Genomic DNA, 57,671 nt, shown 5'->3' with positions numbered 1-57,671 from the left:
TTGTTACAGGCAAAGTAGGGACCAAAGCGACCTGTTTTTAATTCCATTTGCCCATCACATTTATTGCAGTCTATCGTTGGTGCGTCAGAGCCAGGCACTTCAAACTTGCCCTCCTCTAAGGTATATCCATCACAATCTGGATTATTACCACAAATATGTAATTTCAATCCACCATCTACAATATAACCATCCATCGCCGTGCTACATTTAGGACAACGCTTTTTCTCCATTAACTCTTTAACTTCGACACTATCATCAATCTCGCTGTCGTCTAAGTTGGCAAAAGCCTCCACTGGCATTAGGTTTTTAGTGCCTTTACAGCGCTCCTTCGGGGGTAAATTATAACCAGTACACCCTAAAAATACCCCCGTTGAACCATTACGAAGTTGCATGGGTCTATTACATAAGTCGCAATGCACATCAGGTACATCCGTTGGGTCATTTGGACGCATACCATCTTCATCTTTAGCATGCTCCAGTTTGGTTTTAAAGTCTCCGTAAAATTCATCCAATACACCTTTCCAGTCTTGCTGACCTTGAGCCACATGATCCAGCTCGCTTTCAAGACCCGCTGTAAAGGTATAATCCATTAACTCAGGAAAGCTCTCTGTCAAACGGTCAGTAACGATATCGCCCATCTTTTCGGCATATAAACGTTTATTTTCAAGCTTGACATAACCACGGTCTTGAATGGTTGAGATAATTGAAGCATAGGTAGACGGTCTGCCAATACCTTTCTTCTCAAGCTCTTTTACTAGACTTGCTTCGGTAAACCGTGCAGGTGGCTTGGTAAAGTGCTGACTTGGGTCAAGCTGTATAAGATTCAGCTCATCTCCCTTTTTAACATCAGGAAGCAATGTATCATCTGTTTTTGCAGGTGGCATAACTTTGGTATAGCCATCAAAAACCATGGTACGTCCACGCGCTTTCAACTCTACGTTGCCCGCTTCTACTAATAAATTTACCGACTTATACTTAGCGGGAAGCATCTGACATGCCACAAATTGACGCCAAATTAGCTCGTATAAGCGAATCGCATCCCGTTCAATGCCTTTTAGTTGAGTTGACTTGAGATTTGCATTTGTAGGACGTATGGCCTCGTGCGCCTCTTGAGCGTTTTGCTTATTGCCGTAAAAGTTGGGCTTTTCTGGCAAATATTTTTTGCCATAGCTGTCTTCTATAAACCCACGTACTGAAGCCAGAGCATCACCTGATAAAAAGGTTGAATCGGTACGCATATAAGTGATGTGACCCGCCTCATATAAACGCTGAGCTAACATCATGGTCTTTTTAACAGGAAAACCTAAACGAGTACTGGCGGCTTGTTGTAGCGTTGAGGTTATAAATGGTGCACTTGGACGAGACTGCGTCGGTTTTTCTTCACGCTCTTTTACAATATAGCTGGCGGGCTTTAAAATAGCTAAAACGGCATCAGTCTGTTCTTTGTTAATCAGCTTAAGCGTTTTACCATTTTGCTTTACCGCTTCTAAGCGAATGGGGGTGTCTTTGGCAACCTTGGCATTATCATCGCCTTTCATAGTGGTATCGGCGTGAATCTGCCAATATTCTTCGGGAATAAAGGCACGAATTTCTCTTTCACGCTCAACCACAAGCCGAGTAGCCACTGACTGCACACGTCCAGCCGATAAACCACGGGCGATTTTCTGCCAAAGCAATGGCGATACCATGAACCCTACTACTCTATCTAAAAATCGGCGGGCTTGCTGTGCATTAACACGGTCAATATCAAGTTTACCAGGCTCTTTAAACGCCTCTTGAATAGCATTTTTGGTAATCTGGTTAAAAACCACACGTTGATATTTGTTGTCCTCTCCACCAATAACTTCACGCAAATGCCAAGCAATCGCCTCCCCTTCTCTATCCATATCCGTTGCGAGATAAATTTTATCAGCATCTTTTGCGAGTGATTTGAGCTCTTTAATAACCTTAGTTTTACTGGGTAACACTTCATAAACGGCCTTCCAGCCATGCTCTGGATCAATGCCCATCCTACGCACTAGGGCTTGTTGCGCCTTTTCTTCTTTCGTTAGGCTCTCATCGGATGAGGCTACCTTTTTCTTTGCACCACTACTGGTCGGTAAGTCCCGAACATGACCAATACTCGAGCGAACAATAAAGTCATTACCTAAGTACTTATTAATCGTTTTTGCTTTTGCTGGGGATTCTACAATGACCAGTGACTTACCTTTAGCACTGGTTGCTGTAGAGGTTGATTTTTTGCGAGTGGTCTTTGCCATTGATTTCACAATCCTAATTAATTCTTAATATTTCTCATTATTTTTTTTCATACGCTACCCTGTCACTTAATAATAAAGAAGTAGCTGATGAATAATATTTAACCGCATTAAATATACTATTTTTTAATGTATAAATTTATAGGGTCTCTAGCGATAATTAATAGATCTAATAAACTATTATTTTGTACATTGTCTTGAGTTTACAACTCAGCTATCTATGATTAGTTTCTTTCCAAAATTTTATTACTTTTAAACCATATATGAGACCAAATTGTTTAGACGTTACACTGCCAATGGCAATGCTGTCAATAAACATTTTAAATAGAAGGGACTTTATAGTGGGAAAAACAAACACTGAATGGTATTAATACCCAAGTCTTTTTACGATAATTTATCAGCCCAATCACACATAGTTGACTTTAATGAGATCAAATCAGACTCGATGTTTGCTGTCTCAAAATTAGGGTTACTTAACGGTTTCACATAGTCCGCTTCGTCCCAAAATACGACCAAATAGTTTGCCTTGCTATATACCCCTTTAATAAATGGAGCAATACTACTTGGCAAATTAAGGGGCTGACCATCTAATGAAAAATTGGGCTTACTTAAACTAGGTGTACTTACGTTGGGTGTACTTAGGAAGTTACCGACAGTATGATTGGGAAGCATTAAAGGACGTAATTGACCTTCTATAACTTGATAGTAACTTTCAGAAAACTTCTTCTTATCTAAAACAAGGGCATATTGCCCTAGCATCCCACGTCCAAATTCATTATTACGTCCGCGTATCCAGTCTGGACATACAACGACTTTTGGATTCAGCTCATGCTTTCGTGCAGTCATGCGTAGTTTGTCGAGTCGTACGTCCACACCACCTGGCTTTAATGCCATAAAGCTTCCCAGTAAAAAAAGCACGGTAGCAGCAACAATCCAAACACCCATAAGCAGTTTCCAGTAAATATATTTTGCGACCACTTTACCACTGTTGAGGACTTTTATAACAGTTAATAATTAACGCAATACACATTTGCTTTTTTACACGCCAAAACCCTACTCATACCATGAAGAGCTAGTGTAAGATAAATGGGAGTCTACATTAGGTTTTGCTAATTTCTCAAGAGACTCTGGAATTTCAGCATCTACTAAATCTGCTTCATATTTACTGGCCACTGTAGGCATCAACTTGTCCATAACCGGTTTCCATTGCGCTTGCACATCTCGATAAGGCTTTTGAGTACGGTCAAATACCGCTAAACCTTGCTCAGCGAGCTGAGGATACATACTGCGTTCGCTGATCCATGCCAAAGGCTGCTGACCAACATTGTCAAAAAAGTCTTTTAATGATTGGCTGGCGCTGGTTTGTGGGCGTATTCGGTTCGCTAATAAATGAATATCGACTTTACCTTTACGAATACGTTTTATGTCTTCAATGGATTTTAAAAACTGTTTGGTGCTATCTGCATCAAATACCGAGGGTAATACAGGTATTATAATTGCTTTAGCTTCACTAATGAGTGACTTAGCACGCTCTGGTGTTAAAGAGCCAGGTGCATCAATAATTAACCAATCTTTCTTACCCAGATTTTTTGCTACCTTTTTAGGTAAGTCGCCAATATCGCCATCATCTTGCCAATCCACCGCATAAATAGGTGCTGCCGTTTTAGGGCGAAGCTTTAACCAAAACAAGCTAGACTTTTGTGAATCGGCATCTGCTAATGCTACAGACTGTCCTTGATTTGCCAATGCTGCTGCTAACGTTACTGCTACGGATGTTTTCCCGCAACCACCTTTTTGATTTGCCACCAATACTGTTTTCATTATTGCTGCCTATTAAAAAATAATATCCATGTTATAAGCCACATTATCTATATCAAAATCCCGACATTCCCAACATTCCCAACATTCCCAACATTAGAGATACCTAACAAACTTAAATATACTTGACTCTAATGTGTTATTTAGTGTCATTTAAATAACTGTGATTGAACCTATTATATTGATTACACCGACACATCAATTAGCATTGAATGAGTATAGTGACTCGTTATGTCTTGTTTTTAGTCTATCATAACAAATAAAATAAACGGCAGATTTTATAAACCCGCTCCTTTACTTTTTTAACCTGGGAGGTATTTATCGGAGAGAGAGATAAAATGAGTTGAAAAATGACAGATAGCCCTTTTATTAGCTAAGTTATACCATAACTCTTTTGCTTTACTTTTACTATAGCCATCATATATTTGACTTTCTGCTTATTGTGTCCCTATAAACGACTCCCGTTTCGATCAGTTAAATAAATCGATTTATGATGGGTACTAAGTTGCTTATCTATAAAAAGATAAAACTATTTTATGTTACAGTTAAGAAACGAATAGTCGAAGTGATAATACACTCAACCTATGATTTAGTTAGGTATTTGATATGACAAATAAATACGCAGCGGTAGCAAATATATTTGTTAGTATTTCATTGATACTAATGACGTTGACATTATCAGGATGTGTGACGACTAAAGCATTGCTTCCTGAACAATGCCGAACCACTGATTGGGAAAAAACAGGGTTTAATGATGGTGTATCAGGTCGTTCTGGAGCATATTTCGGTAAGTACATCAACGACTGTTCAAGTGTTTCAGATGGGGTTCCACAACGGGAACTGTGGGAGAAAGGTCGCCAAGAAGGGCTTAAACAGTTTTGTACCGAGCTAAATGCTTATAAACTTGGACGTGAAGGGTTCGCTTGGCAGCCTGTTTGTCCAGTTGAGGGAATTGAGAAATTAGAAGAAGCTTACAGTCAGGGTCGCTATTACTACTTACGTCAACGTGATATGGACTACCTCACAACGCCCTACCCATTCTATTATCCTAATCGGCGCTGGCATACGCCATATATTCGTCCTGTTTGGTAACTTTATTTACAGACTTGTTTAATGGCTTTGTTCGATATCTCAGCTAAACCATTTTTTATGTCCCTATACTACCTAGTACTAAAAGTCCAAATACTAAAGTGACAGGGGTCTGGAAAACCAGTGCCACTACGACACTAAGTAGTCTTAACCTAGCGCTTAACGAATTAATTCAGCAAGGCTAATATACTACCTTCCCCATTAGCGGTATTATTGCTCGCTGTCTAAATTCAAATTCCTATCAAGCTTAAACACTAGAAAGGCACCCCCACACATCAAAAGACTCATGGTTATCCCTAGCTTCAACACAGGGCTGACAGGAAACACGTTTAATAACAGCCCGCCAAAAATACCTACACAAAACATTAACGAGCCTTGCAATGCACTTGCCATGCCCGCACGATGTTTTTGAAAGGTCAGGGCGATAGCCGAAGCATTAGGCTGAGTTAGCCCAAGCCCAGATATACAAAAGAATATACATATCAACACAGGTATTAGAGGTGCTGAAGAACCAAACACTATACCCAAAATTAGCAATATAACTGATGATATCGCTTGTGCTGCTGCCCCAAATCGCAAAATACTGACTAAACGAAAGCGATTGATTATTATTTGATTGATCTGGGTCAGACCAATAAATCCAGCAGCGTTTATACCGAAAACAATACTAAATTTTTCTGCACTTAACCCATAGTTATCCATAAGTAGCTCAGGCGCTGCACTGATATACACAAACATCGCACCCATCAGTAAACCTGCACCAATGGCAGGATAGCTAAATTTAGAGTCTCTTAATAAATCCCAATATTGGCTGAATACACTAGAAAAAGGCCGAGTACTACGATTGTCATCGGTTAGTGTCTCTTTAAAAAACAACTTAGTTAATATCAGATTTAGTATTCCAAACCCAGCTAAGAACCAGAATATAGCTTGCCAGTCAAATATTTTTAATAACTGGGCCCCTAAAAAAGGAGCTAGTATCGGTGCTAGACCCATAACAAGGATCATAATAGAGAATGCCTTTACCATCTGTTTAGGCGGCAAGGTATCTCGAATGGCGGCGCGGGTAACCACCGCACCGACACAAGCACCGAGTGCTTGTAACGTACGACAAATAAATAATACATATTCACTATCTGTTGTGGCACACAAAATAGAGGCAATCACATATAGCATCATACCAAAATACAAGGGCTTAACCCGCCCAATGCGGTCGCTAAGAGGACCGTATATTAGTTGCCCAACCACCAATCCTGTGAAATAGGCAGGAACCGAATTGGAGATTCTGGCAGTGCTAACCCCAAAGTCGTCTGCCATTCGGGGTAACGCAGGCAAATACATATCAATAGACAACGGACCAATCGCAACTATTAACCCTAGCACCATAATCCACGCGAGGGGAAACTTAGGTGTGTTGCCCGTCGCATTTGACAAATTATTTTCAACATGGGTGTTTGGCAACTCGTTATTAGAGTTGGAGGTCGAAGACATAAAAAACTCACAATGAAAAAATATTAGAGGCCCAACTAACCTAACATCATAGTCTACATGCTATGAAGTTAGTGTGGGTTATTTTATATAATAGAGTGTTCGATGGACAAAAGATTATTTAATCGATTGTGGCACAAATTAAAACGCTCTCCCATTGCTTTAGCGCTCTGCTATCTAAACTGACGGGGTAAAAACTGTACACTACTGTCTTTGGCTCTTTTAATCGCACGCTTGCGGTTTTTGCCGACCATTAGCTTGAGCTGCCATATCTTCTCTTTATACAACGTACAACTGCCTTGTTTAGTCATATGATTAATCACTTTCTTACAAGCTAATACGGCATCAGGCGAGCGTGTCGCCACCTCATGCGCTAGCTGTTTAGCCCTCTCTAAGGGCTTGTCATCGACATGGCTTACTAACCCAAATTCTAAAGCAGCCTGACCATCAAGCATACGTCCCGTCATTGCTAACTCTTTTAATACATCGGCACGTACCACATGAAAGGCCGATTGGGTTAACCCCATGTCAGGCACCAGTCCCCATTTTGCTTCCATGATTGCCATTTGACAATCAGGTGTACTAATGCGAATGTCGCATGCCAGCGCCAGTTGTAATCCTGCGCCGATGCAATATCCATGCAGGGCGGCAAAAACAGGTACCGGCACCTCTCTCCATACCAAGCATACCCTTTGAAATAAGCTTTGGGTTGGCTTTACCAATTGCCATACACCCATTACGGCATTTTTAGGATTGGTTAAATCGCCTAAATCAATACCAGAGCAAAAAGCATTACCACTACCTGTGATAATAACCGCTCGGATACTTTTATCTCGTTTAAGACGAGTGGCTAAGTCAATGAGCTCCCGCATCATCGCAAAATTCATGGCATTTTTTTTATCAGGTCTGTTTAGCGCCACGGTCAGAATATCATCTTGTTCTGTGAGTTCAATAAACTGGTAATTTTTTTGCTTCATTGCTAACATAAAAATTCCGTCCTTATTCTAAATATTTTGGTTTCAATCAATACCTATTTAACAGACCCTAAATCATTTTCCAAGTCATGTCGTTTTCACTGAGCCCCTTGTCACTATCGTCATCATTGCTAGCATCACTTTTTTGCTGTGTAATACAGGCTTCTAAATCCAAAGCTTGCAAAGCCTTCAAACTGGCTATCAGCGCATCGTAATACTCCTCTAATAATACAAACTGTGGCGGAGTATTGTGTTGCACATTGAGTAAGCATTTGTCTTCAAAACTTTGACTCGCATTACGAATCTGCGGTACTCCTGTATAACGACTTGCACCTAAAATTCGATGAGCAATTTGCGCCAACTGTTTACGGTCAAAGTTCTGCCATGCCGCTTCTAACTCTCTGATTTCATCAGGAACTGAATTTTGCATCATCGTCAACAATTGATGAGCCAATTTAGGTTTATTGGCTGAACGTGCTAACGCATCCTTCCAGTCCACAATTAAAGCTCCCGAATCATTATCCGCGAGGGGGCTATTCATATCTATCACATAACTCGAATGCGCATTTGACTTTACGTCCTCATCATGGCTAATCAGAGAGCTGGCGGGCGCATCGCCACCTTTACCCAACCATCTCTGAAGTATTTGCAATAATTGTGGGCGGCTAATAGGTTTACCAACATAATCATCGATACCTGCCGCTATCAGCTTCTCTTTCTCTTCTACTAAATCTTGTGCTGTGAGGGCAATGATGGGCATGCGTCTATCTGGCATGCCGTCTTTTACATTTATATCCGCTTCTAATTGGCGAATTTGCTCCGCTGCTTCATCCCCCGACATACGCGGCATTTGGACATCCATAAAAATCAAATCAATCTTACTTTCGTTTTCAGATCCATGTTCAAACACAGAAGAGGCTGTACTCTTAGAGCCGCCTCTAATAAGATGTTTGCTAACAATATCAACCGCATCATAACCACTGTTTGCAGTAATAACTTCAATGCCAAGCTCACTTAACAAGGCGTCTAATACTAATAAGTTTGGCAAATGATCATCTACAGCCAAAATTTTAACCCCTTGCCAAATTGGCGGAGAAACAATGGTTGAAACATGAGCATTACTTGTATCAAGCAGGGCATAAAGCTGGCGCTTATCAAGTGGCTGATATAATCCAGAGGCTTTGTAACGCTCTAATAATGTAGCGTCTAATGCCACTTGGTATCCGTAAATAGCCAACTTGCCTTGGTAATGCAGGCGAATTTGTTTTAATAATGCGGCTCTTTCTTCGAGTGCTTCATCATCGCCCCCATCAAACACCACCCAATCCCAACGGTCACTTTGCTCTTTGAGTCGTTCAAGTGCACCTGCTAAGGAGCGCGCTGTGGTCACATTGATATTTAAAGGACGAACAGACGCTATAAATACCTGTAAGCTCGATGCATGACTAATCCATACCAGTACCTCAAAGGGCTTATCATTATCATTAGATTGAGTAAATGGGCGTAGTACCGGTAGTTGTATTTTTGTATTTATGCCTTCATCAAGATTTGCACCAAATTTAACATCAGATACATCGTCAATATCTACATGAGCGGGTATACTAAACCAAAAAGTGGCTCCTGTTCGAGTTGCCATTTTTGTGACCACTTGATTTGACTCATCTACGTTGTTATGTAAGCTTGAATCTGACCTCACAACTTGATCACCGCTGTATTGCTCAGCATTGTCATAAAAGCCAATTTTGCCGCCCATAAGCCTTGTTAGTTGTTTTGAAATTACTAAACCTAACCCAGTACCTCCATACTGACGGGTAATCGATGGATCACCTTGACTAAAGCTTCTGAATAATTGAGCCTTTGCATTTTCTGAAATACCCTGCCCTGTATCCTGAATAGCAATATGAATCATGTCGCCACTGTGTCTTTTGTCATTAGCGGTATCAGACACAGCGGTTGTCTCATTGGTAGCTTCATCTAACCCTACTCTGACAACGACTTCACCCACATCTGTAAATTTAATCGCATTGCCTACTAAATTAGTAAGCACTTGCTTCACTCTCAGCGCATCGCCAATAATAGTGTTAGGTACGTCGTTATAATACAACACCGCCATACGCAACCCTTTTTCTGAAGCTAATGGAGAAAGCATATCCATTACATCATAAATGGCTGCATACAAACTGAATTCGTGCTTGTCTAATTCGAGCTTACCCGCTTCAATTTTAGAAAAATCCAATACATCATTGACCAGTGCAAGCAAATGCGCTGACGATTTTCGGATGGTTTGTACGTATAAATCTTGCTCAGCATTTAGATTACCATGCCGTGCCAATAGATTAATAAATCCATCAATACTATTGAGAGGGGTGCGTAACTCATGGCTTATATTCGCCAAAAATGCTGATTTCGCTTGGCTACTTGATACGGCTTGGTCACGCGCTTCGCGAATGAAAATATTTTGCATCTCCATCTCATCAAATGCATCGCGTAAGTCATCTTCTGTTTGGTCTGCATGATCTTTAAGCCCTTGAAAATCACCATATAAACGGCGCAGAGTCTTAACCAAATCTTGTTGTAACTGATTTAACTCGCCACTTGCATCCGTTGTGACTGGGTGATACATATTGTCCGGAGTAATGTGTTGTAAATGCAAACGTAAATCATAAATAGGCACTATCCACCGCTTTGCATACACATTGAGACTAAGTAGTAAAATGAGTAGCGTGAATAAACCGGTCAATCCCAGTCCTAGCCATACTCTCAATCTTGCAATGATGAGTGGCTGATTGTCCATATCAACAAACAACCAATATTTTTTGTCCCCAACGCTACCCAATCTATAACCATAAGCACTGCCCATCGCTGTTGATACGCCACTAATAAACTCTTCGTTAAGAAAGATGTCAACGCTTTTATCTGGATGCCACATTGGCATTGTATTGGCATCAGATGAAGCGATGACGTTACCTTGCTCGTCAATGACAGCCACTCGGTTAACATGCTGTTCATTATTCATTGAGGCAAAAATTAACCCAATCTGGTTCTGCACATCTTCAAGTGTGTCGATCTTATTTAACTTTAACAAATCAGTATTGTTCAGCTCATGTTTAGCAGCAGCCATATGCTCATTTGCCGCATTTATTTCGATGTTCGTAGTACTGGCATTCGTGCCCTTATTTACCTTTGTTACTGCTGAATTGGTACCCAAGTTTTCGCTATCTTGGTTCAGATTAATAACACCATTTTTCTGGACGTTGTTTTTACTAATAATCGTTGGAAGTAGTTTTGTAATGATAGGTTCATAGCGAATTAATGCCGCCGTAGCCATGGTCTGTTGTTCTGACTGCAGTACTTTACGCGATTCTTTTTCCACCAAATAGGCACCTACCGCCGCCAATAACGTGATGGGCAAAAAAACCATCAGTATGAGCTGTGCATAGGCACTACCAAAATCGAAAAATTTTTTAGACATCATAATTTATGTTTTCAATATAATAGGTTATAAAACTGGGCTATAAAATATAAGGGGTTATGATGATTAACCTACTCTGCTCTATTCATAGTAGTTAAAAGTTTGTATTCAGCATTCAATAAGTAGGTATTCAATGGAATAATCAGCTAACTGGCAAGCTACTAATACGGTATCCTTCTTAAATACACCATGAAAAGTGAGATGAAAACCTCCTAGACATGCCATAGAGTTAAGTGTAACAGGTTTTTAACCGATTGCAGATAATCCTAGCACTTGCAAAATGCTATAATTTACCCCATTCATAAATATATTATGCTAGGGCGTAACTTACGTTTAAATCAGTCTTAGTTTGATAGGTTTCATGAACTCTACTACAGTCAAACATACGACATGCCCTATACCCTATAACACATATCCCTTCGCATTGAGAATCGTTATGTCAAATCTTACTTCTAACTTAGATAATTTTACCAATCAAATATCTACCCTAGCAGACTGCTTAGGGAATACGCCTTTAGTGGCTCTACAACGCCTTCCGCAACTGCAAGGCATCCATCATTCCGTTCAGATATTGGCCAAACTTGAAGGTAATAACCCAGCCAGTTCGGTTAAAGACCGACCCGCATTTAACATGATTTTGCAGGCTGAGAAACGAGGCGATATTAAACCTGGCGATACTATTATTGAAGCCACCAGTGGTAATACTGGCATTGCTCTAGCGATGGTTGCAGCTATGCGCGGATATAACTTGATACTATTAATGCCAACCAACTCAACTCAAGAGCGCAAAGATGCCATGGCGGCTTATGGTGCCACCCTTATTGAGGTAGATGACGGTATTGAAGCGGCTCGTGACCAAGCCCTACAGCTTGAGACAGAGGGTAGAGGCATCGTACTCAATCAATTTTCAAACCCAGATAACAGTGCCGCTCATTATGCCACTACAGGCCCCGAGCTTTGGCGACAAACTCAAGGGAAAATCACTCATTTTGTGAGCTCTATGGGTACCACAGGTACCATTTCTGGTACCGGAAAATATCTAAAAGAGCAAAACCCAGACATTCAGGTAATTGGACTACAACCCGATGAAGACGCTTCAATTGCCGGTATTCGCCGCTGGAGTCCAGAATATCGCCCTGAGATATTTGATGCGAGTGTGGTTGATCGTATTATGGATGTTAACCAAAATATCGCAGAAGCTTATATGCGTAAACTTGCCCGTACTGAGGGGATTCTAGCAGGTGTTTCTTCTGGTGCAGCCGCATGGGCCGCACTACAATTAGCCTCTGAAATTCAAGAAGAGCAACCTGAGGCTATGGTTGCCTTTATTGTTTGTGATCGCGGCGATAGATATTTATCTACAGGGCTATATACCGAACAATAAACACTAGCAAAAGTAGAAGGCCTATTAGCTAACCGCTTTGAGCACATTTAATATCAGTATATTTCATATAGACCTATTTCATAAATCTGATGACACCCCATCATGCAGGTATAACGTTGCTCAATCATTACCCAAACCTTCACTCATAAAATGGTCAAATCATGACAACTTTTCCAAATGCACCCGTATTAGTATTTGATATCGAAACCATTGCTGATGTTGAAGGAGCCCGTCGCATTTATCCTGAGCTGGCGACCCTAAATGATTCAGATACTTTATCTGCTTTAACCAGTATGCGTTTACAAGAAGCTGGGCACGACTTTATGCGTTTACCGCTACAACGTGTTGTGTGCATCTCTGGGTTGTATATTGATACCAATCAAGATACATTTTCTTTATTCTCACTCACGGGAGAAACACTAACCGAACAGGAAATGTTAGCCAAATTCTTTCGGGCTTTTAGTGATGTTAATCATTTACCGCAGCTAGTAAGTTGGAATGGGTCTGGTTTTGATATCCCTGTTTTGATTTATCGCGCTATGCAATATAACTTGAGCGTTCCATTGTTGTTTGAAGAAGGTAACCGAATGAGCAACATGCGATTTAATAACTATGTGAATCGTTTTCAAACTCGGCATTTAGACTTGATGGATAGGTTCAGTCAATATGGTGCGAGCCGCCGTGAAGCTATGGATGTTGTTGCTAGTCTTTATGGGTTGCCGGGTAAAACAGATGTAGATGGCAGTATGATTGGTAACTTAGTTAATGAAAATAAATGGCACGCTTTATCACTATACTGCGAATCCGATGTGCTCAATACGTGGTTAATTTATTTGCGTTGGCTACGCTTAACTGGCGATCTAACAAGTAGTGATTTCAACTCGTGGCAAACGCAAACCTATGACTACTTATCACTCAAAAAAGACAGTGATGATAGCATCCGTCATCATGACTTTTTAAGTGCTTGGAATATGACTCCTTAAAATTGCTCAGCTCACATGACGTCACTGTGATAGTGATTACCTGCATGTTAGATAAAACAAGTTACATGCTTTGACACTCATCCTGATACTTCATTTGTGTGTTAAAATCTTTTATTTAAACATCACATTTCTTGTTTTTTTTATCCATATTTAGTACAGCTAAACAGGCAGGTTTATGCAACCCACCCAGACTACAAAATCTAACCCCTCCAACTCATCTGGCAGATCAACACTGGCTACGGCGCCCAGCAAAAAAATGTCTAAGCCAAACTCGAAAATACGCCGACGCCTCAAGGACGCCAAGCCTGTGCCGTTTAGAATTGATGGGTTATCTCATGATGGTCGCGGCGTTGCCGTATATGGTAATGGCTTTGATGATGACTCTGGCCATACCTTGGATAAACACGGTAAAAAAGTATTCGTTAGTTTTGCCTTACCAAATGAAACGGTTAACGTTCGTTTGACCAATAGCCGTAAAAGTTTTGAAGAAGGAGATGCGATTGCGCTGATTGATAATGCTCATCCTGAACGTCAAACGCCGCCTTGCCCACATTTTGGTGTTTGTGGGGGTTGCAGCTTGCAGCATTGGCAGCCTGATGGGCAAATTGCTTTTAAACAGACTGTGCTTGCTGAATTATTAGAACATCAAGCAGGTGTACAGCCAGAAAATTGGCTAGAACCTTTAGTAGCTGATCGTTTAGCCTATCGCACTAAGGCTCGCATGGGCGTTCGTTATGTTGCCAAAAAAGAGACCGCACTGGTTGGTTTTAGAGAACGTAACAGCAATTTTTTAGCTGAATTAAATGAGTGTCATATTTTAGATAAGCGCATTGGTTTTGAGCTTGAAAACCTAAAGTCACTTATTAGTACACTCGATGCTAGAAGCAGTATTGCTCAAATAGAGTTGGCGATGGGAGAAGAAATCCCTGAGCTTGCTGATGGCAATCAGGCGGTTGCCCTTATCATACGAAACCTAGAACCGCTATCAACCCATGATATTAATAAACTAAAGGCATTTTTTTCGGTTCGCAATTGGCAATTATACCTCCAACCAAAAGGGCCTGATAGCATTAAGCGTATTGCCCTACATGAGAGCGACGATATGAGTCAGCAGTTTGGCCGCTTATATTATCAGCTTCCTGAGTATGATTTAACTTACGAATTTATTCCTACAGATTTCACTCAAGTCAACCTATCTGTTAATCGCAAAATGACCAAGCTAGCTTGCGATTTACTCGACCTAAAAACAGGGGAGCGAGTGCTCGACTTATTCAGCGGTTTGGGAAATTTCAGCCTTCCTATAGCTCGCTTGGTTGGCGGTACCAACGGCACTGAGGGTGTTGCCATTGGCGTCGAAGGTTCAGACGCTATGACTGCACGAGCATCAGACAATGCAAAACGTAATAGTATTACCAATACTGAATTCTATACGCAAGACTTGACCCAAGACTTTAGCGATCAGCCTTGGGCTCAGCAAGGCTTTGATGCTATTTTGATTGACCCGCCTCGCTCAGGTGCGTGGGAGGTTATGCACTATTTGCCTCGCTTTGATGCTTCTAGGATAGTTTATGTCTCATGCAACCCTGCAACACTAGCCCGGGACACTAAAGCACTTATTGAATATGGCTATCACCTGACACACGCAGGTGTAATGGATATGTTTAGCCATACAGGCCATGTTGAATCAATAGCTCGTTTTGAGAAAATTCAGTCAGTCTAAGGCCTGATATTTCATTTATTACCATTAGTTTCGCTAAAGAGTTATCAGTCTAAAAAACAAGATACAAGCCTGCACGATAGCGGAACTAATGATAATGACACCCTTCTTATTTGTTTAATAGGTTTAGATAATCCTGCTGCAACGTTTGATATCTATCTGACAAATGCGTGTTTCTCAAACAAATTGGTATTACTAATTCATGGTATAACTAATTCATACGCTAAAATAGTATAACTGTCTATAATGTTTCTCCAGCTCACAACTGTTCACAAGTCTCGTCTTGAAATTATATTTGTAAATAAGATAATGCTATTAGTAAATAATGCCAAATAAACAATATTAACATAGGCAGGAAACAGATGACTCCAGAGCGTACGTTTTATAACATCCATTATTAAGCTGAAAGCGTTCTTAAGTTGAAAGCGCTTATTAGTTTTGGCTTTATACATCAGAATACATAAGACAGTTTGAAGACGCAGTTTGTTAAAATAATAACTGTATTGATAGATAGCTGAGGGAGGAAGTTGTGGTAAAAGTTCGTGAAGGATTGCCCCTAATTGACGGTCGTAAAACGACGGAAGACAGTGCTTCACTCGCTGCACAAATGGTAGCACAACATCAGCATGGCTATTATAATCCTGCCCGCCCAACTTTTGTGATGCTCAATGAAGACTTAAAAAAACACCTAGCCGCTTCAAAGCTGGCATCTGCAATGGAAGACTCGATTCATGCTAAAAGCAACTCAAGTGCAAACAAGCTAGGTCTAAATACATTAATCTACTCCCAGTATCCTACACACACTAGCAGCGCCGATGACGAAAACTCGGAATATCATTCCTCTAATAAAAAGCACAGCGCGGTTTGGACTGCTCAATCGAACCAACTTCAATTTTCTGATGAACCCGGTAATAAGCTGGCTGACAACACCCTCATTGATTTACCAGCATGGCTTAAAACAGTTGCAAATCGGGTCAACCTTGATGAGCTTCCCAATCTAGCCAAAGCGTGTGAGCTGATCGGCACTCAGTCCGTATTAAACGAGAACAATCGCTCTAGTGCCTACATGACCGGAATTGGTATGGCCGATATCTTAACGTATCTTTATCAAGATGAAGATGCGTTAACTGCTGCGATGTTATATCGTGCTGCACGTATTAAGCTGATTTCACTTGAACAAATTAAAGAGCATTTTGGGCAGAATGTCGCCAAACTAGTGATTGACACTCTGGCAATGGGACAGCTATCTGATACTATAGAAAGTAATAAGCGTCTAGAGGACCATCTGGCTAATAACCAGCGTGAGCAGCTGTCAAACATCTATAGTATGCTTATCTCAATGACTAATGATGTTCGCGTTGTGCTGATTAAGCTTGCTGAACGTACCTTTGCTATGCGTGAATTATCCTACGCTTCCGAAGAGCGTCAAAAGCGTGTTTCGCGTGAAGTCATGACCATCTATGCTCCTTTGGCACACCGTTTAGGCATCGCTCAAATAAAATGGGAACTTGAGGATTTAGCGTTCCGTTATCTTGCCCCCGATCGCTACAAAGAAATTGCCAAACTACTTTCAGAGAAGCGAAGTGAACGTGAAGAGTACATTGAACGAGTACAATTAAGGCTTGAGGAAGTTTTAGCAGAAGCGGGCATACAGGCTGAGGTCACTGGTCGCGTCAAGCATATTTACTCTATTTACCGCAAAATGAAGCTTAAAGGGCTCTCCTTCGATCAACTCTATGATATTCGTGCATTGCGTGTTTTAGTTAATACCCCCTCAGAGTGTTATCACACTCTTGGCCTAGTGCATGGCATTTGGCGACATATTCCTGACCAATTCGATGACTATATAACCAATCCAAAGTCCAACGGTTATCGCTCCTTACACACCGCTGTAATCGCAGAAAATAAGTCGCTGGAAATTCAAATCCGTACACACCAGATGCACTTTGAAGCCGAACTGGGCATGTGCGCACATGTTCAGTACAAAGAAGGGGGGAAAAACAAACAAGACTCTTATCTGCGTCAGAAAATAAGTTCAATACGCCAGATTTTGCTGGCTAGATCTGATAATAAAACAAGTTCTCCTAATCCAAACCTTTTTAACTTAGATGGACAAAATGACTTACCTTACGAGCTGGATGAAGAAGAACAGCTTGTAGATTATGAAGAGTTTGAGCGAATTTATGTTTTCAGCCGTGATGGAGATATTACCGAGTTACCAAAAGGGGCAACCGTACTTGATTTCGCCTATTACGTTCACACTCAGGTTGGTAACCGTGCTCAAGCGGCTAGAGTAAACCAGCGCTATGTTCCGCTAACTTATCAGTTAAAAACCGGCGAGCAGGTAGAGATCATTACTAAATCATCTCGCGAGCCTAACCGAGACTGGCTCGTTCCTTCTTTAGGCTATATCCATACCAGTCGCGCCCGCTCTAAATTACGCCAGTGGTTTAATAAGCAAGACCGTGAAAAGAACTTAGAAATTGGTAAGCAGATGCTGGCTAAAGAGCTTGGTCGTCTATCCTTACACCCAAATAGTATTGATTTAAAAGACTACGTAAAGCACTTTAATGCTAAAAGCCCAGACGATATTTTAGTCGGTTTAGTCACAGGTGAGATTGGTTTACATCAGCTAACAGGGCATATCTCACGTGAACTAGATCTAGCACCAGAAAAAGAACATCTAGACTATACTCCAAGTGTCCATCCACGAGCTACTGGAAAACTTGATGCTTATAAAATCAATATTGATGGACTTGATAATATAGAAACACGCTTTGCAAATTGCTGCAAACCTATTTACGGGGAACCCATTGCTGGCTTTATTACCCAAAGTAGCGGCGTATCAATCCATAATCGTGGATGTGCCGAATATGCTCGTCTTATTGAAAAAGAGCCTGAGCGCCAAATCTCAGCAGCTTGGGTATCACAACATACAAGCTATCAACCGGTTGAAATACTCATTGAAGCCTATGATAGACGGGGATTACTACGAGACTTAACTCAAGTTATTGATAAAGAAGATGTCAATATTCGTGGTGTTGGCACACAAACTGATAACGATAACGTGGCTCATCTTAAATTCAACATCGAGGTTACTGGTCTCTCCCAGTTGTCGAAACTACTGGCTAAACTAGAGCAGCAGCCAGGCATTTTACATGCCAGACGGGCGGTCTAAACCATGCCAGAATTACCTGAAGTAGAAACCACCAAAGCTAGCCTAAATCCATTATTGGGTAAGGTGGTTAATAAAGTCTCAGTTTATGAGAGAAGATTGCGTTGGCCGGTTCCAGAAAATATTAGTCGACTTGAAGGGTATGTGTTAACTCACGTTAATCGACGTGCAAAATATCTTATATTAACTTTTTTAAAGGTGTCAAATAACGACTTGACAAGTGAAACGCCTGCCAACTATCCTAAGACTGATACAGCGCATACCCAATCAGTCATTATTCATCTAGGGATGTCTGGAAGTTTGCAACAGTTTCCAATTGGCACCGCTAAAAGAAAACACGATCATTTAATTTTAGCGTTTAATAACTCAGACAAATCAACTGGGGATATTACACAGCTGCATTATCATGATCCTAGACGCTTTGGTTCCGTACTTTGGTATGAGGATTATTCAGACAAACTATTCAACCATCTTGGCCCTGAGCCTCTTGATGAAGAGTTTACTGGCCTGTACCTGTATAACCGTATCCATAAAATTACTGGAAATATAGACACGCCAAACCCTGTGTCCAACATGAATAGAAAGTCCAAAGCATCCTCTATTGCTAGTATTGCCAGACCCATTAAGTCGCTTATAATGGATCAAGTTTTTGTAGTGGGAGTGGGTAATATTTATGCTACTGAGAGTTTGTTTTTATCAGGTATCCACCCTAGCACGCCATCACACTACCTGAGTTTAGAGCAACTCGAAACGCTAGTAGAGCATATTAAAGCGATTTTAAAACGAGCTATTCAGCAAGGTGGTTCTACGCTGCGTGACTTTACGGTGGCCAGTGGGAAGACTGGGTACTTTCAGCAAACTTTATTGGTTTATGGAAAATATAAAGCCCCTTGCCCAACTTGTGGGACATTTATTGAAAAAGTCTCTATTACTGGACGGGCAAGCACATATTGCCCTAACTGTCAGCCATTAATTACGCGTTATCCAAACTCGCTTGATTAACGTTGCATATCTTGATTTAATGCAAGCAGTTAATGCTTAATAATTTACCCGTGCTTGTAAGAAGCTCTAACGTTAAAAAGCTCTAACGTTTATTATAATATTACACCTCAACCTATGATGAAGGATCATAAAATGACTTCTAAACTAATGCGTGTTGTTGCATCGTTAGGTTTATCTATCATGCTTGTGACGCCTAGTATGGCTGCTATTGAGATTGATGAAGACGATTTTGGTCCATCCTATGAAACAATGGTTGTAGATACTGTTGTGGGCAAACCACTTCAATTAGTCTCGGCTATTACTGGTACGGCTGCTTATATTGTTAGCCTTCCATTTTCAATTATTGGTGGAAACACAGCAGATGCACAGCAAAAGCTGGTAGTTGAACCTTGGCAAGCGTTAGGACGATGTTTAGGGTGTTCTGTCGCAGAAGATAACTTCTATAAGTCTCAAAGTATGACCAATAATCACGTTCGCATTATAGTCGATCAACCTTCAGAAATTTTGATTAATACAAATGATAATGTGGTTGTAATACCTCAATAATTATTGTCACCTTATACTTAATGATACATACCAAAAAGGCTAACCTAAGGTTAGCCTTTTACATATCACATGGATTGTTCATTGTAAAATATTGCTTAATAAAAGCTACTTACTTAACTTCTGACTAATTTCACGTAACAATACCACTTCTTCTGATGGCGCCTCTACCACTGCGTCATTATTGCGACGCATATTATTCATACCTTTTACCATCATAAAGATAATAAAAGCCAAAATAATGAAGTTAATAAGGACAGTAATGAAACTACCATAAGCAAGAATAGGAACTCCTGCTTCCTTTAAAGCTTCATAAGTCATAGCGACACCTTCTGGGACATCGCCTAAGACAAAGAACATATTTTTGAAATTTAGCTCGCCGCCAAAAATCATTGCAACGATAGGCATAATAATATCTTCAACTAGAGATGTTGTAATAGTAGCAAAGGCGCCACCAATAATAACACCCACTGCTAAATCCATTACATTGCCTTTTAAAGCAAACTCTTTAAATTCAGATACCATACTCATAAAAACTTCCTATTTTAAAAAATATTTAAATATACAACATTGGATTATTAACCATACTAGTATCCATCTAAATGAATAAAAATCTCATTTAAGCCGTCTACTTAAGTTTATGGGTTTCAGGAACACGTGATGATTGACATAAAAGATTAAACATAAAAAAGGATTAACATAGTAATTTATATCAATCCTAATTTAAAGTAATTATTTGTCAGCTGTTAATGACTAACTAATAACAGATTCAAGCTAAGAGGCCCTTCAAACACAAGGGGTTAGCTATCTTTTTTGCTACGGCCGTGACGCTTACGTTCACTTTCTGTTAAGAACTTTTTGCGTAAACGAATAGACTTAGGCGTTACTTCAACTAGCTCGTCATCTTCGATGAACTCAAGTGCCTGTTCAAGTGTGAATTTGATAGCGGGTGTTAGTGTTAACGCTTCGTCAGTACCACTAGCACGAACGTTTGTTAACTGCTTCGCTGTTGTTGGATTGACTACCATATCATCGCTACGAGAGTTTAAGCCGACAATCATACCTTCATATACTTCAAGCTGTGGTTCAGCAAATAACTTTCCGCGCTTTTGTAGGTTAAATAAAGCGTATCCTAGGCAAACACCGTTGGCCATAGAGACTAAAACACCATTAGTACGACCGCCCACTTCACCTATTTTTTGCGGACCATAGTGTGAAAAGCTAGAAGTCAAAATACCTGAACCTGAGGTAAGCGTCAAAAACTCTGAACGGAAACCGATAAGGCCACGAGCAGGCATTACCGCTTCAATTCGCATACGACCTTTACCATCAAGTTGCATATCGGTCATTTCGCCTTTACGCAGTCCCACTTGCTCCATAATGGCACCTTGATGCACCTCTTCAACATCAAAAATAACATTTTCATAGGGTTCTTGGAGCTTACCATCAACTTCTTTAACAATAACCTCTGGTCGAGAAACACCCAACTCGAAGCCTTCGCGACGCATATTCTCAATTAATACCGATAAATGTAGCTCTCCACGACCAGAAACTTTGAATTTCTCAGGAGAGTCTGTATCTTCAACACGTAGTGCCACGTTATGAATTAACTCACGCTCTAAACGTTCACGAATATTACGTGATGTCACAAACTTACCCTCACGACCAGCAAACGGAGAGTTATTAACTTGGAATGTCATAGAAACGGTAGGTTCATCAACCGTTAAAGGAGGTAACGCTTCAACTTTATTGGGGTCACAAATTGTGTCAGAAATATGAAGCGCATCTATACCAGTAATACATACAATATCACCAGCTTGAGCATCGTCTACTTCAATACGGTCTAAGCCATGATAGCCCATGATCTTTAAAATTCTGCCGTTGCGTGTGTTACCCTCTTTATCGATAACAGTGACTTGTGTATTCGTCTTAATTCTACCGCGCTCAATACGACCAATACCGATGACACCCACAAAACTATTGTAATCAAGGCTTGAAATTTGCATACGGAAAGGAGCATCAGGATCAACCTGCGGCGCTTCAACAACGTCAACAATAGTTTCAAAAAGCGGTGTCATATCCTCTGCAAGATCATCAGCGCTCATACCCGCAACACCATTTAAAGCCGAAGCATAAACAATAGGAAAGTCCAGCTGCTCATCAGTAGCACCTAGATTATCAAATAAATCAAAAATCTGATCCATTACCCAATCAGGACGCGAGCCAGGACGATCGATTTTGTTGATTACCAAAATTGGCTTAAGTCCTTGTTCGAATGCTTTTTGAGTAACAAAACGGGTTTGAGGCATTGGGCCATCAACAGCATCTACCACAAGCAGAACACAATCTACCATAGACATAACCCGCTCCACTTCTCCGCCGAAGTCAGCGTGACCTGGTGTGTCCACAATATTGATTCGATATTCAATATCTTTGTTAGGGTGTTGCCATTTAATAGCGGTATTTTTAGCAAGAATAGTAATACCACGTTCTTGCTCAATGGCACCAGAATCCATGGCGCGTTCTGCAACATTTGCCCGTTCATCAAACGTACCGGATTGATGCAATAACTTATCAACTAAAGTAGTTTTACCATGATCAACGTGGGCTATAATGGCGATATTGCGTAAATTTTGTATTTCGTTAGACATATTTTAAAGACTCAAAAATTTTAAATATAGTCGCAGCAATTTAACTCGGTATAAGGTAACCGTCTGCAACCCTTAGATTAAACAAGCTCATTGATTTGCAAATGCTTTAACTATAATTATTAACAGATATGGGTTAGCCAGTTTAAGGGCGTTAGTATAACATTTTAATATTACAAGTTATGCAGTTATTTGATAAATGCTATTACATAATTAGAAACAATTTAAAGGAAAATAAAAAAAGCTGCCAATTGGCAGCTTTTTTGTATAACTAAGTTTTATTCGAATGAGTATTATTGAACATTCATATCTTTAGTTTGTTCAACAGTCATAGATTTGTTACCAGTGATCACTGCATAAACACGACGGTTCATTGCACGACCTTCTTCTGTATCGTTAGGAGCGATAGGACGATCATAACCATAACCAACTGTACTTAAACGGTTAGGAGCAACACCAAACTCGCTAGTCAGCATGTTTTTAACTGCGATTGCACGAGCTTCAGATAAGCGTTGGTTATAACGTGCTGATGGACCAGTTTTTGAAGCATGACCTTCGATGCTTGCAGTTGAGTTAGGATATTCGCCCATTTTCTCTGCAACTTTAGCAATTTCTGGCTTGTATTGATCTTTGATATTTGATTTATCATTATCAAAGAATACACGCAACTCCATTTTAAGCTCATCATCAACAACAACTTCTTTCGCACAGCCATTTTCATCGACTACTACGTTAGGCTTAGTATTAGGACATTGATCAAGTTTATCAATTACGCCATCGCCATCAGAATCTTGATCAGTTTCAACAAGAATAACAGGGGTAGGTTCTACATCAACAGGGGCTGGAGCAGCAACTGCTGGGCTTAAGTGACCACCTAAAACAACTTCTAAACCAGCAAGGGCCATGCCTTCCCACCAGTTGTTATCAAAGTTATGGATAGCACGTGCTTCACCACGTAGGCTAAGTGCATCGTTAACACGATACATAGCACCCAAACCTAAGTTACCGATGGTATCAGTAGATTCTGCAACTTCCGTACCTGCTTTAACAACTTCACCTGCAGTAGTATTGTTTGAAGTTGAATCAGCTGTGTAAGATTCTTGGTTTTCAACTTTAATCTTAGATTGACCCGCACCAATTAAACCATATGGGCGTAGACGGCCATCTTGACTATTGAAGCGCTCAGAACCGATCAAGAAGTTACCCGTGATCATTTCTTGCTCAACATCAAAGCGATTTACACCTGCTTTAGCAGAATCTTCTGAAGCTTCACCGTTTGCGTCTGCAACACCGTATTCAACTTGGAACTGTGCGTTTGGTGTTAATTCAATACCTAACGCAGCACCAGTGTACAAGCCAGATTCTTTAGCAACGCCACCATTTAGGTTGCCGCGACTGCCATCACCAATCACTTGACCGTCTTTATTTTTATAAAGATCTTTACCAGTGCGAAGAATTTCACGTTGCTTATCTGCAGTATCTTCGATATCTTCAGTAACATGGTAACCAAGTAAAAGTGGGCTGACAGTAACACCAGCGTTTGCGGCCATAGGAACAGCAGCTGCAGCAATCAATGCCAAAGTAATTTTGTTAAGTTTCATAAACTTCCTCCAAAGGACGGTTTGTGTGCAATTCAATAAATAACACGCTATTTTTCTATTATTAATGTCATGAGCAATAAAAAAAGCAAAGTTATGACACTAACTTATACTATCACACATTAGCTTATCTATAATTAACAAAAGTTTCAACACTTTTTTATATACCTTAAGCTTAATAGTTGATAAGTATAAAACATTACTAAGAAAAAATACCCCTAGTAAATATTTAGGGGTTTAAATTCATAGTATTAATTATTACCGCTTAACAACTATTTATTACCGCTCACGTACAATTAATTAATATCTATATATTAGTACATATTTAATGTTAATTCTATTTATAGAAACTTATATTCACTGAAAGTAACAAAATTTGACATTAGCAAATATATACTTTTAAATGAACTGTTCAACATCACTTTAAATGAGTGTCTAACAGTATATGCTAGATATCAATTGAATGTAACTATTCCATTTAATATCTTTACCCATACTTGCTAGAACTGCTCTAATTATTTTTTATAACAGTTGATTTGATGTTTATAGAAATAGTATCTAAAAAGGCTTTTATGTATGCCTCTCATGTCTGATCGGAAATATAAGACCCTAATTAAAAAGAATAGATACTGCGATTCTAAAAATGGTTTTACCCTTGTTGAACTTATTATAACCCTATGTATTATTACGATAATTTTACTTATTGCCACGCCCTCTTTTATCAATCAGTTAAAACATTGGGAGTCTCAACAAACTCGTAAAAATATCGAAAACACAGTCAGAATTGCAAAGGCTGAAAGTCTCATTCACCACCAGAATGTCATCATGTGTCCAGCCAACAAACAATTAATATGCCACAAAGAAGCTACGGATTTATTATTGGTATTTATTGATCAGGATAAAAACAACCTTTTTGATTCAGAAACTAATAAGTTGTTATTGAGGTTATCTTTAGACCTCGATTACGGTAAAATCCATTTGAGAGCATCACAGCGCAACCATTTTAAGTTTTTCGGCGATACAGGGTTACCTCGTGGTCATTTTGGACATATCAAATACTGCCCAACCGATAAAGAGGCAAAATTCACTTATTTAGTATCATTGAACAGTCAGGGAATTACTCGATTTAAACCTAAAGAGTCCTACCCTACCGACTGCCCTTCTTAACCAATGGACCTTTCTAATAGTTAGCCTAAATACCAAACTAACTGTAAACCAATAACCGTCACTATAAGTGCTGGACATCGAGTTATTAATAACTGTTAGCCATTTGGTTTTGCTATAACGAATTACGACATACCTAACAATAAATTAAACCTTAATCACTCAACCTACATACAACCTAGCTAGATAACCGTATATTAATAACCTTGCATTGCTTTTCTCATTGCTTTTACAGCAGCTTCTAATCCCATAAAAACACTATCTGCAATCAATGCATGACCAATATTTAGCTCATGTATCCCTTCAATACAGGCAATGGCATATACATTGTCTCGTGTTAAACCATGACCTGCATTAACAAGTAAACCTTCTTTAGCCTTCAATGTGTATTGAGTTGCCTGTTTAATTCTATCAAGCTCTTTTTGTATGCTATCAGAATCCTGCTGGAGTGTGGCTTGAGCATATTGACCAGTATGAATTTCAATGGCATCTGCACCAGTCAAAATAGCCGCATCAATTTGTTTGCGCTCAGGGTCTATAAATAAAGATACATTAATATCCATTTCCTTTAATGATGCGATGAATATAGCTAAACTATCAGTCTGACTGGCAACATCTAATCCGCCTTCCGTGGTTACTTCCTGACGCTTTTCGGGCACAAGGCATACCCATTCTGGCTTTACGTCTCGGGCTATAGACAACATCTCATCTGTTACAGCCATCTCTAAATTCATTCGAGTAGACAACCTTGGTTTCATACGATAAACATCGTCATCTAAAATATGACGCCTGTCTTCTCGCAAATGCAGGGTGATACCATCAGCGCCCGCCTTTTCACAAACTATAGCCGCTTCTACAGGATCTGGATAAGCGACTCCTCGTGCTTGACGAAGGGTGGCGATATGATCAATATTTACTCCCAGTAAAGGTCTACTTATATTATCTTTGGTAATTTGAGTCATAAAAAGATGGCCTACAATATGCACTAATTATGTGGTTTTAATCTTATAGTTGGATTAGGTTGATATATTGTCAATATTTATTGATATCGATGGTACTGTTGCCATAATATTCGACTTTGTAATGGCTGATACTCGAATAAATGATCAACGATTTCACGATGAATAATTGACCAGTTTTTTAAAGTTTGTAAATGAATGCCTGTGCGCATTTCAATAATATCATGACCTGTCATTGGCTCTAATTGCATAAAGTTAGGTGTTTTCTTAACCGTCTTTGATGTTCTCATATCCTGATATGTATCTTCGTCATTTACTGGCATCCACCCACTATTTGCACTAAAGCGATACCCGAGATCTGGATCAATTGGGTTCTGCCCACTGTCTTGGTCTAAATCAACTGCAACGCCCAGCTCATTAAAAAGTGTATGTTCATAAAAACGCAAAGCCAATCTCAAGCTATTATTATCAAGCTTATGCTGTAGCTGCGTTACTACCTCACTATAGTGCGCATAGATTGAAGGAACACTATCTTCAACTGGCAGTAGCTTTAGCGTAATTTCATTGATATATAACGCTGCATATTGTTGCTGTCCCAGTAAGCGCTCATAGGAATGGGCTATGTTTACTTGCTGAAATGTTTTAAGGGGTTTTTTGCCATTTGCAAATAAATTCAAAGGTACAAATTGCGGAATGCCTTTTTTCGCAATACCATGCACAATTCCATGCTCAAGGGTTAACAAATAATAAATCGCTTGTTTATCTTTAAAGGGACGTTGATGCAAACTATAAGCATTCAGCGCTTCATTACGCATTATTATCCTACACAGCTTATGAAATTAGTTGATAAGTTGGGGCGTATCTTCATTTAGATTATAAGAGTAAAAATGAGATAAATTTTTATTAAACACGCATGCCTATCTAAAATAATAGTGAACTATCAGCTAGAAATCAGACACAGGTTAGCAAAAATCTATCCGTCTTTACCCATAAATTTAAATTACTGTGAATGAGGCGACGCCCTAGTAACCAAGACTACTCAAAGCTCTTGCATCGTCTGACCAGCCCTGTTTTACTTTGACCCATAGATTCAACATGATTTTACGCTCAAATAAAGCTTCCATATTTTCACGAGCTTCAATGCCCACTTGTTTAATTCGGCTTCCTCTATCGCCAATAATAATTGCTTTTTGGCCATCCCGCTCAACATAAATAGTGGCATCAATAAAGGTTACCGCCTTACGCTTACGTCCAGTTTTTGGATCTTTGTGCGCAGGCTCATCTTTAAACTCATCAATTTGTACCGTTAAATCATAAGGAACTTCATCACCAACCTGACGCATAATTTTTTCGCGAATAATTTCACTTGCTAAAAATCGCTCACTACGGTCTGTTATTTGTTCTGTATCATAAATCGGGGCACCTTGCGGTAAGTGAGAATAGATCACTGATTTAAGTGTATCCAAGTTCTGACTCTTTAACGCTGAGACAGGCACAATATCGGCAAATTTGAAGTTGTCATGATACTGTTCTATCAATGGCAGAATAGCCCCTTTATCTTCGAGGGTATCTGCTTTATTTATAACCAATACCACTGGCGTTTTTGTTTCGCCTATTTTTTCTAATGTCAGTAAGTCATCATCTCGCCATTGATCACTATCAACAACAAACAAAACCAAATCCACATCTACTAAAGCAGATATCGCTGCTCTATTCATACGTTCATTAATTAAACGCACTTCATTACTGTGAATGCCTGGTGTATCAACAAAAACAGCCTGCATATCATCATTTGATAATATACCATGAATACGATGACGTGTTGTTTGCGGCTTACGTGACGTAATCGATAACTTTTGACCTAAGATATGATTCATCAAAGTGGATTTACCCACATTTGGACGACCCACTATGGCAACATATCCCGCATGATAATTATCCGCGACTGTTGCGGCGCCATCAAAGAAGTCATCAACCAAATTATTCAATGAACCATTTAACGAGCTATTCACTAAATTCTCATTATTTTGATTGCTGTGTTTATTTTGATTGTTGTCTTTAGGGGTGTTTGTCATATTTATATTTATCCAGTTTTGGTATTTTAAAATTTTGGCGGTACATTAGCTATTTGGCTGACTATTAAAAAAACTGGTCAAAAAATCTGGCTATCTGAGTAACGCGTAACGCTAGGAATCTGTTTAAAAATAATGGAGATTAATGATGGCTTTACTTTTATAACCTGACTTCAATTAGAGTAGTTTAATGGTTTTGTCACTAACAAGTTTGTTGAGTTGATTAATCATTTTTTCTGCCGTTTTCTGTTCAGCTATACGGCGACTCTCCCCTGATTCTATAATTGCAGAGCTGTGAGGAACTTCTACTTGGCAGCGTACGACAAATATTTGATTGGGTGCATTGCCCTGAGTCTCGATCAAGTCGTATGAAGGTAAATCAAATTTGTAACCCTGTAGCCACTCCTGTAGTCGGCTTTTAGCATCTTTAAGTACACGCTGGTCATTCACATTACTGATAAGCTCATCAAACCAATCAAGCACACATTCTTTTGTCGTATCCATATCCTGACTGTCTAAATAGATCGCTCCAATCAAAGACTCTACCGTATCTGCAAGTATTGAAGCACGCTCTCTACCGCCACCCTTGCGCTCTCCTATACCTAGAATTAAATGGGATGATAGCCCAAGTTTTTGTGCAACCTCAACCAAAGACTCTTGGCGAACTAATGTCGCACGCATCCTTGTCAGTCGGCCTTCATTTTGATTAGGGTATTGATAATATAGGGCTTCGCCAATAATCATGCCCAACAAAGCATCGCCCAAAAACTCCAACCGTTCATAGTTGATTTTTCCATTAAAAGAGCGATGCGTTAAGGCAAGCTCAGCCAAACTGGTATCAACAAACTGATACCCAATACTACTTTGTAACCTGCTTAACCCTTGTTGAAAATTGGTATAGCGCTGCTTAGGAGGATACACGTCGTTTTTTTGCCTCTTTAGTTTAATGTCTTCTACTCTCTTCATTTTATTATTTGGCGGCATTTTCTGCTGTTATATTACCTTCAAATCGATTAACAATATCAACATTACCAAACAAATTATTAACCACATTATAGTTTTTATAAACCTTCAGCCTGCCTGGAGAATTATCCGTAAACTCAATAACTTCTTCAGGGTTTATATCATAATAAGCATTGATAGACAGCTGCTGATCTAAGCTTCTCATAAATTGTTGAGCGGAGTCTTGATTGGCATTAGCAATACTAAGTTCATGGGCAATTAACTGTGATAAGTGACGGTCGCTTATTTGAGCGGGAATAATAGCAATGCCAATTTTTATAAAAACACCAATTACTAAAATAAAAAACATAACACCCGTGACACTAGCGCCATGTTGCGAATATGAAACGCTATGGGGTAAAAACGGGCTCAACCTTGTCATTTTTGGCATGATAACCTTCCAGACATAATAACTTTAAGTAATAACCATAAATAATAACCGCCTAAAATGCACCTAAAATCCATTAAAAGCTTAAACCACTCTAAATAATAGAAACAAAGCGTTTATCAAGTGAAAAGATAACCTTGAGGCATAAGTCCATTACCTCGAAAACACCCGCCATCTCTAATCATAAGTTTCGAATCATTGGTAAGAATATCAGGGACAAATATAAATTGGTATTGACTAGTTACTATTAGGGTCAGATAGTTGCTACATCCACATCTATACAGTTTAATCTATATTTCGATTGTATGAAAAGGACGGTAAATTCTTAAGTCCTGGTTGTTTATGCATCCAAACATAAAATGCTTTACCCGCTAGATATTCATCAGAGACAAAGCCCCAATAGCGACTGTCTTTACTACGATCCGTGTTATCACCCATGGCAAAATAAGCATCGTCAGGTACAGTCACACTCCAGTTATCCTCGCCTGACAGCTGTTTATCAAATAGCATTGAGTAGTCACTCATACGTAAGCTTGGGTTCAAATGACGGCGTAGGTAGGTGTGTTTACCCAACTGCTCTTCATAATATCTAGCACCACTTTCCTCATTACGGGCGGTGAGAGCGGCATCCTCAGGCGACAACCGCCATTCCCTATTTGGGTTAGGGTCTTTAACTGGGGTATACATATGTTCTGTCATCGTTTCATCAGCAATAAAATTTGCTCGCTCCGTTGGCACTAACTGTCCATTAATGGACAATTTGCCGCTCTCATAGCTAACCGTGTCACCTGGCAGACCAATAATACGCTTAATGTAATAAATTTTTGGCTCAACTGGATATCGAAACACTGCCACATCCCCACGTTCAGGGCTTCCAGTGTCAATTACTTTATCATACGTCAATGGGAGTCTAATGCCGTAAGCGTACTTATTAACAGCGACAAAATCGCCTGTATATAAAGCAGGTACCATAGATGATGAGGGAATATTAAATGGTTCAATGATAAACGAGCGCACAATTAAAACTACCGCTAGCACTGGAAAATAGTCATGTGCCCAGCGAATTAAAAAGTGTGCTTGCGAAGACTGTGGCTGATGTACGGTAGTTGCTATATTAGCTTGACGTTTGGCTTCACGATATTCACGTTCTGCCTGTTTGACAGGCATTGGCGCCTCATCAGTCTCAATCGACTCCAAATCTTCATTACTTGAGATATCTAACATATTGTGCTGAGACAGTGACTCAATATAAGCGATTTTTTTTGTCGCTAAATAATCTTGAGCAGCCTGTATTTCTTTAGAACTACCTGATTTAGCTCGCTTATATTGTTTCAGCCATAATTTATCAAGTAGCCATACCAATCCAAGTAATAACGTTACTGGTACTAAAATTATATTAAAATCAAAATCCATACAACTGCCCTAGTCATCTAAAATAGCACGTTATTCAATCTATTATTTATTCTGGTTAGCAGAATAATGAAGTATTTAACGTTTGAATATACCCTAACGTAACTTAATTCAACACCCATTGATTATAGATGCGTAAATATAAGGTGCATAAATATGATATCCGTTAGTGTAGGTCGAATAACTTGAGATTCAATAAAACACAACTTTCAACTCAGATTAAACCCATATCCTTCGCTAAATATATAGTCAAAGAAGTCTAAAATGGTTACAATGCAACCGAGTGCAAGTACTACTGGAGTAGGCTTAACGAGGTTAACGCCGTAACCGTTTAGTAGTTCGCTGACTATACATCAAATCAATATACATTAAAAAAGGTATCTTGTATAAAAAGATACCTTCACAAGTGAGCGAGGTAAACATTAAAGAGTTACTGATTGTCTACTTTTAAAACCGCTAAAAATGCCTCTTGAGGTATTTCCACGCTACCCACTTGCTTCATACGTTTCTTACCTTCTTTTTGCTTAGATAATAGCTTTTTCTTACGCGATACATCGCCACCATAACATTTAGCAAGCACATCTTTACGCATCGCTTTAACGGTACTTCGAGCAATAATCTGACTACCAATTGCCGCTTGAATAGCGACATCAAACATTTGACGGGGTATAAGCTCCTTCATTTTTTCAACCAATTGCCCACCACGATATCGGGCTTGGTCTTGATGGCAGATCATTGCCAACGCATCTACTTTATCGCCATTAATTAGAACATCCACTTTTACAAGTTTATCAACTTCATAGCGATCAAACTCATAATCTAATGAGGCAAAGCCACGCGACACTGATTTTAAACGATCAAAGAAGTCCATTACCACTTCGCCTAAGGGAATATCGAACACAAGCTGCACCTGCTTTCCTAAGAAACGCATGTCAACCTGTGTTCCACGTCGCTCCATGCAAAGTGTCATTACGTTTCCGAGATAATCTTGTGGTACTAGAATGTGACAACGCGCAATCGGTTCACGAAACTCTTCAACAAACCCTGGGTCAGGCAATTTAGAGGGGTTATCAACTAATAACACTTCACCATTTTTACGCTTAATTTCATAAATCACAGAGGGTGCAGTAGTAATCAAATCAAGATCGTACTCTCTCTCTAGGCGTTCTTGGATGATCTCCATATGTAACATGCCCAAGAAGCCGCAACGGAAACCAAAACCTAATGCATCAGAAGTATCTGGCTCAAAGAACAGGGCTGAATCATTAATCTGTAATTTTTGCAGCGCTTCTCGAAACTTTTCAAAATCACTCGAATCAACTGGAAATAAACCAGCATACACCTGAGGTGTAATTTGCTTAAACCCAGGAATTAAGTCGACATCTGGTGTCTTAGCATGGGTAATCGTATCACCTACTGGCGCCCCATGAATATCTTTAATACCCGCAATAATAAACCCAACTTCCCCTGCCTCAAGCTTACCCGTTTCCAATGGCTTCGGCGTAAACACACCAATAGAGGTTACTAGATGCGAGTCCATGGTTGATTTAAGTAGTATTTTATCGCCTATACTTAGACTGCCTTGGCGAACTCTTACCAAGGAAACTACGCCTAAATAGTTATCAAACCATGAGTCGATAATCAATGCCTGCAATGGTGCTTCCCGATCACCCGTGGGAGCGGGAATTCGCTCTACAAGGGCAACTAATAGTTCATCGACACCTAGACCCGATTTAGCAGAAACCCGAGGCGCATCCATGGCTTCTATACCAATAATATCTTCAATTTCTTGAATAACCCGCTCTGGCTCAACCTGTGGTAAGTCAATTTTATTTAGCACAGGCAATACTTCAAGACCTAAGTCAACTGCGGTATAGCAGTTAGCGACAGACTGTGCTTCAACCCCTTGTGCGGCATCTACTACCAGAAGCGCCCCTTCACAAGCAGCAAGAGAACGTGACACCTCGTAGGAGAAATCCACATGGCCTGGTGTATCAATAAAATTTAGCTGATAACGCTCTCCATTAGGATGATCATAATATAACGTTACAGACTGAGCTTTAATCGTAATCCCACGCTCACGTTCAATATCCATTGAGTCGAGCACCTGCGCCTGCATCTCACGATCTTGTAAGGCACCACACGTTTGAATAAAGCGATCAGCCAAGGTTGATTTGCCATGATCAATGTGGGCGATGATTGAAAAGTTTCTAATATTTGCTAATGCAGTCACGTCTTGCGGCTACCTACGTTATTAAGAGTTATTGAGCTCGTTATTTTAAAAACCCATTATTTTAAAATAGAGTTCGTTAAGAAAGCGATAATTATAACCGAGTATTCTAACAGCTTTCTGCCAGCTTGTAAGTGGAAGATATAAATGCATAGCGATAGAGACAAAAACAATTATCTAACATCTGATGGCAGATATTTCGACATCCAAGGCGAGCGCCCATAAAAAGAGCCATTAAGCTGAGTCTGCTCAATAAGGTATTCACGAAATTTACCATAGAACTCATTATCAGGACATCTAGGACTCTGCCAAAACTCATTAAGCGGCTTAGGATCGGCAAGTTGCGGGATATTATAAATAGCCCTACCCATGACTTTGGTAGGTTTTTTATGATAAATAGACTGTAAACCAGTTGTGCTATTAATGGTTATCATCCCAATACTATGTTTGATTAAAGTGGGTAGATGCATATCACAGCCATAAAACACTCGACCCTCTACATCAAAATTCTCAGCCAATTGAGCAATCAAGATTTTATAGTCACGATGACCTCTATCTAAAGGATGATGCTTAAAAACCAAACGATGCTCAACATTAGCATGAACCGAGAAGCTTGCAATAACCTCTTCAATAAATTGAATCACATCGGCATAGGAACTATGGTGAGTAATCTGTGAATCATTATGAACTTGCAAACTGACTAAAAAATATTGTTCATCATACTCATTGGCCAATTGATATTGCAGCCGTTTGTCTATGGAATAACTTTTATACTTACGCCATGGGGCTCTAAGCCATGCCGTAGCTTCTTGCCAAGCGGTCATGCCTCGGTAATGCTTATAGTTTGGATACTTATGACGTAACATTCGTGTCATAACGTAGTAAATAACAGCGGCAAAGCATAAGCGATAGAAACGATTATGGGTATATTGGGGCTTATCATTCGCTTTTGGAAGAGATTGAATATTTTGAAGATCCAAACGCGAGTATCCATTAATTCCATACTCTTGTAAGGTTATATAGTCTGGTCTCAAATAACCCTCTTCGAATACAAAGAATGAGATACCTAAATTTTGACATAACTTTGCGGCAATTTGATGGTGGGGTCGACAATCCCCAAAACACACCACAGCATCAATTCGATTGCTATTTAAATAGTCTTTCAGCCAAGGTAAAAATTCACTCAAATTACCCGTATAATCGGTTGCATTAGGGTGCTTATAAAAGAAATCATCGCCAGCGGTAAAATTAACCTTATTGACCTGAATATTAAATGTCTTCAAAAAACCTGCAAAACGACTAAAAAAACTGCCCATTTTTCCTTGCAGTAACAATACACGTCTATGTGTCAATAAATGCTGCATTGATGCTGTCATAATGGAATACCTAATGGCTATAAATATAAAGCGGACATAAATTCAAAAAATAGCCTTAACATTGACTTCAGTCTGCTCACTAAGGCAACTTAACTGATTAATCCAGCAAATACTTAGACTACACTCGTCACTTGTTTTCTAAAAAAATAATGATTGGCTATTTTAGCAGTTTAATAGATTTTGTTTACCCAAAGCTTCGTCATAACCTACAGGCCGCGACATAGTATAAAATATTTTGATTTATCAAGTGGCTGAAGAAGTAACGTCTGCATATCCATACCTAGTCTAAGAAATCTAATGTAAAGAAAATAATCAAAGAAAATAATCAAAGAAAAATAAATACTAAACCACTTAACTCTAACATTAAGAATAATAACTGTGACCAGAGTAAGACACTAAAAACTTGATCCAAACGGACTCATTTCTTAGAAAACTTCTGTAATACATTATGGCGTATTTTCATGAATTTTGTTTTTGCTAGTCTAATCGTATTTTCATAACCCATTGCAACTGCATTCAGATCTGTAAATATTTCTCTAAAAGCATCAGGACCAATTATATTTATTTGACTTTCCTTTTTGTCAGAGTTTAGCTGAACGAATGGTTTTATATAGCCTGTTGGATTAGGTATGCCTTTAGCGTTACTGTATAAGTAATCAATGACCTGCTCAACTTGAGCCAACCCATAACCGCCCGGTAAACGATACATGGGGTAGCAGATTAGCGTGCAATAGATAAGCTGCTCTATTGATAGACCAAATTGCTCTTTGGGTAAACCGTCAACCTGAGTTTCTAAGAACTCATAGCGCTTTTGTTGACGCCTTTTTAAAAACTCTAATTTTGGTCGTACAGAGGTATCCATATCGTTAGTGAGCCCCCAACCTGCATAAAATGGCAAGCCGTAACAGGACACTTTCTTATGTCGCAGTAGTGCTTCAAACCCAGTTAGTGAGCTTATCGTATGGACTTCATCAACCACCTCTAGGCAATCTGGCATTGCAACATCACGAACCACATCATCAACAAGCTCGAGCGTTTTGCTACTTACCCCACCTGCTCTAAGCCCTGCTTCAACATCAGGATGTGGTTTGAAGATTATATAGGCTTCAGGGTTATCAAGACGAACCCGTTCGATGAGTGCGCTATTGGTTCTTATCAAAGAACCACAATATTGCACTGATAAATCATCTTCAACCTGTCCTACGACTAGAATAATTGGAGAGGCATTATCCTGTAGCTCTGTAGGAATCTTTATTTTGGCAGGTTGCCCGACATGGTATTTACTGACACGCTCAATCAATAACTTTTCATGTAACGCACGCACTCGTTCTAGCTGCAGTTGATTTAACTCAGGGCAGGTAGCAATTAGACATTCTAGATCCGATGCTTGTGTTGCATCATAGTAAATACCCAAATCATCTATAACCACAGATAAGGGTTCTAATAAAGTGGCTCCCAGTCCATTCGAACGGATAAATCCATCTTCCATGCACCAAATATTTGGAAGATTTGCTGCTGATTTAGGTAATTTTTGAATGTTGCGTTCTATTTTCTGTCTGGTCGCTAATCCCCAAACCAAAATATCATGAGTAAGATCAACTTTGATAAGATTGGTTCGCTGAAAAAGTGGAAATCTGGGCTTGGGCTTTAGCTGAATACTTGCATTATCACAACTATAAATAAGGTGTAAAAAATGAGTTACAAAGGGGGTTTTCCAGCGACTAAATTGATAAACAGTCATTTTGGAAGGCAGTCTTAGATACCAATAACGGTTGGTACTTAGCCATTCAATCACTTGTTCTAATTGACAGGACTGACCACTTGCAGGATCAGCATAACGACTATAGTCAATGTAAGCGGCGTAAAAAACTGGTAATACGCTTGCTTCTACTATTGAAGATTTGTGATTAGATTTTTTATCATGTTTATTGCTTATTACAGAGCTACTTTGCTTAATCTCACTTGATTTAAACAGACATTCACGACGTTTTATGACTCTTTTAAGCAGCTTTTTAGGGGCATACTTATCATCAGTCAAGCCCCACCCTGAATACCATGATACTCCAAAACAGTGCACCGTTTTATTAAGCAGTAAGGCTTCAAAGCCCATATGCGAGCTAACCGTGTAGACATGGTCAACTTGTTTAATAAGGCTAATAGGGTTCACAGCAGATTGCAGAATATGAATACGTTTTTGATCAAATATGCTAAATTTTTTCAGAATTTTAGGATCGTTTAAATAGCCCAACTTACTCGCCGGATGTGCCTTAATCCAGATATGTGACCTAGGGTGGTTTTTAAGCGCCCTATTAAGCATTGCTTGAAACTGTGAGTTGCCCGCCCCTGCCCCTTTAATCGAGGCATCACCTTTAACTTGATCTACCACTAAAACATGATTAAAAGTGCATTTTCTTTGATAAGACTCTTTTAACAAATCTGACAAGTTAGGGCATTTTAGGACTGAGTTATACTTTGAAAGACGATAGTCAATAATCTGATTTATCGCTCGTTCAGCACGCTCCTGATGCCCCTTATTCCAGTCCAGAAGTCGGCTTACGATGTCATGTTCAAGCTTCGATGGTTCAAACGAATCAAAATATATTCCTACATCATCTATGACAATACTACAACCGTAACGACTTTGAATACCCGAAGTAATCGATCTTAAAAAGCCATCTTCCACACTTAGCACAGGACGATTTAACTTGTTTGCTAGTTTTTTTGCACGGCTAAAGCTTTTCTTTTTCCCCCAGCCTGCAAACTCACTAGGCAGTTGTGGTAAATATGTCTCAGTCAAGGCACTTTTATAGTGTGTAAATTTGTTGTGCTTGATTACCCTGTACCAAGGATACCAGCGTTTCACTGGTTTATTTAATAAGGCAGGTAACAATATATTGTTACGCAGCATGCCATTACCGAGCACTGCAGTATAAGCCTTTTTTCTGCCATATATTGATGTTAAGCGTTTAGAATTTAGACAGCTGCGATGTCGGTTCAAATGGATTTATCCTTCTCACTATTGTGCTCTACTTAAAGGTCTAGAATCACTTTTGCAGCAATAGCAAGCTGATAAACAATTTGGCTGATACCGCGAGTAATTTCAATACGTTTTGTCTTAACTTTAGGCAGTACCATAATCTCATCCCCTTGCTTTATACGATAGGCTGTATTCACAATCTCGTTCTCACCATTTTGGTGTACGACTAAGATCTCTTGGGTATCTGCATTATCATGGAAACCTCCAGATTTAGCGATATAATCTCCTACCGTTAAGTCTGGATTGAAAGTTAACGCCCCTTGTGCACGCACTTGACCGTTTACTGTGATAACTGAGGTATCTGCAGGAATTTCAATGATATCGCCTTGCTGCAATATAACATCCTGCCAAGAGTTCGGTACAACGACAATCTGTCCATTAGTTTCGATATTACGTGCTTTTGCAATAAACTGTTTAATAAGATTAGCATCATCTTGTCGCAAAGCAGCTTCTTCACGTGTACTCGATTGAGAGGCTAATGTCATCTCTTCTAATCGATCAAGTGATGCGTTAATCATTTTTTTCTGTTGCTCAGCTACGGACTCGCGATAGATGGTCAAGTGACTCAAATTCGCCAATTCATTAGGCTGTAGCTGTGCAACCACATCCTTCAGACGAGCACCATTAGGTAAGACAACCGCGCCATTACCTTTATGTGCACCCTTAACTTGTACGGCAATCGTACCAGCGTATCTATCTGAAGTAACTACCAACTGATCACCATTATAAACAGGCACGTTTTGAGCGTCGGCTAGAGTATAGTATTCCGCAGTTTGGGCACGCCCAGCACTACGAGTAATACTCACATTTGTGGCGTCAGCTTCGGGCTTAGACAAAAATAGAACATCGCCAACCGTTAGGTTTGAAGTGCCAAATTCAAAGGTATATTCATTACGTACTGCCCCACTAATACTAAATGTTTTATTCTGTGGCGATACTCTAATCACATCTCCATCTCTAAAAGCAAAGGGTTGCAGTTGACCAGCAAGCAAAAAGTCATACAGGTTAACCTGTTGTTGTAAGCGACCATTTCTTATAATCTGGATGTCAATATAGCTACCGCGCGCTGGGTCGACTCCGCCCGCTCTATCAAGATAGGATAATATAGAGTCAGCTGCTAGCCCTCCGTAATAACCAGGCTGATTAACAAAGCCAGTAACAAACACCTTGACAGGTTGAGCTTCTTCTAAAGACGCATAAACACCAACATTAGAGCGATAAATTTGACTGACTTTATTGCGTACTACATTTTGTAAATCGCCATTTTTTACACCTGCCACCCTAAGTGGACCAATATTTGGCAAGAATATATTGCCTTGTGGGTCAACTGTCATAGTAGCGGCATATTGATAGGCACCCCACATTCTTACTTGAATATTGTCACCTGGGTTTATGGCATAACTGTCGTTAAAAGTTGATCCAGAAGTTGTTGAAAATGCCCCGCGAAATAGTTGGGCACCAAACATCTTGCTACTATCGTCAATATCTTGATATTGTCCAGTCGCTGTAATCACAGAACTAGATGGCAAACTGGCAGCAGCAACTGCTTCTTGGGTAGTCGCTTCAGCTGGTACCTTTGAATTAAAAGCCTGCGATGCGGCATTAAACTGAGTACCGAACCCTTCGTTACTTAATTGTGATTTAGAGTCTGCATATGTTGCGGCTAATACTGTAGAGCTTAGACTAAGCCCACTGATTACAGCGCCTAAAGATACTGTAAGCAAACGTTTTTGAATTCTCATGATACTCATTCCTATCTCTTTATACTTATATTATCTAATGGGCGCTTAACTATTACGCTGACTCATTTGTGCCGTATTAACTAGCTTTTATGATCTTTAACAACAGCAAGGACTAACCGTACAAACCCATAAAAAATCATTAGTAAAATCAATGATGTCCAAATGATATAGTTGCGACGCGGATAAAGCGACTCTTCCGCTTCATAAGGCGTAGAAATCACGATGAGATTTTTCATCTTTTTGAATGCTTCTAATCGTGACTTTTCAAGCGAGGTTAAAGACAGCTTGTATAGTTCAGTGGCAAATTCCACATCCGCTTTTAAGGTTTCAAACTGCACAGCCTGACGGTTTAGTTTGGTGGTATTAGGCGATGTCAGTTTCTTCTGTTCATCTTTTATCTGACTTTCTACAGCCCTAATTTGACTACGCAAAGACACCACCTGAGGTGCGTCAGGATTTAAATAGCTCAGCAATTGCCGTTCTTCAGTACGTAATGACGACAATTGAGACTGCAGATTACCAATTAACTGATTAACGAGTTGCGCGTTTGTCTGAGGATCAAATATTTCATTTTTGTTTTGGTAATTGAGTAATGCTTCTTTTGATTGGTTAAGACGAGCTTCTGCTTCGTCAAGCTGCTTCTCAGCAAATACCAATTGATCTTGTGCTACTTCTTGGGAGATGCGGTTTACAAAGGCTTCGGACTCACCCAAAATCGCTTTGTTCAGCTTCAAGGCATAGTCAGGTTCAAAGCCCTCTGTGGTTACGGTTAACACATGCGTTTTTTCATTTAAGTCAATATGAACACGATCCTTAAAGTACTTTTGCAGCTCTTCTTGTGTGGCGTCAGAGGCCAGTTCATAAATAGGATCTGAACCATCAACATAATATGCTTCACGAAACTTAAATTGTTGATCTAGTTTTTTGATCATATCATTTGACAAGATATATTCTGTCAAATAATTAGCATCTTCAATACTGGTATTGTTTACGCCAAGAAGTGCGCCTAAACCGCTTCCAGAACCAACTTCTGCTTGACTGACCTGCTTTACTACCACATCGGATTGTGAGATGTAGCGAGGATGCGCTAAGATCAAGACATATAACACAATCAAGATCCACGGAACAATAACCAGACCGACTAAAAGCGAATAATTAACAATTTTATTTTTTTGCTTTGTGGACATGTTCTTTATATACCTCGATTGCTTCTTTAGTATCATCAAACACATGAGCAGTTTGATCCATTAATACAATACCAATATCACAGTTACGTTCAATATCGCCCAAGTTGTGTGATACCACTAAAAACCCAGCTTGCTCGCGTCGTGCCGCTAAAATCTCCTCACTACGTTTACGAAAGGCAGCATCACCGACTGCCCCAGCCTCATCGAGCATATAGTAATCAAAATCAAACGCCAAACTCAATCCAAATGTTAATCGTGCTCTCATCCCTGATGAGTAACTCTTAACTGGCATATCAAAGTAGTTGCCAATATCAGCAAACTCCTCTACAAAACTAATTTTTTCATCAATATAAGCACCACTTGAATATAGCCGACACACAAACCGAACATTTTGTCGACCAGTCAAGCTACCTTGAAACCCACCCGCAACGCCAACTGGCCAAGAAATGGTTGAATTAGTGATGATCTCACCACTATCTGGTTCATCAAGACCACAGATTATACGTAACAACGTTGATTTTCCAGCACCGTTCCTGCCAAGCAAGCCCACACTTTGTTTATCGCCAATCGTTAGATTAAGATCACGAAATAAATAGTGGCGACCTTTTTTTGTCATAAATGACTTTGTGATATTCTTGATTTCAATCATACGTTATTTGCTTATCTCCTACTTCCACCTATCGTGATCGAATCATATCTCTTTCTGTGAACTTGTATAGCAATAACCCTAAGAAATTAACCCCGACCATCCACTTAAGAAAATAGGTTATATCGATATGATAAGCGGGATAACCTGGCGCAAAGGCGTGCCTTATCAATTCAATATTATGAATAAATGGGTTGTATAACAGATAACTTAGATATGGTTCTGGAATAATATGAATAGGATAAATAACCCCTGATGCAAAATATAAAATGGTAAAAATAATAGTGATGACCTTGCTGATTTCACCCCCGTAAAAGCCGAGCACCATCATTATCAAAGCAACACCAAAACTAAAGATAAACAGTGTTAGCCAACAGAATATAACAATATGTAATTGAGATAAGCTTGCATAAACCCCAAAAAACGCGAGACCCGCAAGTAATAGAATAGAGGTAAAAAAATAAATTATTAGCTCTAAAACGGATCGAGCAATAATGACATCAATATGTCTTATGGAACGGTACATCAATAACCCTTGGTTAGCTGCAACCGCACCTAATGATCGAATTGAAATGCGTTGAAACATCCTAAAAGGGACCATGCCAGTTACCAAAAAAAGAGTATACTCCATGCCCGGCAAGGCCCTCTGTAAAACGACACCAAAAATCAATAAATAAATAGCAACTTCAAACAACACTTCTAAGGGCGCCCATAGATACCCCAAACGATACCCACCAAAACGAGTTTGCAACTCACGCATCAGTAAGGCATGAAAAGCAGCACCCATAACTTTAAGACCACTACGGTGACGAACGGGACGATAAGGAGGTAACTTTACTGACATATCATGCTTATTATATTTCGATAAAATTTATCATTAGAAGTATGAATTGCGCTCCTAGCATAAGCAAACTATTGATTACAATTTTTTAACTTTAATGAGTTAATTTAAATTAAAAAGTATATGAAATCTATCATAGCCCTTTGGGTAGGCTATATAATAAGACGGTGATGAGTAACTTACAAGAAATAATGTTATTGAGTACAGAGTTGAATAATTATGGCAATATATCTGGAACAAATAGTCTATTCTAGATTAAATAATGAGTGAGGTGCAAATTTAAATCTAAAAAAGCCAGTTTCCTGCATCTTTATAGTGCAGTAACTGGCTTTTAAAGTCTGGCTTTTAAATTATAAGTACTGAATATGGTGGCGATGAAGAGACTTGAACTCTTGACCTCACGATTATGAGTCGTGCGCTCTAACCAGCTGAGCTACATCGCCATTTAAGGGCGGTATTATCCCCAAATTATAGGAGTTCGTCAACCCCTAACCTAAAATAATTTTAGAGTTTCGGAGCAAACGGTAACCTAATATTTGATATCTTAAAATTTTATACTTTGAAACTTAGAACCTGTACTCACAACCTATCATGGGCTATTCTCGCCTAAAACAATTCACTACCTCATTAAAATTAGGATTAAATAGAATAATGACTATTCAACCTGCGCTTTTAATTTGACGGTGCCTCGCCTCGTATTGAACTATTTTACTCTGAAAACTTGCTAACTTTAGCTTATAAATACAGGTTCTTAAATAAATTTGATACATTAAAAGTTTGGTAAACCGATAAGCCGGGTTCTGTCGTGGACGATCATTCATCTAGGCGCACCGTTGCCAGTACGCTCGAGCAACCTACCCGTGTCCCCTGCAGGCGACAAGTAATGGACACCTATTTGGTCTTGCTACGCGTGGAGTTTACCTTGCCATGAATTGTTACCAACCATGCGGTGTGCTCTTACCACACCCTTTCACCCTTACCGATTAACCCTAAAGCTAAAAGGCGGTCTTCTCTCTGCTGCACTTGTCGTCGAGTTACCCCGCCCAGCCGTTAGCTGGCACGCTGCCTTATGTAGCCCGGACTTTCCTCCCTTATGCTATTCATAACGGCGATCGTCTGGTTTACCAAGCCGCGTATTATAACAGAGTATCTCAAAATTGATAGCCTATATATTTATTTGCACATACAATAAACAGCCGCTGAAACTAGCGACTGCTTTTAAAAGTTAATGCTAAATAAGATTACTAATAATCACTGTACGTTAAACTATTTGATTTACCGGACAGCTTCACAGTTCACACTATAAGTTTTACCATTAACCCACGTTGAGCTTAATACGCCGATATCACCTTTAGTGTGCCATTCATACACGACACTTTTATCATCGTTATTAATATAGCGTACACCAGAACCCGCTACATCTTGTGTGAGTATACGAGTTTCACTATTCCAGTTTGCTTTTGGCGCATTACCCTCAACAGTAGCCTGCTCGCCATTATTAGAATATTTAACGTGCACACTTGCGCCATGTTCACACTGAAAATCCTCTGGAATATCTCCTGAATATATCTCATCCGCTTCAACGGCAACTTCTGCTTCTATCGTTGATTCAATTGAGGCATCAGCGACTTCTTCACTTGCTTCATTTAACATTGTCTCATTTGCTACTTCTGCTGATGTAACAGGAGTGTTAGTAGCACAAGCTGCCAGCACGAAGCTAAATGAAATTATAGTAAATAACTTATTCATAATACTTTCCTAAATTAGATGTTCATTAGTTTAAATATAAAGCCCATAGTTTACTAAAAGATTATAGATGAGTAAAAGAAATCCAAATGTAACCACTTGTTAATATATTTACTAGATAACTGGATAGGAAAAGCTATGAATCAAAACTCTTACTGGATATATAACAAAACAGCCGCTAAAGTTAGCGACTGTTTTAAGCTTAAAATCTTACGGTTAATGTTAATTAGGCATCCTATCAAAACTTATGAAGCTCGTTCACAGTTTACACTATAAGAAGTTTTTCCATCTTTCCACATCATACTGAAAATGCCCATATTATCTTTAGAATGCCATTCATATTCGACATTGTCGCTATCGCTGTTTACATAGCGACTACCTGAAGCAGCTACAGCTTCATCTAAGATAATTGTTTGATTATTCCATTTGGCCTTGGGTACATTAGCGTTAATCGTAGATTGTGAACCATCAATCGAGTACTTAACTTGCAAAGTTGCATTATCTTGACATACAAACTGTTCTGGCATCATTCTATCGTACGCTTTATCAGTAGTGTTCTGAACGGCTTCGACAGGACCAGTAGCACAGGCTGCAAGCATAAAGCTGAGAGGAAGAACAGATAGGAACTTTTTCATAAATTTATTCCAAATTATGTTGAAAGTAAAAGAAAATTGAAATTTTGAATTTTCTCAAAATTTTGAAATACAAACCGTGGCATCTCCCTTATTTTTTACTTACATACATGAGGATATTCATTGACTCTCTTATATTTATAAAATGTTAAGTCATTTGAGTAAAAATAAAGGTTTATATTTAATTAAATACCAACAGTTTTATAAGTATATTTAACCTATGAAATAGATGCTGTAATCACTTGTTATCTACATCATTCTTTTGTTTATCAAACATATATAAATGTAACTAAATAATTCAATAAAAAGTAGATATCATTCCTTCCTTTTAGTTTTTTAAGATAATTTACCTATTTTGATATTGATGGATAACGGACAGGATTAATTACTACCTAATTAATCTTAGTATTATCTAATTAAAAATTAAGATTTAAATTTATGATAGATACTAATCTGAATTTGTTGAGGACTTGGATTAACAACTATCTTTTTCGTAAGTATTATTTGGCTTCTTCCACATCTAAAAAATCGCCTTAAAATAAGTTATTACAAAACATGACTTATAACAGGCTATAAAAAAGGCAGCAAGGGAATTATTCTTCCTTGCTGCCTTTCTAACTAAGACCACTCTGTAATCAAACTTTAATTAGGCCTTTGTTAAGTCAATAGTTATCTCATCTTCTTCATCTTTTAGCACAGATTTTAATACTAAATAACCAGCTATGCCCGATATGATTGACCCCATGATAATACCAAGCCGCTCATCGAATCCTGCTGTCGCACCGCCAAATGCCAGACCCCCAATAAATAAACTCATGGTAAATCCGACACCGCAAAGGAGAGACACTCCATAAAGTTGTTTAAAATTAGTGCCCATTGGTAATTTAGCCATACCAGACTTTATAATAACCCAGCACATCAGCATAATGCCAACCTGCTTACCAATAAATAAGCCTGCGGTAATACCTAGTGGTACTGAGTGAAACAGCTGATCTATACCTGCACCTTGCAAAGAGATGCCCGCGTTCGCAAAAGCAAACAGCGGTAAAATTGCGAAAGCAACCGTACCATGTAGATCGTGCTCTAGCTCTTCAAGCGGCGAATGTTCAGGGTCATCACGATCACTCATTGGGATAAACAAAGATAGCACTACACCTGCCAGTGTAGCATGCACCCCTGATTTAAGAACGGCTACCCACATAATAATGCCAAAAAACAGATACGCAGTAATAGAGGTAACATTACGGCGATTCAGCAAAAACAAGAATGGCAAACAAGCACCAGCTACTAACAGTGAGTTCAGGGATAAATCACTGGTATAAAATAAAGCAATAATTAAAATTGCCCCAATGTCATCAAAAATTGCGATTGATACTAGGAAAATTTTTAAAGAATTTGGTACGCGACTCCCTAGTAAACTTAAAATACCAATAGCAAAGGCAATATCGGTGGCGGCTGGAATAGCCCATCCTTTTAAGTAGTCCGAACTTTGATAGTTGAAAGCAACATATACTATCGCTGGTACAATCATACCGCCAACCGCTGCCGCCGCTGGTAAAATAATCTGCTTTATATTAGATAGTTCACCCACTAATACTTCACGCTTTAATTCTAAACCAACTAAAAAGAAAAATACTGCCATCAAACCGTCATTAATCCAGTGATGAGCATCTTTATTAATAACCAGATCGCCCACTTGCACTGCAACTGGCGCGTGAATAAATGACTCATACCAATTATGCAATGGCGAATTGGCAATGACCATAGCTGCAAATGCAGCAAAAGCAAGAACAATACCACCTGCTGCCTCAGACGAGAAAAAATGTTTTATCTTTTGTATCCCCATTTATCCTTTCTCACTTTTTATTCGGTTAGCATGATGGCTAGCCAACGTGTTAACATTTATTGAGTATAAAATCTCTAAATATGGTAGCAGAAAAATGTTGTAAGGCGCTATAAATCGTTTGTTAATAACATCGTTTACTCCTAAAAATGACTTATATATGGCTTTATACAAATACAATATGAGTACGATATGAGCGACGAACAATAAAATGCTCTATCAGTGCCTTAATTTTAATCAGTGACTCAAACTTATTCGCATACTGCCTGAAAATGCTCACTCTAAAATGGCTAAGTAACTCGTGCTATAATCATTTTTTGTACAAAAATTTAAAGATGCGTGCTTAAATACTAAGGAGATAAAGCCAATTTAAATTGATACATTTCCTAATAGAGGCTGAGCCTATCCACTTCAGGTTTCATACTATAATCAATTCATTTTAGACTGGCATTGAATCCGAACTTATATCCGAACTTATATATAAATAAGCCAAATCGCAGTAACTTATGCTGATTACGAACTATGATGTTAACTGCGCTAATATTGATATTTTTTAACAGATACTGTGAAGGTTCTATTCGATAGCTATATTATTATTGAATCAACTGTACAACAACCAACGTCAGAATTTATAAACCAATAACGCCTACACGCTTCATGATATAAAACGACTTAAAATATGCTCGAACTTCGACATTTACAAACATTGACTGCGCTTCGCGCTCACGGCTCTCTGGCTGCTGCTGCAGATGAGTTACACGTTACTGCCTCTGCAGTGTCGCATCAACTTAAAGAGTTAGAGAATTATTATGGGGTGCGATTGGTCAATCGGAGAACTCGCCCATTAACCTTTACCCCAGCAGGTACATTAGTACTAAAGCTGGCTGATAATATTCTACCGCAAGTGATAAAAACCAAAAACAATCTAAAACGTTTGGCACATGGTCAAGCGGGACGTTTGCGCTTAGCTTCTGAATGCCACAGTTGCTTCGACTGGCTTATGCCAATACTCAATCAGTTCCGCCGAGAGTGGTCTGATGTAGAGCTTGACTTTGCCACAGGTTTTGAGCCTGAGCCCCATCATTTATTACTAGAAGGGGATATTGATTTATTAATAACCACGAGTAATTTAGATATTGAGGGCCTCAGTTATCAACCATTATTTAATTACGAAAGCCGCTTAGTACTTTCTCCAACACACCCGCTCGCCATCAAAGACGAAATTGTGCCAACAGATTTAGTCGACCAAACTCTCATCGCTTACCCAGTAGAAGCTGAAAGGCTAGATGTGATTCAAAAGTTTATGACTCCTGCAAACGTTAGCTTTGCCAATATTCGAACCACTGAATTAACAGCAATGTTAATCCAGTTAGTTGCAAGTGAACGTGGTGTTGCTGCTCTTCCAGATTGGGTGGGGGCAGAATATGAGAAAAAAGGATGGGTAGTAACCAGACCTTTAATAGCGTCAAAAACGAAGTCTGAAAGAGCGAGGCAACTTGATGATAATAAAAGAGGCGGGGTCTATTGCCAACTTTTTGCTGCCACTCGTCAGGCTAGCCAAGAAGTCGCATTCATGCAGGGGTTTGCAGAACTTTTAGAGAGCTTAGTCAAACCTTAACTGGGTAGATCAGTAAACAGATCAGGGCACTTATGACAACGCGAATGCCTCAAACTATCTAGTGAGGCACTTTTTTAAATGCTCACTTTCTAGACGGTCACTTTCAAGGCAGGCATCTTTTAGACAGGCGCTATTAACAATAATCGCTGACTAAACAGCCGCTTTCTATCTTGTTTGCTATCAATGACTCATAGCTGTAACTCAACTAGAGTAGCAGGCGAATGCTATAATAGCCCACTGCCGTAGCAATCAGTGTTAACCCAACATGAAGCCCTATTAAGATTAGACCGGGTATTACTTTACCCTCATTAAGTAAGCCAAACACTTCACTACTAAAGCTGCTAAATGTGGTCAGCCCGCCGAGAAAACCAGTGATTATAAAAAGTTTAATATTAGGGTGCCATGTTTCGCCCATTTTAATAAACACAACCATCGCCATACCAATAAGCAGGCCACCCAAAATGTTTGCGCCAAGCGTACCAAAGGGTACCCAACCGTGTACTAAATTAAACTTTGCCAACCATGCTCGCAAACACGCCCCAATCGCTGCACCCAACCCAACTGCTATCCATTGCATCGACATTTCTCTTTGATAGTTAGACTGAGCGCTAAGTGCTCTGTCTCAACTAAGGTTTTTAGGTTAATGATGGCAATTCGCTGATATCCCATCTCGGCACACATTTTACCGTTAAATCATCTGATTGACCGGCTTTGAGGCGTTGATACCCTGCATAAGCAATCATTGCTCCGTTGTCTGTACATAATTCTAACGGGGCATAATGAACCGTTGCATTTATCTTAGCCAGCTCAGCTTCCAACGTTTCACGAAGATGCAGGTTAGCACTCACACCACCGGCAATAACCAACTGCTTCATACCTGTTTGCTTTAATGCTTTTATGCACTTTTTGACCAAGGTATCCACCACTGCATGCTGAAAACTGGCAGCAATATCGGCACGCACTGTTTCATCCGATTCAGATCCCTTGGTATCTTTGATTAAATTGTGAACAGCAGTTTTCATACCACTAAATGAAAAATCTAATCCTTTATGTAGCATTGGTCTTGGCAAATCATATGCCATCTGATTACCTGATTCTGCAAGTTTAGCAACATTCGGCCCGCCAGGGTAAGGCAACCCTAACATTTTAGCCATTTTATCAAAACATTCACCGGCCGCATCATCAATACTTTCGCCTAATATCTCATATTCGCCAATCGCATGCGCTGATACAAGCAAGGTATGTCCGCCTGACACAAGTAACGACACAAAAGGAAATTTAGGTGGCTTAGGACCTAATAGAGGGGACAACAGATGACCTTCCATATGATGTATGCCAATTGCGGGGATATCCAAAGCATAAGCCAAGCTACGCCCAAATAAAGCACCCGTCATAAGGGCACCGATAAGCCCAGGACCTTTAGTGAAGGCAATAGCATCAATTTCATGCTTACTAATCTGACACTGCGCCAATAGCTCATTAAAAAGTGGCACAAGTTTGCGAATATGATCACGACTGGCAAGCTCTGGCACCACACCCCCATAGGTAGCGTGCAGCTCGATTTGGGAATACAGTACCTGCCCCAGTAAGCCATTACCGTCATGGTTCACTCTCTCGCTGTCAAATACAGCCAGACCTGTTTCGTCACACGATGTCTCTAAACCTAAAACTTTCAAGCATCACCTTTGAATATAATAAAAAAAATATCGCCATTAAAAAAAACCATCAAAACAAGACTGTAATGATGGTAGTTTAGCAGAATAAGCCTACTATTTTTAGGTCAATAATCAGTCCATCACACCAACGTATGCGAAATGATATCAGCTAGATTGTTGAATCATATAATCTACAGCTGCGGCTACTTGTTCAACTGTAACGCCATTAACTGCTTGAGCTGGCATTTGATTGAACCCTTCAGCAGAGTGTTTTACTAAAGTTGCTTTATCATTAGCTGCTGTACGAGTCGCCCAAGCTTCTTTATCACCAAGTTTAGGTGCATTTAATAAGCCAGTTGCGTGGCAGGCTTTACAAGCCTTTTCATAAAGCTGTTTCCCCGCATCAGCAGATAATGTAGAGTCCGCTGCAGTTGCTGGTTGCGCATTTGTTGTATTACTATCTTCGGTCTGGGCACCATCAGTTGACTCGCCCTCTCCATTACCCACTCCAGTATTGGTACCCTCAGTATCAGTAGCATCTGTATTATTAGGAGTATCACCACCCTCACTGCCAGCGTCAATATTGACGTTATCCAGCTCTAATTTGACTGGTTCTGGCGCATTCTTTTTAGCCATTTCAGCTGCTTCTTCAACTTTATCGACAGCGCTGGCTTCATGGTGTTCCTCCCCACTACTACAGGCTGTCAAAGCTAAACTGGTACTGAGCATTACTGATAATAATGTCAAGGTGCGACCAGAAGACTGACCAAGCTTTTTATTTAACTGAGCGATAACTGACATACCTATCTCCTAAAAGGCTAGCCTATCAGCGTTAACCCTATTAATTGCATTTCTACCGTGCAACCAATAAAACTCTTTCCATCCGTTAATCACTGACAAGCGGGCTAAAAACAATGGTTTTGTTAGTTTATTTTGTAGATTTATAATACCACATACCTATTTAAACACCTATAAAAATTAAGGGATTTTTTATAGGCTGTGTTTGGTCGCAATGTCTTGATAATGAGGACGAGCCCATCATCCTCAAATTTTACCCATTGACCTTTATATTGCTTCTATAGTATAATCTCGCCCTTACTAAATAATTTATGAGTCTAGTACTTATTTTAGTTTTTGAAAGTTTGATTCTAGCAAGAGCTGATGCCACAACTTATTGAGACCATGTGGCTATATTTCAACTATTACAGCATTGCTAATGTAACCTGTCTCTAAAATTCAATTATGACTAATCCAAGGAGTCTGCATGCCTTCAGTTAAGGTTAAAGAAAACGAACCTGTTGATATCGCTATTCGTCGTTTCAAACGTGCTTGTGAAAAAGCAGGTGTTTTAGGCGATGTACGTAAGCGTGAATTTTATGAAAAACCAACGCAAGTGCGTAAGCGTAAGAAGGCAGCAGCCGTTAAGCGTTACGCTAAAAAGCTGCAACGTGAGTCCATTCGTACTACACGTATGTACTAATCAAATTTACTAATCAGTTTCGTCTGATTAGATGTTGATTACAAACCACCTTATTTTGTCGTTACTGTCACTGAATATGTGATTATGACGTCATAATAAAGGTGGTTTTTTTATGCTAAAATTTTATCAACATGATCCATTTATTTTAAACACGACATAGTCGAATTAGTCTAAAATATCTATAATGGAACTGAGTATTTATGCTGAACTGATTGAGTGCTAATAGCTGATGAATTAAAGCAGGTAAGATTAACCCAATAACCGTTAATAATTACATTGACTATAACATCTATCTATACGGTACTGCCTTCTAGCGTTTCGATTACCATAAAAGTTAATGACAATAAAGGATTCACAATGAGCCAATTAAAAAAAGAGATTACTGAGCAAGTTAAAACGTCTATGAAAGCTCGTGAGCTTGAAAAGGTCAAAGTACTTCGCAATGTTCAGTCCGTTATCAAACAAATTGAAATTGATCGAAAAATCGAACTGGATGATGCAGGTGTATTAGAAATTTTACAAAAGCAGCTTAAACAGCGTCAAGAATCATTAACTGTCTTTAAAGACAATGGGCGTGATGATTTGGCTCAAAAAGAACAGTTTGAAATTGATATTATTAATGAATTTATGCCGCAACAAATCACAGAAGAAGAGCTAAACGTTTTGGTGTCAGAAGAAATTGCGTCTCAAGGAGCCGCCTCTATGCAAGATATGGGCAAAGTCATGGGTGCGTTGAAAGCTAAAACTGCGGGCCGAGCGGATCCTGCCTTGATTTCTCAATTAGTTAAAAAAGCACTTATGAATTAACGAATACTGCCTTGTCGTTCTATCCAATAATTCTCTAACGGTTGCCTAATAGATAACTAACTAATAGATAACTGTCTAATAATGGTTAGGGCCGAAAATCTCTAGCCATTTTTACGGCTTCAATCTCACTATCAATATTTGCTAACAAGGGGCGTAAATTATAAGCGCCACTGTTACTCATGATTTTACTATCTGTACTCTTGTTTATACTACCCTCACTCAAAGTCTTTGCCTGTTTTAAAGACACTAATGCATCATTATATTTTCCTTTCCATAACTCCCCTTGCGCTCGATAGCGCAAGGCATTAATAGTGGCAATTCTTGCCATCATTGTATCTGAGTCAGAGTTCTGTGCAGCCATCACTTCATACGCATGCTGCATTCTAGAGAGTATGGCCACATCATGGGGCCGATTATGCATCATAGGTTTCAAACTTGCTAACACTTCTGTAGGTTTTCCGAGTTGCAACCAAATATCAGCTAAGTATAAGCGCAGGTCTTGACGCTCAGGATATAATTGATAATAAGGTTTCAAAATCATTTCAGCCTGCTGCCACTCTCCTCGCATACCAGAAACTTGTGCCCTAGTGATAGCAAGTAGTATCTCAACACTTGATTGATGAATAGTTTTACTATCTAGGCTTGAGTTACCCAAACTTTTCTTTAATTTATTAAGAATACGCTCACAATCTGAATAACGTCCCTGCGTGCCATACCAATAAGCCAAAGCAAGCTGCGCACCTTTACTTGATTGAGCAGCTGAAAACAGCTCTGCTTCGTTAGTTTGTTTGGTTAAAACTTTTGTGCGCCATTTAAGCAACTCAAAATCATCTTGCCCATATAGCTTGCTAAAATGTGTTGTTTTATAGCGATTTGCTCGGCTCTGGGCCTCGCTTAAACGCTCAGAGCTCAGCGGATGGGTCATAATAAAACTCGGTAAGAACGCCTGCTTACTCATATTGAGATGCGATTTTTTATTCAATGTGGAAAAAAATCTAGGCATTGCTCTAGGATAATATCCAGACTTTGCCATTAGTTGCATACCAATGCGATCCGCTTCACGCTCATTACTGCGACTAAAAGACATTTGACTATCCATCGCTGCCGTTTGACTTCCCATCATAATAGCAGCTGCAGCATCGCCATCAGCCATTGAAGCAGCTATAGCAGCCAATAGTCCACCAACCTGTAACAACAGAGCTTTTCTATTAGCCTCATCTCGATGCTCATAATGACGCTGGCTCAAGTGAGCAACCTCATGAGCAATGACGCTAGCTACTTCATCAATGCTATTAGCAGCCAAAACTGTACCTGTATTAATCCCCATAACACCACCAGGAATGGCAAAGGCATTTATCGATGGATTGTTGACCACCACTAAAGCCAACGGTGCATGCTGTCGAGCTTGTGCATTAATTTGCCACGCTAAAGACTCAAGCATACTTTGCGACCAAGCATCGTCTAACATGCGCGCATTCGCATTTAGTTGTCGCAAAGACCATTCGCCCAACGCTTTGTGTCTATTTTGCTCAATAAATCGCCCACCCTCGCTAAGCTCTGGTAACTCATAGCTTGGTCCCTGTGGATTGCCATTAGCCTCAACTGAATAATCACTAAACGATATTGATTGAGTATAGGTTGTTTGCGGTGGAACGCCTGCATAACTGTTGCTGGTTAAAAACGGCAGTACAATCAGAAGCACAGCTTGAAGCTTATTAGAATCTGTATGTTTCAATCGTGTATAATGGACTTTACTGTTAAGCGGTTCATTATTCACAGGTTCAAATTTATTAATATTTTTCATTATAGAACCTTGCTCTTGTATTTATGTCTGTATACTTTAAGGCGTATCAGATATTTTTTCATTGGTAAACTTTTATATATTTTATTATTTAATCACTCTAAAAAGTTACCGCTAGTTTATTGTAAACTTTGGGAATCATTGAAGCTAAAATAACTATCTGAACTCAGACGATCCGCTAAACTCAAACGAGGATCTAAACCTAAACAAAGACCTAACCTCAAACAATCATCATAGCGATAAAACCTTATACAACCCTATCACATATGTAACTTTATATGATTCCCTGCCTTTTAAGATTTAGTAGTAAATTTCAGGGATAGGGCTCACTAATATAGTGAACCGCAACGATCAGACTCACGCCAAAACCTAGTATCTCTCTTTCTTTTACCTAAAATTTAAAACCTTACTAATTTAGAGTTTTCCCACTTTAAAAGTTGACAGTAGGTCATAATAATTTTTAAAACTAGCAGGATGCTCAAAAATACGTCATTTTGTATATAATTTAACTTTTACATAAATCAACTGTTAAAATACTCATTGCTATACGTCTTGAGTAAACCATTAATGACTCCCCTTATGATACATATAGAACTATCCGACACTAAGCAACACGCTCTTGTAAGCCGATGTATTGAGTCTCTTGAGCACTCTGATAAACTCACTCTTGATAGGCTGCAAAAACCCTGCTATATCACTGCATTAGTGGATGGCTTAGGGCTTGCCTGCCCCCTACCGTTACTTAAAACAAAAATCACTTTACGATCTATGTCTGTAGGCGAAAGTATATATGTTCTGGCTACTGACCCAAATTCTCAGCTTGATCTTGCTGCATTTTGTCATCAAACCGGGCTTGATATCCTATTGAGCACTCAATCAAGTATCGCCAGTGTAGATACCTTTGATAATAGATTGGAAAAACTCGATACAATCTTTCACGTCATCATTACCAAAACAGATGGTAACTAGGGGTAACTATCCTTTACAATAGACATTAATTAGATTAATAGTCGCAAGGTCATTTCATGACAACTCATACAAAAAACAATGCAACGCAGCTAAATACTCCAGCTAATACTAAAGCATCGCTGGCTGATGTAGTATCGGAAGATACAGAAAATAATTGGGTAAGTGAACATCCCAATACTAGCACTCGTGATCTTGTTCCTGCAATGCCTGTCAACTTAACCGCACCAGGTGTTAACTTAGGTGCCTATATTAATACCGTTCACCAAATTCCAATTTTAACCACCGAACAAGAACAAGAGCTAGCACACCGCTATTATAATGAGGGTGATGTTGATGCTGCCCGAATTTTGGTCATGTCTCACTTGCGTTTCGTCATACATATTGCTCGAAGTTATTCGGGTTATGGCTTGCCTCAGGCCGACCTGATTCAAGAGGGTAATCTTGGCCTTATGAAGGCAGTAAAACGATTCGATCCTAATAAAGGGGTACGATTGGTATCTTTTGCGGTACATTGGATTAAAGCTGAAATACATGAATTTGTGATTCGCAATTGGCGCATTGTAAAAGTAGCGACCACTAAAGCACATCGTAAGCTTTTCTTTAACCTGCGGAGTCTTAAAAAAACCAATAATCGCTTGACCCTTGAAGAAGCAGATGCCATTGCTAAAGACTTAAATGTTACTCGTAAACAGGTTTTAGAGATGGAGTCTAGGTTAACTTCTTATGATGCCTCATTCGAAGCCCAATCCAGTGATGAAGATGATGGACATTATGCACCGCAGTTGTTCTTAGAAGACGGTGTGGATCCTGCTGAGATGGTTGAAGATGCCGATTGGGAAGAAAATAATACCAATGCACTGATGAATGCAATGAATACTTTAGATGAGCGCTCACGTGATATTGTTGAGCAGCGATGGCTGTCTGAGCAAAAGTCTACACTGCATGAGCTAGCAGCGGTTTACGATATTTCAGCTGAGCGCGTGCGTCAGATTGAAAAAAATGCAATGGAAAAAATCAAAGAAGCAATGACTATTGACAGTGTCATTATGCCGAACGAAGATTTTGACTAATATGGTGGAGTTATGAATTGGGTTGGTATAGCCTCAGTCAATCTAGCTATTTCAGTAGCGCTTGGTGCTTTTGGTGCTCATGGTATTAAAAGTAGCGCTACTGCTGAGCAATTTGCTTGGTGGCAAACTGGCTCCCAATACTTTTTTTATCATGCGCTTGGTCTTTTAATCGTTGGGCTTCTTATAAAGCTTAATTACACTACTCAAGCTACTGCATGGCTGATACAAATTGGTATAATCATTTTTTCAGGCAGTCTATTTGTCATGGCCCTAGGCGCACCTAGATGGTTTGGAGCGATTACCCCTATTGGTGGTACGTTAATGATATTGGGCTGGGTTTGGCTTGCCGTAACAAGCTTTCGATTAAGTTCTATATAGTTAGACTTTTAAATCCCGGTTATTGATTGAAAAAAGACTTTAATCTAAATGAACTGACCCCCAAAAGTTGGACGGTTTAAGTCTATCTCAAGGACTGAATTCTGTACTTCACAGGACTCAGTCCTTTAAGTTTAAGCTGAATACGCTCATGATTGTAATAATGAATGTACTCATGAATTTGCTTTTCTAGTTCATCAATAGTTTTAGGCTTTTCAATATAGATGGTCTCACACTTCAGTGTGCCAAAGAAGCTCTCCATTAACGCATTATCTATGCAGTTGCCTTTTCTACTCATGCTTTGTCTTATCTTATGCTTTTTAAGCGTCTTTCTAAAAGGCTTCATTTGATAATGCCAGCCTTGATCAGAGTGAAGCATTAACTTTTTATGACGACTTGTTTTCGTCTTATCTAGCGCAAAATCTAGCATTTTACTTACCACATCATAGGTTGGTCTTTTAGATAAGGTATAACTGACTATTTCATTATTATAGCAATCAAGAATCGGAGATAGATATAATTTATTGTCACCCACCTTAAACTCAGTAATGTCTGTTAACCAGCGTTTATTGGGTTTACCAGCATGGAAGCGACGCTTTAAATAGTTCTTTGCTATTTTTCCCTGTTGACCTTTATAGGATCGATACTTCTTTCTTCTGATCTTCGCATTAAGATTTAACTGCTTCATAAGCTTGGCAATAAGCTTATGGTTATGATGCATGCCTAACTGCTTTAATGCGGCTGTGATTCTACGATAGCCATACCGACCTTTATGTTGGTAATATAGCTCGATGATACGCTGCTTTAAATCAGCGTATTTGTCTTCAGCATCAAACTGACACCTATGGTAATAAAAGACACTTTTAGGCATATCAGCTATCTTAAGTAAAGCTGATATGCAATATTTATCCCTTAGTCCTTCGATGAGCCTTGCTTTGTCTCGGCTTGTTCCCTCTCCCTGAGCAAGGCATCGAGCTTTTTTAGGTAGGCATTCTCCGCACGAAGATATTCATTCTCACGTTTCAGCTCTGCTAATATCTTTTCATCATCTGGTTTGTCTGTGATAAATGGTTTGCTCATGGCCGCTCTACCTTTACGTTTAGATATGAGTCCAGACATACCCTGTAGTCGATAAGCTTTGTGCCACTGGCTGATTAAAGCTGGTGAGCTGATGTTATACCTTAGAGCAACTTCCAATTGACTTAGGCCTTGGGTAAGCATCGTTGTTAGTACGTTAAGTTTAAACTCACTACTGTATTTGGCTTTGCTTGTCTTTGGCTTAATAGCCTTTATACCACCGCTTTGATATTGCTTGACCCATTTACTTACAAATCTTGGATTCACTTTAAACTTCTTTGCTGTGGCATGACCGGTATGTCCTTGCTTATAGTATCCTATGACTTTGATCTTAAAATCTAGATTGTAACGCATAAAAATACCCCATAAGTTGTGTCCAACTTTTGGGGGTCAGTTCA

45 protein-coding genes, 1 tRNA gene and 1 other RNA gene (1 of these 47 running past the window's edge) are annotated in these 57,671 nt (G+C 39.4%); 14 read left to right on the top strand and 33 right to left on the bottom strand.

Translation table 11 applies throughout. From position 1 onward, the window contains the following. From topA to AC2SLL_RS07105, 3 genes are all read right to left on the bottom strand, one after another. Positions 1 to 2,258, bottom strand: the 5' portion of a protein-coding gene (topA, locus tag AC2SLL_RS07115; protein WP_486530991.1) for a type I DNA topoisomerase. The gene continues 394 nt to the left of window position 1, outside the view; 2,258 of the gene's 2,652 nt are visible here — the first part of the coding sequence; it begins with the start codon at positions 2,256 to 2,258; its stop codon lies beyond the left edge, outside the window. A 381-nt stretch (positions 2,259 to 2,639) separates the two neighbouring features. Next, complete coding sequence (locus tag AC2SLL_RS07110; RefSeq protein WP_486530990.1) at positions 2,640 to 3,200, bottom strand: hypothetical protein; 561 nt, start codon at positions 3,198 to 3,200, stop codon at positions 2,640 to 2,642. A 108-nt stretch (positions 3,201 to 3,308) separates the two neighbouring features. Continuing rightward, complete coding sequence (locus AC2SLL_RS07105; RefSeq protein ID WP_486530989.1) at positions 3,309 to 4,076, bottom strand: ParA family protein; 768 nt, start codon at positions 4,074 to 4,076, stop codon at positions 3,309 to 3,311. Positions 4,077 to 4,679: 603 nt separating this feature from the next. Here AC2SLL_RS07105 and AC2SLL_RS07100 point away from each other — a divergent pair. Further along, entirely contained in the window at positions 4,680 to 5,165 is a 486-nt protein-coding gene (locus AC2SLL_RS07100) for a DUF2799 domain-containing protein (RefSeq protein ID WP_486530988.1), read from the top strand. Positions 5,166 to 5,372: 207 nt separating this feature from the next. Here AC2SLL_RS07100 and AC2SLL_RS07095 read toward each other — a convergent pair whose 3' ends face one another. The 3 genes from AC2SLL_RS07095 to AC2SLL_RS07085 form a co-directional block, all read right to left on the bottom strand. Then, entirely contained in the window at positions 5,373 to 6,653 is a 1,281-nt protein-coding gene (locus AC2SLL_RS07095; protein ID WP_486530987.1) for a multidrug effflux MFS transporter, read from the bottom strand. 170 nt (positions 6,654 to 6,823) lie between these two features. Next, the gene (locus AC2SLL_RS07090; RefSeq protein WP_486530986.1) at positions 6,824 to 7,636 is read right to left on the bottom strand and encodes a crotonase/enoyl-CoA hydratase family protein; all 813 of its coding nucleotides are present in this window, start codon (positions 7,634 to 7,636) and stop codon (positions 6,824 to 6,826) included. 58 nt (positions 7,637 to 7,694) lie between these two features. Then, positions 7,695 to 11,096, bottom strand: a complete 3,402-nt coding sequence (locus tag AC2SLL_RS07085; protein ID WP_486531105.1) for a histidine kinase dimerization/phospho-acceptor domain-containing protein — start codon at positions 11,094 to 11,096, stop codon at positions 7,695 to 7,697. Between the two features lie 436 nt (positions 11,097 to 11,532). Here AC2SLL_RS07085 and cysM point away from each other — a divergent pair, with 436 nt between their 5' ends. From cysM to AC2SLL_RS07055, 6 genes are all read left to right on the top strand, one after another. Beyond that, the gene (cysM, locus tag AC2SLL_RS07080) at positions 11,533 to 12,480 is read left to right on the top strand and encodes a cysteine synthase CysM (protein ID WP_486530985.1); all 948 of its coding nucleotides are present in this window, start codon (positions 11,533 to 11,535) and stop codon (positions 12,478 to 12,480) included. 161 nt (positions 12,481 to 12,641) lie between these two features. Then, positions 12,642 to 13,463 carry a 3'-5' exonuclease gene (locus AC2SLL_RS07075; protein ID WP_486530984.1) on the top strand — a complete coding sequence of 274 codons (822 nt, stop codon included), beginning with the start codon at positions 12,642 to 12,644 and terminating at the stop codon, positions 13,461 to 13,463. 175 nt (positions 13,464 to 13,638) lie between these two features. Then, positions 13,639 to 15,183: a 23S rRNA (uracil(1939)-C(5))-methyltransferase RlmD gene (gene rlmD, locus AC2SLL_RS07070; RefSeq protein WP_486530983.1), complete on the top strand. Its 1,545-nt coding sequence runs from the start codon at positions 13,639 to 13,641 to the stop codon at positions 15,181 to 15,183. A 526-nt stretch (positions 15,184 to 15,709) separates the two neighbouring features. Then, a complete protein-coding gene (locus tag AC2SLL_RS07065; protein ID WP_486530982.1) occupies positions 15,710 to 18,358 on the top strand; it encodes a RelA/SpoT family protein in 2,649 nt (882 codons plus the stop codon). Between the two features lie 3 nt (positions 18,359 to 18,361). Continuing rightward, positions 18,362 to 19,357 (top strand): bifunctional DNA-formamidopyrimidine glycosylase/DNA-(apurinic or apyrimidinic site) lyase, encoded by a 996-nt coding sequence (gene mutM / locus AC2SLL_RS07060; protein WP_486530981.1) that lies wholly within the window; start codon positions 18,362 to 18,364, stop codon positions 19,355 to 19,357. A 132-nt stretch (positions 19,358 to 19,489) separates the two neighbouring features. Continuing rightward, the gene (locus AC2SLL_RS07055) at positions 19,490 to 19,903 is read left to right on the top strand and encodes a hypothetical protein (RefSeq protein ID WP_486530980.1); all 414 of its coding nucleotides are present in this window, start codon (positions 19,490 to 19,492) and stop codon (positions 19,901 to 19,903) included. A gap of 105 nt (positions 19,904 to 20,008) precedes the next feature. Here the strand turns inward: AC2SLL_RS07055 and mscL are convergent, their stop codons facing one another. The 3 genes from mscL to AC2SLL_RS07040 form a co-directional block, all read right to left on the bottom strand. Next, a complete protein-coding gene (gene mscL, locus AC2SLL_RS07050; RefSeq protein WP_486530979.1) occupies positions 20,009 to 20,431 on the bottom strand; it encodes a large conductance mechanosensitive channel protein MscL in 423 nt (140 codons plus the stop codon). Between the two features lie 269 nt (positions 20,432 to 20,700). Beyond that, complete coding sequence (typA, locus tag AC2SLL_RS07045; RefSeq protein ID WP_486530978.1) at positions 20,701 to 22,551, bottom strand: translational GTPase TypA; 1,851 nt, start codon at positions 22,549 to 22,551, stop codon at positions 20,701 to 20,703. 290 nt (positions 22,552 to 22,841) lie between these two features. After that, positions 22,842 to 24,149 carry an OmpA family protein gene (locus AC2SLL_RS07040; protein ID WP_486530977.1) on the bottom strand — a complete coding sequence of 436 codons (1,308 nt, stop codon included), beginning with the start codon at positions 24,147 to 24,149 and terminating at the stop codon, positions 22,842 to 22,844. Between the two features lie 573 nt (positions 24,150 to 24,722). Here AC2SLL_RS07040 and AC2SLL_RS07035 point away from each other — a divergent pair. Next, positions 24,723 to 25,313 (top strand): GspH/FimT family pseudopilin, encoded by a 591-nt coding sequence (locus AC2SLL_RS07035; protein ID WP_486530976.1) that lies wholly within the window; start codon positions 24,723 to 24,725, stop codon positions 25,311 to 25,313. Between the two features lie 194 nt (positions 25,314 to 25,507). Here the strand turns inward: AC2SLL_RS07035 and pdxJ are convergent, their stop codons facing one another. The 18 genes from pdxJ to nhaA all read right to left on the bottom strand — a co-directional run bounded on the left by pdxJ (position 25,508) and on the right by nhaA (position 46,424). Continuing rightward, entirely contained in the window at positions 25,508 to 26,272 is a 765-nt protein-coding gene (pdxJ, locus tag AC2SLL_RS07030) for a pyridoxine 5'-phosphate synthase (protein ID WP_486530975.1), read from the bottom strand. 77 nt (positions 26,273 to 26,349) lie between these two features. Next, the gene (recO, locus tag AC2SLL_RS07025; protein ID WP_486530974.1) at positions 26,350 to 27,084 is read right to left on the bottom strand and encodes a DNA repair protein RecO; all 735 of its coding nucleotides are present in this window, start codon (positions 27,082 to 27,084) and stop codon (positions 26,350 to 26,352) included. A gap of 207 nt (positions 27,085 to 27,291) precedes the next feature. After that, entirely contained in the window at positions 27,292 to 28,344 is a 1,053-nt protein-coding gene (era, locus tag AC2SLL_RS07020; RefSeq protein ID WP_486530973.1) for a GTPase Era, read from the bottom strand. A 174-nt stretch (positions 28,345 to 28,518) separates the two neighbouring features. Beyond that, the gene (gene rnc / locus AC2SLL_RS07015) at positions 28,519 to 29,307 is read right to left on the bottom strand and encodes a ribonuclease III (RefSeq protein ID WP_486531104.1); all 789 of its coding nucleotides are present in this window, start codon (positions 29,305 to 29,307) and stop codon (positions 28,519 to 28,521) included. A 4-nt stretch (positions 29,308 to 29,311) separates the two neighbouring features. Then, the gene (locus tag AC2SLL_RS07010; protein ID WP_486530972.1) at positions 29,312 to 29,734 is read right to left on the bottom strand and encodes a DUF4845 domain-containing protein; all 423 of its coding nucleotides are present in this window, start codon (positions 29,732 to 29,734) and stop codon (positions 29,312 to 29,314) included. Between the two features lie 282 nt (positions 29,735 to 30,016). Beyond that, the gene (gene lepB, locus AC2SLL_RS07005) at positions 30,017 to 31,144 is read right to left on the bottom strand and encodes a signal peptidase I (protein WP_486530971.1); all 1,128 of its coding nucleotides are present in this window, start codon (positions 31,142 to 31,144) and stop codon (positions 30,017 to 30,019) included. A 427-nt stretch (positions 31,145 to 31,571) separates the two neighbouring features. Further along, complete coding sequence (gene lepA / locus AC2SLL_RS07000) at positions 31,572 to 33,374, bottom strand: translation elongation factor 4 (protein ID WP_486530970.1); 1,803 nt, start codon at positions 33,372 to 33,374, stop codon at positions 31,572 to 31,574. Between the two features lie 170 nt (positions 33,375 to 33,544). Beyond that, the gene (locus tag AC2SLL_RS06995; RefSeq protein ID WP_486530969.1) at positions 33,545 to 34,747 is read right to left on the bottom strand and encodes a capsule biosynthesis protein; all 1,203 of its coding nucleotides are present in this window, start codon (positions 34,745 to 34,747) and stop codon (positions 33,545 to 33,547) included. Positions 34,748 to 35,165: 418 nt separating this feature from the next. Further along, positions 35,166 to 37,745, bottom strand: a complete 2,580-nt coding sequence (locus AC2SLL_RS06990) for a capsular polysaccharide biosynthesis protein (RefSeq protein ID WP_486530968.1) — start codon at positions 37,743 to 37,745, stop codon at positions 35,166 to 35,168. 32 nt (positions 37,746 to 37,777) lie between these two features. Beyond that, entirely contained in the window at positions 37,778 to 39,535 is a 1,758-nt protein-coding gene (locus AC2SLL_RS06985) for a polysaccharide biosynthesis/export family protein (RefSeq protein ID WP_486530967.1), read from the bottom strand. Between the two features lie 71 nt (positions 39,536 to 39,606). Further along, positions 39,607 to 40,713, bottom strand: coding sequence for a KpsE/RkpR family capsule polysaccharide export protein (locus tag AC2SLL_RS06980; protein WP_486530966.1), 1,107 nt, complete (start codon positions 40,711 to 40,713; stop codon positions 39,607 to 39,609). Next, positions 40,691 to 41,362 carry an ABC transporter ATP-binding protein gene (locus tag AC2SLL_RS06975; RefSeq protein WP_486530965.1) on the bottom strand — a complete coding sequence of 224 codons (672 nt, stop codon included), beginning with the start codon at positions 41,360 to 41,362 and terminating at the stop codon, positions 40,691 to 40,693. The genes AC2SLL_RS06980 and AC2SLL_RS06975 overlap by 23 nt, the downstream gene beginning before the upstream one ends. A gap of 28 nt (positions 41,363 to 41,390) precedes the next feature. After that, complete coding sequence (locus AC2SLL_RS06970; RefSeq protein ID WP_486530964.1) at positions 41,391 to 42,203, bottom strand: ABC transporter permease; 813 nt, start codon at positions 42,201 to 42,203, stop codon at positions 41,391 to 41,393. 363 nt (positions 42,204 to 42,566) lie between these two features. Continuing rightward, positions 42,567 to 42,643 (bottom strand) — tRNA-Met (locus tag AC2SLL_RS06965). A 330-nt stretch (positions 42,644 to 42,973) separates the two neighbouring features. Then, positions 42,974 to 43,328, bottom strand: an RNA gene (gene rnpB, locus AC2SLL_RS06960) — RNase P RNA component class A. Between the two features lie 147 nt (positions 43,329 to 43,475). Further along, a complete protein-coding gene (locus AC2SLL_RS06955) occupies positions 43,476 to 43,949 on the bottom strand; it encodes an MliC family protein (protein ID WP_486530963.1) in 474 nt (157 codons plus the stop codon). Positions 43,950 to 44,191: 242 nt separating this feature from the next. Further along, complete coding sequence (locus tag AC2SLL_RS06950) at positions 44,192 to 44,581, bottom strand: MliC family protein (protein ID WP_486530962.1); 390 nt, start codon at positions 44,579 to 44,581, stop codon at positions 44,192 to 44,194. 643 nt (positions 44,582 to 45,224) lie between these two features. Continuing rightward, on the bottom strand, positions 45,225 to 46,424 hold the full coding sequence (gene nhaA, locus AC2SLL_RS06945; protein WP_486530961.1) for a Na+/H+ antiporter NhaA: 1,200 nt from the start codon (positions 46,422 to 46,424) through the stop codon (positions 45,225 to 45,227). Between the two features lie 676 nt (positions 46,425 to 47,100). Here nhaA and AC2SLL_RS06940 point away from each other — a divergent pair. Next, positions 47,101 to 48,039, top strand: coding sequence for a LysR family transcriptional regulator (locus AC2SLL_RS06940; RefSeq protein WP_486530960.1), 939 nt, complete (start codon positions 47,101 to 47,103; stop codon positions 48,037 to 48,039). Positions 48,040 to 48,244: 205 nt separating this feature from the next. Here AC2SLL_RS06940 and AC2SLL_RS06935 read toward each other — a convergent pair whose 3' ends face one another. From AC2SLL_RS06935 to AC2SLL_RS06925, 3 genes are all read right to left on the bottom strand, one after another. Continuing rightward, the gene (locus AC2SLL_RS06935; RefSeq protein WP_486530959.1) at positions 48,245 to 48,616 is read right to left on the bottom strand and encodes a CrcB family protein; all 372 of its coding nucleotides are present in this window, start codon (positions 48,614 to 48,616) and stop codon (positions 48,245 to 48,247) included. A gap of 58 nt (positions 48,617 to 48,674) precedes the next feature. Then, positions 48,675 to 49,715, bottom strand: coding sequence for a tRNA (adenosine(37)-N6)-threonylcarbamoyltransferase complex transferase subunit TsaD (gene tsaD / locus AC2SLL_RS06930; protein ID WP_486530958.1), 1,041 nt, complete (start codon positions 49,713 to 49,715; stop codon positions 48,675 to 48,677). A 144-nt stretch (positions 49,716 to 49,859) separates the two neighbouring features. Beyond that, positions 49,860 to 50,495 carry a c-type cytochrome gene (locus AC2SLL_RS06925; protein WP_486530957.1) on the bottom strand — a complete coding sequence of 212 codons (636 nt, stop codon included), beginning with the start codon at positions 50,493 to 50,495 and terminating at the stop codon, positions 49,860 to 49,862. 463 nt (positions 50,496 to 50,958) lie between these two features. On the opposite strand from AC2SLL_RS06925, the gene rpsU reads away from it, so the two are divergent. After that, positions 50,959 to 51,174, top strand: a complete 216-nt coding sequence (gene rpsU / locus AC2SLL_RS06920; protein WP_486530956.1) for a 30S ribosomal protein S21 — start codon at positions 50,959 to 50,961, stop codon at positions 51,172 to 51,174. A gap of 357 nt (positions 51,175 to 51,531) precedes the next feature. Further along, complete coding sequence (locus tag AC2SLL_RS06915) at positions 51,532 to 51,981, top strand: GatB/YqeY domain-containing protein (protein ID WP_486530955.1); 450 nt, start codon at positions 51,532 to 51,534, stop codon at positions 51,979 to 51,981. Positions 51,982 to 52,066: 85 nt separating this feature from the next. Here AC2SLL_RS06915 and AC2SLL_RS06910 read toward each other — a convergent pair whose 3' ends face one another. Then, a complete protein-coding gene (locus AC2SLL_RS06910; protein ID WP_486530954.1) occupies positions 52,067 to 53,785 on the bottom strand; it encodes a M48 family metalloprotease in 1,719 nt (572 codons plus the stop codon). Between the two features lie 576 nt (positions 53,786 to 54,361). Between AC2SLL_RS06910 and AC2SLL_RS06905 the strand changes: the two genes are divergently transcribed. From AC2SLL_RS06905 to AC2SLL_RS06895, 3 genes are all read left to right on the top strand, one after another. Then, complete coding sequence (locus AC2SLL_RS06905; protein ID WP_486530953.1) at positions 54,362 to 54,751, top strand: sulfurtransferase TusA family protein; 390 nt, start codon at positions 54,362 to 54,364, stop codon at positions 54,749 to 54,751. A 203-nt stretch (positions 54,752 to 54,954) separates the two neighbouring features. Next, a complete protein-coding gene (rpoH, locus tag AC2SLL_RS06900; RefSeq protein ID WP_486531103.1) occupies positions 54,955 to 55,821 on the top strand; it encodes an RNA polymerase sigma factor RpoH in 867 nt (288 codons plus the stop codon). Between the two features lie 12 nt (positions 55,822 to 55,833). Then, on the top strand, positions 55,834 to 56,199 hold the full coding sequence (locus AC2SLL_RS06895) for a DUF423 domain-containing protein (RefSeq protein WP_486530952.1): 366 nt from the start codon (positions 55,834 to 55,836) through the stop codon (positions 56,197 to 56,199). 82 nt (positions 56,200 to 56,281) lie between these two features. Here the strand turns inward: AC2SLL_RS06895 and AC2SLL_RS06890 are convergent, their stop codons facing one another. After that, positions 56,282 to 57,121 carry an IS3 family transposase gene (locus AC2SLL_RS06890; RefSeq protein WP_486530951.1) on the bottom strand — a complete coding sequence of 280 codons (840 nt, stop codon included), beginning with the start codon at positions 57,119 to 57,121 and terminating at the stop codon, positions 56,282 to 56,284. Continuing rightward, positions 57,109 to 57,627 (bottom strand): helix-turn-helix domain-containing protein, encoded by a 519-nt coding sequence (locus AC2SLL_RS06885; RefSeq protein WP_486530417.1) that lies wholly within the window; start codon positions 57,625 to 57,627, stop codon positions 57,109 to 57,111. The genes AC2SLL_RS06890 and AC2SLL_RS06885 overlap by 13 nt, the downstream gene beginning before the upstream one ends. Positions 57,628 to 57,671: the final 44 nt, after the last annotated feature.

The sequence above is a fragment of the Psychrobacter sp. CX97 genome (genome assembly GCF_057396285.1).
This window is presented reverse-complemented; position numbering and strand designations above follow the sequence as displayed.

Excerpts from the sequence above, each read along its gene's own strand:
- AC2SLL_RS07110 (WP_486530990.1), bottom strand. The coding sequence starts at position 3,200 with ATGGGTGTTTGGATTGTTGCTGCTACCGTGCTTTTTTTACTGGGAAGC.
- AC2SLL_RS07105 (WP_486530989.1), bottom strand. The coding sequence starts at position 4,076 with ATGAAAACAGTATTGGTGGCAAATCAAAAAGGTGGTTGCGGGAAAACA.
- AC2SLL_RS07100 (WP_486530988.1), top strand. The coding sequence starts at position 4,680 with ATGACAAATAAATACGCAGCGGTAGCAAATATATTTGTTAGTATTTCA.
- AC2SLL_RS07095 (WP_486530987.1), bottom strand. The coding sequence starts at position 6,653 with ATGTCTTCGACCTCCAACTCTAATAACGAGTTGCCAAACACCCATGTT.
- AC2SLL_RS07090 (WP_486530986.1), bottom strand. The coding sequence starts at position 7,636 with ATGTTAGCAATGAAGCAAAAAAATTACCAGTTTATTGAACTCACAGAA.
- AC2SLL_RS07085 (WP_486531105.1), bottom strand. The coding sequence starts at position 11,096 with ATGTCTAAAAAATTTTTCGATTTTGGTAGTGCCTATGCACAGCTCATA.
- cysM (WP_486530985.1), top strand. The coding sequence starts at position 11,533 with ATGTCAAATCTTACTTCTAACTTAGATAATTTTACCAATCAAATATCT.
- AC2SLL_RS07075 (WP_486530984.1), top strand. The coding sequence starts at position 12,642 with ATGACAACTTTTCCAAATGCACCCGTATTAGTATTTGATATCGAAACC.
- rlmD (WP_486530983.1), top strand. The coding sequence starts at position 13,639 with ATGCAACCCACCCAGACTACAAAATCTAACCCCTCCAACTCATCTGGC.
- mutM (WP_486530981.1), top strand. The coding sequence starts at position 18,362 with ATGCCAGAATTACCTGAAGTAGAAACCACCAAAGCTAGCCTAAATCCA.
- AC2SLL_RS07055 (WP_486530980.1), top strand. The coding sequence starts at position 19,490 with ATGACTTCTAAACTAATGCGTGTTGTTGCATCGTTAGGTTTATCTATC.
- mscL (WP_486530979.1), bottom strand. The coding sequence starts at position 20,431 with ATGAGTATGGTATCTGAATTTAAAGAGTTTGCTTTAAAAGGCAATGTA.
- typA (WP_486530978.1), bottom strand. The coding sequence starts at position 22,551 with ATGTCTAACGAAATACAAAATTTACGCAATATCGCCATTATAGCCCAC.
- AC2SLL_RS07040 (WP_486530977.1), bottom strand. The coding sequence starts at position 24,149 with ATGAAACTTAACAAAATTACTTTGGCATTGATTGCTGCAGCTGCTGTT.
- AC2SLL_RS07035 (WP_486530976.1), top strand. The coding sequence starts at position 24,723 with ATGCCTCTCATGTCTGATCGGAAATATAAGACCCTAATTAAAAAGAAT.
- pdxJ (WP_486530975.1), bottom strand. The coding sequence starts at position 26,272 with ATGACTCAAATTACCAAAGATAATATAAGTAGACCTTTACTGGGAGTA.
- recO (WP_486530974.1), bottom strand. The coding sequence starts at position 27,084 with ATGCGTAATGAAGCGCTGAATGCTTATAGTTTGCATCAACGTCCCTTT.
- era (WP_486530973.1), bottom strand. The coding sequence starts at position 28,344 with ATGACAAACACCCCTAAAGACAACAATCAAAATAAACACAGCAATCAA.
- rnc (WP_486531104.1), bottom strand. The coding sequence starts at position 29,307 with ATGAAGAGAGTAGAAGACATTAAACTAAAGAGGCAAAAAAACGACGTG.
- AC2SLL_RS07010 (WP_486530972.1), bottom strand. The coding sequence starts at position 29,734 with ATGCCAAAAATGACAAGGTTGAGCCCGTTTTTACCCCATAGCGTTTCA.
- lepB (WP_486530971.1), bottom strand. The coding sequence starts at position 31,144 with ATGGATTTTGATTTTAATATAATTTTAGTACCAGTAACGTTATTACTT.
- AC2SLL_RS06995 (WP_486530969.1), bottom strand. The coding sequence starts at position 34,747 with ATGACAGCATCAATGCAGCATTTATTGACACATAGACGTGTATTGTTA.
- AC2SLL_RS06985 (WP_486530967.1), bottom strand. The coding sequence starts at position 39,535 with ATGAGTATCATGAGAATTCAAAAACGTTTGCTTACAGTATCTTTAGGC.
- AC2SLL_RS06980 (WP_486530966.1), bottom strand. The coding sequence starts at position 40,713 with ATGTCCACAAAGCAAAAAAATAAAATTGTTAATTATTCGCTTTTAGTC.
- AC2SLL_RS06975 (WP_486530965.1), bottom strand. The coding sequence starts at position 41,362 with ATGATTGAAATCAAGAATATCACAAAGTCATTTATGACAAAAAAAGGT.
- AC2SLL_RS06970 (WP_486530964.1), bottom strand. The coding sequence starts at position 42,203 with ATGTCAGTAAAGTTACCTCCTTATCGTCCCGTTCGTCACCGTAGTGGT.
- AC2SLL_RS06955 (WP_486530963.1), bottom strand. The coding sequence starts at position 43,949 with ATGAATAAGTTATTTACTATAATTTCATTTAGCTTCGTGCTGGCAGCT.
- AC2SLL_RS06950 (WP_486530962.1), bottom strand. The coding sequence starts at position 44,581 with ATGAAAAAGTTCCTATCTGTTCTTCCTCTCAGCTTTATGCTTGCAGCC.
- nhaA (WP_486530961.1), bottom strand. The coding sequence starts at position 46,424 with ATGGGGATACAAAAGATAAAACATTTTTTCTCGTCTGAGGCAGCAGGT.
- AC2SLL_RS06940 (WP_486530960.1), top strand. The coding sequence starts at position 47,101 with ATGCTCGAACTTCGACATTTACAAACATTGACTGCGCTTCGCGCTCAC.
- AC2SLL_RS06935 (WP_486530959.1), bottom strand. The coding sequence starts at position 48,616 with ATGCAATGGATAGCAGTTGGGTTGGGTGCAGCGATTGGGGCGTGTTTG.
- AC2SLL_RS06925 (WP_486530957.1), bottom strand. The coding sequence starts at position 50,495 with ATGTCAGTTATCGCTCAGTTAAATAAAAAGCTTGGTCAGTCTTCTGGT.
- rpsU (WP_486530956.1), top strand. The coding sequence starts at position 50,959 with ATGCCTTCAGTTAAGGTTAAAGAAAACGAACCTGTTGATATCGCTATT.
- AC2SLL_RS06915 (WP_486530955.1), top strand. The coding sequence starts at position 51,532 with ATGAGCCAATTAAAAAAAGAGATTACTGAGCAAGTTAAAACGTCTATG.
- AC2SLL_RS06910 (WP_486530954.1), bottom strand. The coding sequence starts at position 53,785 with ATGAAAAATATTAATAAATTTGAACCTGTGAATAATGAACCGCTTAAC.
- AC2SLL_RS06905 (WP_486530953.1), top strand. The coding sequence starts at position 54,362 with ATGATACATATAGAACTATCCGACACTAAGCAACACGCTCTTGTAAGC.
- rpoH (WP_486531103.1), top strand. The coding sequence starts at position 54,955 with ATGCCTGTCAACTTAACCGCACCAGGTGTTAACTTAGGTGCCTATATT.
- AC2SLL_RS06895 (WP_486530952.1), top strand. The coding sequence starts at position 55,834 with ATGAATTGGGTTGGTATAGCCTCAGTCAATCTAGCTATTTCAGTAGCG.
- AC2SLL_RS06885 (WP_486530417.1), bottom strand. The coding sequence starts at position 57,627 with ATGCGTTACAATCTAGATTTTAAGATCAAAGTCATAGGATACTATAAG.